This window comes from Devosia sp. (assembly GCF_030689745.1).
In the GTDB taxonomy this organism is placed as follows: Bacteria; Pseudomonadota; Alphaproteobacteria; order Rhizobiales; family Devosiaceae; genus Devosia; species Devosia alba.
Window position 1 is genome coordinate 1 of the sequence record NZ_JAUYGL010000112.1, and the last position, 55,157, is coordinate 55,157.

Here is a 55,157-nt window from a genome sequence, read left to right on the forward strand (position 1 = left end):
GCCGGGTGGAAGTTCGTCTCTTCCACAGGTTCCAGTCCGGCCGTGTGGGGGCGAGCGATCCCCGTGCCGCCGTACAGTTCCAAAAACCGGCGCCCCGAGGCGGTTTCCGTCTCACTATTTTACCTTACCAGAGGCGAAACCCGCCTCGGGGCCCGCTCCTGTTGTGACAACCGCGATGCAGGCGGCGCTTCCGCACGCCCGGTGTTGACAAATTTGCCCCCAGAGCGTTGCTCGCGGACATGATTGGAGTGCCCGCCATGCAGGACTATGTCCGCCGTATCCTGACCTCGTCGGTCTATGAAGTCGCCGAGGAAACCCCGCTGGAGCCGATGACCCTGCTCTCGGCCCGGCTGGGCGCCGATGTGCTGCTCAAGCGCGAGGACATGCAGCCGGTGTTCTCGTTCAAGATTCGCGGTGCGCATAACCGGATTGCCCAGCTCAGTGCCCCGGAACGGGCGCGCGGGGTGATCTGCGCCTCGGCCGGCAACCATGCCCAGGGCGTGGCGCTGTCGGCCAACCGGCTGGGCATTCGCGCCATTGTGGTGATGCCAACCACGACGCCGGAAATCAAGATCAATGCGGTGCGCAAGCGCGGCGGCGAAGTGGTACTGTTCGGCGACGGCTTTGACGCGGCGCGTGGCCATGCCGCGCATCTGGCGGAAAAGCACGGCTATGTCGTGGTGCACCCGTTTGACGATCCCGATGTGATCGCCGGGCAAGGCACGATCGGCATGGAATTGCTGCGCCAGCATCCGGGACCGATCGGGGCGATCTATGTGCCGATCGGCGGCGGCGGGCTGGCGGCCGGCATTGCCGCCTTCGTCAAGTTCCTGCGCCCCGAAATCCGCATTATCGGGGTCGAGCCGGAAGAGGCGGCCAGCATGCAGGCGGCCATCGCGGCGGGCCACCCGGTGGCGCTCGACCAGGTGGGGCTGTTTGCCGATGGCGTGGCCGTGCGGCAGGTTGGCGAGGAGACCTTCCGGATCTGTCGCGAACTGCTCGACGATATCGTCACCGTGACGGCCGATGAAATCTGCGCGGCGATCAAGGATATTTTTGACGACCACCGCGCCATTGCCGAACCCGCGGGGGCGCTGGCGCTGGCCGGATTGCGCCGTCAGGTCGAGCAGGGCGCGGCCCCCCAAGGGGCGCTGATCGCCATCAATTCGGGCGCCAATGTCAATTTTGACCGGCTGCGCTATGTCGCCGAGCGGGCCGAGATCGGCGAGCGCGCCGAGGCGCTGCTGGCTGTGGAGATCCCTGAGCATCCCGGCAGCTACCGCAGCTTCATGCGCCTGCTCGGACCGCGCTCGATCACCGAATTCAACTACCGCTTTGCCCATGGCGCCAGCGCCAAGATCTTTGTCGGGGTCAAGCTGACCGGGGGCGATGCCGAAAAGCACGAGATCATCGCGCTGCTGCGCGGCAACAGGCTGGGCGTCATCGACATGACCGACAACGAAGTGGCCAAGCTGCATGTGCGCTACATGGTGGGCGGGCGTGTCGCCGATCTCAAGGACGAGGTGGTCTATCGCTTCCAGTTCCCCGAGCGGCCCGGCGCCTTGCTGAAGTTCCTCGAGGGGCTCAATGACGCCTGGAACATTTCGCTGTTCCACTATCGCAATCACGGTGCCGATTATGGACGGGTGCTGGTGGGCGTGCAGGTGCCGGTCGAGACCCATGCCGATTTCATCGCCCATATCGATGCGGTCGGCTTCCCCTATTGGGAGGAGACCAACAACCCGGCCTATCGGCAGTTCCTGTAAGAATACAATGGCTGTCGTTAGGGTGATATAAAGGAGCACTAGCGTCCAAGGCCCTGATTTTGGCTGATTTATATTGCAATCGGACGGCCCCGACGCCATCTACTCACCACCACGCCACCCAATTGACTGATCATCCCTGCCCCCCGATCAACCAACACGAACGAGCCGGAGACGCTGATGTGGACCAACAGAACACCAATCCTGATGCTGCTGAGCAGCGTTGCGACCGCCGCCCTGATGAGCCAGGCCAGCGCGCTTGAAGCCCAGGCCTTCGTTGATCGCGTCGCAACCGTCTGGAAGACGCAGGGTTACGATCTGCAGTTCGGGCCGGCCACGCTGGATGGCGATACCATCACCGTCGATGGCGTGACCGTCACCATCATCGACCCTGTCGAGGTATCGACTGACCCCATGGTCCTTGACACCGAAATCACCTTTTCCGGCGTCTCGGAAGGCGCTGACGGCAGCTATACCGCCCAGACCATCACCATCCCCGACATCGACAGCGATTTTAGCGCCGATCCGGTCGGCCACATAACGCTGAGCGACATTCGCCTGAACGGCTTCTACTTGCCAGGCGGTGACACCGTTTCGGCTATCGAGAGCATGCAGTGGCTGGAGTCGGCCTCGACCGGTCCGCTGTCCATCACCCGTGATGGCGAAGAGGTCATTGCCGTTGAGTCGATGGAAACCGTCACCACCTTCAATCCGAGCCAGAACAGCGCTGAACTCATCGGCCTGGACTCGAGCTTCGCCATCAACGGAATCACTGTCGACCTGTCCACCGTCAGCGAAGAGGACCCCGAAGCCGGCGCGATTATCGACGCCCTCGGCCTGACCTCGATTGCTGGCAACATCAGCAGCGACATGACCTGGACAATGGCTGACGGCCAGGCCACCATCAACCAGTTCCTGTTCGACTTCGCCGATATTGGCGCGCTGGACCTTCGGGCCGACGTGACGGGTCTCACGCCGGCGGTGCTCGACCAGATCATGGCCATGCAGACCGATATGGCCGCCGATGGCGAGATGACCGACGAAATGGCTCAAGCGCAGATGATGAGCGGCATGGCCATCATGCAGGGCGTGTCCATTGTCGGCGCTTCGGTGCGCTATGACGATGCGTCGCTGGCCGGCAAGCTGCTGGACTTCTTTGCCGCCCAGTCCGGTGCCGATCGCGCCAGGTTCGTGGCGGGCCTGAAGTCGACGCTGCCGATGATGGTTGGCCAATCGGGCATTCCGGCCCTCAAGGACATCGTGGTGCCGCCGGTTGAAGCCTTCCTCGACAATCCGGAAAGCCTCGAAATCCGGATCGCGCCGCCATCGCCGACCTCGGTTCTGGTGGTGATGGCCGCCGCCGCCAATCCCGCTGGCCTGATCAAGGCGCTGGGACTGGTGATCGAAGCCAATACACCAGCCCAATAGGCTGATCCGGGAGCGGCCCTCACGGGCCGCTCCCGATCCTCCTGGGTGAAAAATTGAGAAAGTTCAGGCATAGTGGGCGATATGAATGATTTGACGCCACCAAGCCGCAGCCTCAGCCACGTCACCGACTGGGTGTTTGACCTCGACAACACGCTGTATCCGCGCAGCTGCAATCTGTTTGCGCAGATTGATATCAACATCACCCATTATGTGATGGCGCTGACCGAGCTCGAGTTCGACGCGGCGCGGACGCTGCAAAAGAGCTATTATCGCGACTTCGGCACCACGCTGAACGGCCTGATGAGCCAGCACAAGGTCGACCCGGACCATTTTCTCGATACGGTTCATGCCATCGACTATTCGCCGGTGGCGCCGCATCCCGATCTGGTCGAGGTGATTACCGCCCTGCCCGGGCGAAAGTTCATTCTGACCAATGGCGATACCGGCCATGCCCGCGCCGTGCTGGCGCGGCTGGGCGGGGCCGAGCTGTTCGAGCATGTGCACGATATCCGCGCCATGACCTTTGTGCCCAAGCCGCACCGCGCGGCCTATGAGGGATTTTTTGCCCTGCATGGCATCGATCCGACCAGGGCGGTGATGTTCGACGATCTGGAAAAGAACCTGGTCGTGCCGCACGAGGTTGGCATGGCCACCGTGCAGGTCGTGGCCGGTGAAGACTTCGCCCATGAGCAGGTGGAAGCCTGGGAGCTGAGCCGCAGCGCGGGCGCGCATGTCCATCATTTGACCGACGATCTGACCCGGTTCCTGCGCGAGCGGCCCTAGTCACATATTGTTCAGATGCAGCAGATTGCCGTCGGGATCCTTGAACCACGCGCCTTTGAAGTCGCCGGCCACATGGATATCCCCGCGCCGCTCCATCATGTCATAATGCTCGAAGGTCACATTTTTGGCCCGGAGGGCGGCGACAATATCGTCAAACTGGGTGCCCACGCCCCAGACCACGGCATTGGCCTGATTGGTGCCTGCGAAATCGGAGAGGTAAACCACCAGCGCGGTCGTCCCGGTTCGCAAGGTCAGCACTGAACCGTCGTCCTCGAGCAGGTCGAGGCCGAGCGTGGCAGTGTAGAAATCCCTGGCGCGATCGATATCATGGACGGCAACAATGGCAGATGAATCGATGTCCTTGAGCATGATGCCCTCCCGATGGGCTGATGAGAGACAAGGTTAGGCCCGCCGCCGCCGGTCGTCCAGCGCGCGCTTTACAGGGCAATGGGCAGATCGCAAGGACCCCATCATCCATCGTCATACACCGATGAAGAAACACCTACTGCAACAACAGGAAAAACCCCATGGAATATCGTCGTTTGGGAAAGTCTGGCCTGAAGGTCAGCGAAGTCTCACTGGGGAGTTGGGTCACCTTCTCCAAGCAGGTCGACCACGCCGAAGCCATGGCGCTGATGAGCCTGGCCTATGATGAGGGCATCAATTTCTTCGACAATGCCGAAGGCTATGAGGCCGGCGAGTCCGAAACCCTGATGGGCGCAGCGCTGAAGGATCTCGGCTGGAGCCGGGACAGCTTTGTGGTGTCTTCCAAGGTGTTCTGGGGTGGCAGCAAGCCGACGCAGAAAGGCCTGAGCCGCAAGCATGTCACCGAGGCCTGCCACGCGGCGCTCAAGCGGCTGCAGGTGGATTATCTGGATCTGTACTTCTGCCACCGACCCGACATCGACACACCCATTGAGGAGACGGTGTGGGCGATGCACAATCTGGTGACCCAGGGCAAGATTCTCTATTGGGGCACCTCGGAATGGAACGCCCAGCAGTTGACCGAGGCCTGGGCCGTGGCCAGGGACCTCAAGATCACCGCGCCGGTGATGGAGCAGCCACAATACAATCTGTTCACCCGCGAAAAGGTCGAGAACGACTATCTGCCGCTCTATGATCTGATGGGCCTGGGCACCACCATCTGGTCGCCGCTGGCCTCGGGCGCACTGACCGGCAAGTACAATGACGGCATCCCCGAGGACAGCCGCTTCAACCTGCCAGGCTATGAGTGGCTCAAGGAGGCCTGGACCAGCGAAGCCGGCCAGGCGAAGCTGGAAAAGGTCAAGCTGCTGGCCGGGCTGGCCAAGGATATCGGCCTGCCCATTCACCATCTGGCGCTGCTGTGGTGCCTGAACAACCCCCATGTCTCGACGGTGATTCTGGGTGCGTCCAGGAAATCCCAGCTGGCCGACAACCTTTCGGCGCTGGATTCCAAGGCCAGGCTGACACCCGATGTGATCGAGAAAATTGAAGCCATCATGGGCAACAAGCCGGCCGAACGGCAGCGCTTCTAGCCCCGGCCCATTGGCCTTCCCGGCCCGGTCGGGAAGGTCTGCCGCTATGGCGCCGGGCGCCATGCAATTGTATTCCCCGCCACCTGGCGCCGGGCTAGGATCATCGCATGACCGACCTTCCCGGGCGCCGCCCGCCGCCCCTTGCCAGCAAGACCCCGAGTTTTCGCGAGCGCGTCGACAATCTGCGCCATCTCGGCCGGTTGCTGGCGCAGATCTGGCGCACCAGCAAGTCACTGACCGCGGCCAGTTTCGGGTTGCGGCTGGTGGCCTCGCTGCAGCCGATTGCCCTGCTTTATGTCGGCAAGCTGATCATCGACGAAGTGGTGCGGCTGACCGGCAGTACCCCGCCGGGCCCCGATTTTGCCGATTGGTGGAGCAGTGGCGCGCTGACGCCCGTCATCGTCCTGCTGCTGGTCGAACTGGCGCTGGTGCTGGCGTCCGATCTATTGACGCGCATTACCGGGCTGGTGGATTCGATCCTGTCGGAGCTGCACTCCAATACCGTCAGCGTCGAGTTGATGGCCCATGCCGCCACGCTCGATCTGGTGCATTTTGAATCGGCTGAATATCAGGACAAGCTGGAGCGCGCGCGGCGGCAGGCCGCAGGACGCAATGCGCTGCTGAGCCAGATGTTCGGACAGGCGCAGGACATCATCACCGTGGCGACGCTGGCGGCGGGCCTGTTCGTCTATGCGCCCTGGCTGATCCTGCTGCTGCCGCTGAGCTTTGTGCCTGCGGTGTGGGGCGAGGCAAGGTTCAACACGCTGGCCTATATGATGAGCCGCTGGCGCACGCCGGAACGGCGCGAGCTGGAATATATCCGCCATGTCGGGGCCAGTGCCGAGACGGCCAAGGAAATCAAGCTGTTCGGCCTGGGCGGCTTTCTGATCGAGCGGTTCAAGACGCTGGCGCAGCGGATCTTTGCCGATAATCGCCGCATCGCGATGCAGCGCTCGTTCTGGGGGGCGCTGTTCTCGGCAATCTCGACGCTGACCTATTATGGCGCCTATGGCTTTATTGTCTGGCGCACCATTGTGGGGGATTTTTCCATCGGTGACCTGGCGTTTCTGTCAGGCTCGTTTCTGCGGCTCAATGGATTGTTCCAGAAGCTGCTGCTCGGCTTCACCCAGATTGCGGGGCAGTCAATGTATCTCGACGACCTGTTCTCGTTCTTCGAGATCGAGCCCGGCATCGTGTCGCCGGCGACGCCCAAGCCGTTCCCAGACCCGATCGCCAGCGGCATCGTGTTTGAGGATGTCGGCTTTCGCTATCCCGATACCAGGACCTGGGCGCTGCGCCATCTCAGCTTCACGCTGCAGGCCGGCGAAACGCTGGCCCTGGTGGGGGAAAACGGGGCGGGCAAGACCACCATCGTCAAGCTGCTGACCCGGCTCTACGATCCCGATGAAGGCCGCATCACCGTGGACGGCATCGATCTGCGGGATTTTGCCGTCAGCGATATCCACGCCCATATCGGGGTGATCTTTCAGGATTTCATCCGCTACAGCCTCAGCGCCCGCGACAATATCGGGGTGGGGCGCATTGAGGCGCAGCAGGATATGGAGCGGATTGCCAGCGCGGCCGAGCGGAGCCTGGCCGATGCGGTGATCGCCAAGCTGCCGCAGGGCTATGACCAGCAATTGGGGCGCCTGTTCAACAAGGGGCGCGATCTGAGCGGCGGCGAGTGGCAGAAGGTGGCGATTGCCCGCGCCTATATGCGCGATGCCGGGCTGATCATTCTGGACGAGCCCACCGCAGCCCTTGACGCCAAGGCGGAGGCCGAAGTGTTCTCGCGCTTCAAGAGCCTGGCGGCCGGCAAGACTGCGGTGATCATCTCGCACCGCTTTTCGACCGTACGCATGGCCGATCGCATTCTGGTGCTGGAGAATGGCGCCATTCTCGAAGCGGGCACCCATGCCGAGCTGCTGGCGCTGCGGGGCCACTATGCCGAGCTGTTCGAGCTGCAGGCGGCGGGCTACCGCTAGTGCGGCCGCACCAGCACCCGCCCGTTGATCTGGCCGGCCAGGATCTGCTCGGCCGCTGCGGGCAGCTCTTCCAGCCCGATCTCGCGCACCAGCTTGCCATAGGCGGCAATGTCGAAGGTTTTGGCGATGCGCTGCCAGGCGGCGATACGGGTGGCATAGGGCTGCATCACGCTGTCGATGCCGATCAGGGTGACCCCGCGCAGGATGAAGGGCAGCACATTGGTGTTGAGCTCGATGCCACCTGCATTGCCCAGGCTGGCGACGGCGCCGCCATAGTTGATCTGCTTGAGCAGCTTGCCCAGCACCTTGCCGCCGACGCTGTCGATGGCCGCCGCCCAGCGGGCCGATTCCAGCACCTTGTCGGGCTGGGCGAGGAACTCGTTTCGGTCGACAATGCTGGCCGCGCCCAGGGCCTTGAGCGCCTCACCATGTTGCGGGCGGCCCGACAGCGCCGCCACGCTATAGCCCAGCCGGGCCAGCAGCGCGGTGGCAATCGAGCCAACGCCGCCGGCCGCCCCGGTGACCAGCACCACGCCGGACTGGGGGCTGATGCCCGCCGCTTCCAGCCGGTTGATCGAGAGCATGGCGGTCAGTCCGGCCGTGCCCACCACCATGGCGTCGCGGGTGCTGAGCCCCTGGGGCAGCGGCACCAGCCAATCGGCATTGACCCGGGCGCGTTCGGCATAGCCGCCCCATTGCACTTCACCGACGCGCCAGCCGGTCAGCACCACTTCCTGCCCTTCTGCATAGCGATCATCGGCGCTGTGGCGCACCGTGCCGGCAAAATCGATGCCGGCGACATGGGGATAATTGCGCACCAGACCACCGCCCCCGGTCAGGCAGAGCCCGTCCTTGTAGTTGAGGCCCGCCCAATCGATATCGACGGTCACATTGCCGGCAGGCAGGCTGGCCTCGTCAATCTCGGCGACAGTGGAAGTGACCTTCCCCCCGGCATCCCGATCGGTGAGCAGTGCGCGAAATCCCATGGGACGATCCTTCGTGATAATCGGTGTTGGTGAGCAGTCTGCCCTGTCAGCGGTGATTTTCCAATCCGCGTCTGGACCGTCTGTTCAGGCTCAAATTGCGGTCAACTTGCATAATCGGCCAGTTGTGCCTATATTGAGCGCATACGTTTCAGCGCATCATAGCTGTCCAACAGCCGGATTACCGGCCTATTGGCTTTCCTGATTTTTGCGAGCGTGTTGTACCGACCAGCATGGTGCTGGGCGGTCGCGATGCCATTGGCTGCCTTTTGTGCGCCCGCATCGCGCTATTCGAGCACGGCCAGCGTTTCGCGGCCCCACAAATAAACTGGTTTCGGCACAGTGCCGGAACAAATGAGAGAAAATGACACAGTTTGATTTCCAGGCGCCTGCCGCGCTTTACCTTGGCAGCGACTGGCACGCGGCGGCGGCCCAAGGGCCCCGCACCTTTCGTACCGCAGCCCAGGCCCTCCGCTTCGCACTTGAAGAGGCGGCCCCGGTCAGTCTCAAAGGCGCCAGCCTTGAGTTGAACGGCAAGCGCCATAGCAATGACCGGATGATCTGGCTCTACAGGAGCGCTGATTATCCGCTGCCGCGCAAGAAGCTGCACCAACCCAGCCGGGCCCGCTCGCGGGCTCTTGCCATTAAGGAGCCGACATGACGTTCAATTATGATGCCGCCGCCGAGTTGTTCCCAAGCCGCCGGGTGGCCAAGTCGCAGCAGACCCAGTATCGCCGCTTTGCCAAGGCATCTGAAGCCATCCGCTTCGTCATGGAAGAGCTGCCCGAAGCGGGCCTCGGCGGCACGATATTGGAAGTCCGCAGCGGCCGTTTTGACGGCATGGCCATCAAGGCACTTTATGAGGCCGAAGCCTATCCATTGCCGCGTCAGGAAGTTGCCGCCTAGGCAAAGCTGACCGCGCTGATAGCAAAAATCAGAACAGGCGGACGCTCTTTCGAGTGTCCGCCTGTTTCATTGTGATCATGGCGCGCTTTTCTAGGCGGCCTTGACGATCTCGACCAGTTCGACGTCGAAAATCAGATCCTGCCCGGCAAGGGGGTGGTTGGCGTCAACCTTGACGATCGCATCGTCCAGTTCCACGACCCGGATCGGCAGCATGCTGCCGTCGGCGGTTCTGGCCTGCAACTGGGTGCCCACTTCTATGTCGATGCCGGCTGGCACCTTGGTGCGCTCCAGAGTCTGGACCGCTTCGGCACGGTGGGGACCATAAGCCTGATCGCAGGGGATGGTCACGGTTGACTTGTCGCCCGGAGCCATGCCGGCGACATGGGCCTCCAGGCCCGCGATTACCTGGCCTTCGCCAAGGGTAAACTGCAGGGGTTCACGGCCTTCCGAGGAATCGAAACTGGTGCCGTCGGTGAGACGACCCGCATAATTGATGCGGACAATGTCTCCGGTTTTTGCTTCGGTCATGGCTGCTCTCCTATGAAAATACGGGCCCAAAAAGGGCCCCCGTTGGATCAGCCGCACGCCCGATTACGCACGACGCTTGGCCAATATGTAGGCAAACCAAGGCAAAATTTAAACCGCCACCGGCAAAAAACTGTTGACGGGCAGCCCCCTCGCACGCCGCTTGGCGGGCAGATCGGCCCGTGAACGGCGGCCGAAACCCGACCCGGGATAAGGTCGCAAGATCGGTCTTTACATATAATAGTACTTTATGTAGCGTCATCTTATCGCCGCAGGTGAACACACCGCCGCGACCACTTATTGGGAGGACATCGTGAACATCATCACCAAGCTTGCCATCGCGGCAAGCCTCGCTACCGCTTTGACGTCTGTCAGCCTGGCCCAGGACCTGCAGGGCAAGGTTATCGGCTTCAGCCAGATCGGCTCGGAATCGGGCTGGCGCGCCGCCGAGACTTCAGTCACCAAGCAGCAGGCCGCAGACCGCGGCATCGACCTCAAATTCGCCGATGCGCAACAGAAGCAGGAAAACCAGATCAAGGCCATTCGCGGCTTCATCGCGCAGGGTGTGGACGCCATCATGGTTGCGCCCGTCGTCGCCACGGGCTGGGACGATGTGCTGACCGAAGCCAAGGAAGCCGAAATTCCGGTGATCCTGCTCGACCGAGGCGTCGATGCGCCGGAAGATCTGTACCTGACCTCGGTAGCCTCCGATCAGGTCAAGGAAGGCCGGGTTGCCGGCGAATGGCTGGTTGCCGAAATCGGCGATGCCGACTGCAAGGTCGTCGAACTGCAGGGCACGGTCGGCTCCACCCCCGCCATCAACCGCAAGCAGGGCTTTGAAGAAGCCATTGCCGGGCACGACAACATCACCATTGCCCGCAGCCAGACCGGCGACTTCACCCGCTCCAAGGGCAAGGAAGTGATGGAAGGCTTCATCAAGGCCGAGAATGGCGGCGCCGATATCTGCGCGGTCTATGCCCATAATGACGATATGGCCGTTGGCGCCATCCAGGCCATCAAGGATGCCGGTCTCAAGCCCGGCACCGACATCAAGGTGGTGTCCATCGACGCCGTGCCGGACATCTTTGCCGCCATGGCGGCCGGCGAGGCCAATGCCACCGTTGAGCTGACGCCCAACATGGCCGGCCCGGCTTTCGACGCGCTCTCGGCCTATCTGGCTGATGGCACGGCGCCTGAGAAGTTCATCATCACCGAGTCCAAGCTCTATACACCTGCTGACAACCCGCAGGGCGAGTATGACACCCGCAAGGGCCTGGGCTACTAAGTAGAGAGATAGGCGACCAACTGCTGGTCGCATGCCCCGATCTGCCTCCCTCCCCCTTGTGGGGAGGGAGTGAGGGTGGGGGTTTCGGGCTGTCAGCAAACTCTCAGGTCTTTGGGCGCGTGGTGCCGCAGGTACCCCCGCCCTTGATCTCGCCCTACAAGGGGCGGCAGATGACTGAGAACTCGGTAGCCAGAAACGGGGGAGAGCGGCCATGACCGAAAGCCAGTACGTGCTCGAAGCGCGCGGCATCATCAAGATATTCGGCGGCCATATCGCGCTCGATGCCATCGATTTCGGCCTGCGCGCCGGCGAGGTGCATGCCCTGCTGGGCGAGAACGGGGCCGGCAAATCCACCCTGATCAAGATCTTGACCGGCGCCTACCAGCCAGATGGCGGGGCCGTGCTGGTGGATGGGGAGCCGGTTACCCTCGACAATCCCCTGCATGCCCAGACCCATGGCATCGGCACCGTGTATCAGGAGGTCAATCTGCTGCCCAATCGGTCGGTGGCGGAAAACCTCTATCTGGGCCACCAGCCCACCCGCTTTGGCCTGGTGGATCATCGTCAGATGGAAGCCGATGCGCGGGTGCTGCTGACCCGGTATGGACTGACTCTGGATCCGGGCAGCGAACTGGGCAGCCATTCGGTGGCCGTGCAACAGATCGTGGCCATTGCCCGCGCGGTGGCGCTGTCGGGCAAGGTGCTGATCCTGGACGAGCCAACGGCAAGTCTGGATCGCAACGAGGTCGAGCGCCTGTTCGAGGTGATTGGCGAGCTCAAGCGGAGCGGCCTGGCCATCATTTTCATCACCCATTTCCTCGACCAGGTATTTGCCATTGCCGATCGGGTAACCGTGCTGCGCAATGGCCAGTTGGTGGAAACCCAGATGCTCGACGCGCTCAGCCGCACCGATGTGGTGCGGTTGATGCTGGGCAAGGACATTGCGTTCAACGGTTCCACCGATCTGGAGCCGGAATCGGCGCACCGCGAGGTGTTGCTAGAATTCAGCGGCTATGGCCGCAAGGGCACGGTGAGCCCGTTCGACCTGACCATTCACAAGGGCGAAGTGATCGGGGTCGCGGGCCTGCTGGGTTCGGGGCGGACGGAACTGGCCCGGATCATGTTCGGCGCTGATCCGGCTGACCAAGGCACGCTGCGCATTGAAGGCGCGAGCGAGGCCATTCGCCATACCACCGACGCCATCGGCCATCGCTTCGGCTTCTGTCCCGAGGATCGCAAGGCCGAGGGCATTTTCGGCGATCTGTCGGTGCGCGAGAACATTGTCATCGCGCTGCAGGGCAAGCTGGGCTGGTTCCGCGCCCTCAACCGCGATGAGCAGTTGGAGATCGCCGGCAAGTTCAGCGAGTCCATGGATATCCGCGCCGCTTCGCTCGACATGCCGATCAAGCTGCTGTCGGGCGGCAATCAACAGAAGGCCATTCTGTCGCGCTGGCTGGCCACGGACCCGGCCTTCCTCATTCTGGACGAACCCACCCGGGGCATTGATGTGGGGGCGCATGCCGAAATCGTGCGCACCATCAACCGCCTGCGCGACGATGGCATGGCCATGCTGGTGATCTCCTCGGAACTCGACGAGGTCGTCGCCTACAGTTCCCGCATCGTGGTGATGCGCGACCGCGAAATGGTGGCCGAACTGCACGGCAAGAACATCAATCCCGGCATTATCGTGCAGGCCATTGCCAACCATCCCGACGAGGCTGTGTCATGAGACGCGTACCTTTCGAACGCCTCGCCAATCCGCAATTGCTGGCCCTGACCGGGGTGCTGTTGCTGAACTGGCTGCTGTTCCCCAATTTCTTCAACGTCACCTGGCAGGATGGACGTTTCTTCGGCAGCATTATTGACGTGCTCAATCGCGGCGCTCCGGTGGCCATTCTGGCCGTCGGCATGACCGGGGTGATTGCCACCAAGGGGGTCGACCTGTCGGTCGGCGCCATCATGGCGGTATGCGGCGCCGTCGCCGCAACCATGGTGGTAGCCGGCTACCCGGCGCCGATTGCGGTGGGGGCAGCGCTACTGGCCGGTCTGGCCTGCGGGCTGTGGAACGGCTTTCTGGTGGCTGTACTCGATATCCAGCCCATCGTGGCGACGCTGGTGCTGATGGTGGCCGGGCGCGGCATTGCCCAGTTGATCACCGAGGGCTCGATTGTCACCTTCAATGACCCGGTGCTGATCTTTATCGGCACCGGCTCATTCCTGGGCTTTCCCATGGCGGCCGTCATCGCCGTGGCGCTGATGGTTTCGGTGACCCTATTGGTGCGCCGCAGCGCCATTGGGCTGTTCGTGCAGGCGATCGGGGTCAACCGCGCCGCCGCCGCGCTGGCGGGCATTCGCAGCCGCATGCTGCTTATGCTGGTTTATGGTCTGTCCGGGCTTTGCGCCGCCATAGCCGGCATTGTGGTGGCCGCCGACATTCGCGGCGCCGACGCCAACAATTCCGGGCTTTGGCTGGAACTCGATGCCATTCTGGCCGTGGTCATCGGCGGCACCTCGCTGCTGGGCGGACGCTTCTCCATTCCGATGGCCGTGGTCGGCGCACTGATCATCCAGGCCATGAATACCGGCATTCTGGTGTCAGGCTTCCCGCCGGAATTCAATCTGGTGGTCAAGGCCGGGATGATCATCCTGATCCTGCTTATCCAGTCGCCCTATGCCGCCTTGCCGTTCAGGCGGCGTCTCGTAACCACCAGCAAGGCGACCGCCAAATGAAACGCAGCCTGCGTCCGCTTGCCGCCACAGCGGTCATCTTCTTCATTGCCTATGCGCTCAGCGTGCTGCAATTCCCCAATATGCTGTCGACGCGGGTGCTGGGCAATTTCCTCACCGACAATGCGTTTCTGGGCATTACCGCGGTGGGCATGACCTTCGTCATCATCTCGGGCGGCATCGATCTGTCGGTGGGCGCGGTCATTGGCTTCACCGGAGTGCTGATTGCGGTCCTCGTCAGCTGGCTGGGCTTTCACCCGCTGGCGGCCTTTGCCATCGCGCTGGGGGTGGCCGGCCTGTTCGGCGCGGCCATGGGCGTTACCATCCACTATCTGCAGGTGCCGTCGTTCATCGTGACGCTGGCGGGTATGTTCCTGGCGCGCGGCGGCGCCTCAATCATCACCCAGGATTCAGTGCCGATCCGGCACGAATTCTACGACACGCTGGGTGATCTGATGATCCGCCTGCCCGGCGGTGGCCGGATGAGCTTCATCGGCATGCTGATGATCGTGGTGTTCCTCGGCGGCGCCCTGCTGGCCCACCGCACCAAATTCGGCTCCTATGTCTATGCCCTGGGCGGCAATCCGGTGTCGGCTTCGCTGATGGGCGTGCCGGTGGCGCAGACGACGGTGCAGATCTATATGCTGTCGAGCATGCTGGCGGCCCTGGCGGGGATCGTGTTCTCGCTCTACACCTCCGCGGGATATCCGCTGGCGGCCGTGGGTGTGGAACTTGACGCGATCAGCGCGGTGGTTATCGGTGGCACACTGCTCACCGGCGGCTATGGATTTGTGCTGGGCACATTCGTTGGCGTGATGCTATTGGGGCTGGTTCAGACCTACATCATCTTTGATGGCACGCTGTCGAGTTGGTGGACCAAGATCGTCATTGGTGTGCTGCTCTTCATGTTCATCGTGCTGCAGCGCGTCATATTTGCGGCCTCCGCTCCGGCAGAGAAATCGCCCGAGAAAGCATAGCATGATCGAAGCAGGCAGCCTCATTCGCTCGTTATCCGGGCGACCTGCTGCACGGAATTTCCATACCTTCGTGATCAATGAGATCGGCCTGGGGATCGTCACGGGCCGATTTCCGATCGGCTCGATCCTGGCCAATGACGCGGAGATGATGGAAACCTACGGGGTCTCGCGCACGGTGCTGCGCGAGGCGCTCAAGACGCTTGAGGCCAAGGGCATGGTGGAGGCGCGGCCAAAGGTCGGCACGCGCGTCACGCCTTCCAGTCGCTGGAGCTTTTTTGATCCGCAGGTGCTCTCATGGCACTTCTACGCCAAGCCCGACCAGCGCTTTTTCGAAAGCCTGTTCGATGTCCGTGGCGCGCTGGAGGCCCGCGCGATCGCGCTGGCCAGCGCCCGCCGCACTGCCGAGCATGTTCGCCTGATGAAATACTGGCTGCACCAGATGGACATTGCCCAGGGCAATCTGGAGGCGCACGGTCTGTCGGCGCTGGAAATCCACCGCGTCATCGCCGACAGTTCAGGCAATGCCCTGCTCCGCTCGGTAACGGGGATTGTCGAACTCACCCTGGCACTGGCGCTGAAGTCGCTTGATGCCGGCACCGGCGCCGCATATTGCCGGGATTCGTTGGCGGCCCATGGCGATCTGGTCAGTGCTGTGGAAGCGGGCACTGCCAGCGCAGCGGCGCTGGCTGGCAGCGCAGTGATCGAACTCGACAACAATCGCGCCAAACTGCTGCTGTGAACGCCGGCCGGCGGCCGGGATCAGATCAGCGGTGGCCAGACAAAATTGGCGCCGGTGCTCACTGCACCGACGCCAAACAGGTTCTGTCTATTGGCGAACCAGTATGCGCGCGCCCCTCAACGCTGCTGGTTCATGCGCCGCGCATGGATGGTGCGCGGCGGCTGTGGGTGATGCTTAGAGGGCCGCTGCTTCGTAGATCGCCTCGAACCGCTCGCCGACCTTCTTGGGCACTTTGACTTCCTTGACGTCGTCGAGATTTTCCAGTTCGTCACCGACGAAAACCATGGCGACCATGCCCATGGCGAAGTGCGGCGTGCACTTGATGCCGTAGGCGCCGGCAACGTCGAAGGTGACGCTAAAGGTCTCGTTGATCTTGCTCTTGAACGGCTCGGCACCCTCAGGGATCATGCCCTTGATGGTTTCGGCATTGTGGCCCTTGTCGGTGGGCACAAAGGTCACCGTATCACCGGGCTGGATCTGGACGAAGGCCGGCTCGAACACCATCGATCCGGCTTCCCCCTTGTTGAGCATGTGCACTTCGAAGTCTGCTGCCAGGGCTGGGGCAGTGACCATGCCGCTCAGCAGGGCGACAGCAAGCAGGGTTTTGAGGGTGTTACGCATCTTGGGGGGCTCCTTGAACAATCGGGCCATGTTGGTCCCGTTGACCGCGCTTCTAGACCGGAACAGGTGGCTTTTCTTTGACGCATGTCAAATATCCACTCAATTCCTCGTGAGAAAGAAAGCGAAAGAAACTTGTTTTGGATCAAAGATAGACGGGCCTACCCGATCTATTGAGATGTTGCGCCGGCAAAAAAGGCCGTACGCCGAATGTAGGATAATAAAATGACAAGCAATATTGGGATTTCGCGCCGCAATCTACTTGTTGGCGCCACCGCAATTGGTGCAGCCGTACAGATTGCAACAGTCTTACCTGCCGCAGCTGAAGCAGCTTCTGCAATTTCGGTTGATCCTGCAACGCTGGAGCGCGTCAAGGTAGAGCTGGTCAAGCCACCCTTCGTGCATGCCCATGAGCAGGTTGCGACGGGCGGCCCCAAGATCGTCGAATTCACCATGACGATCGAAGAGAAGGTCCATGAAGTCGACGATGAGGGCACCACCATCTGGGCGATGACCTTCGACGGCTCGGTTCCCGGTCCACTGATGGTGGTGCATGAGGGCGATTATGTCGAACTGACACTGATCAACCCCGACACCAATCTGATGGCGCACAATATCGACTTCCATTCCGCCACTGGCGCTTTGGGCGGTGCCCAGCTGACCGACGTCAACCCCGGTGAAAAGGCCGTGCTGCGCTTCAAGGCCACCAAGTCAGGCGCGTTCGTCTATCATTGTGCCCCTGAAGGCATGGTACCGTGGCACGTCACCGCGGGCATGAATGGCGCCATTCTGGTGCTGCCGCGCGAGGGTCTCAATGATGGCAAGGGCAATCCCCTGAGCTATGACCGCGTCTACTATGTGGGCGAGCAGGACTTCTATGTGCCCAAGGATGCCGACGGCAACTACATGACCTATGACAGCATCGGCGACGGCTATGCCGACACCCTTGATGTCATGCGCACACTCAAGCCCAGCCATGTCGTGTTCAACGGCAAGGTCGGTGCGCTGACTGGCGACAATGCCATGACCGCTGCAGTTGGCGAGACCGTGCTGGTCGTCCATTCCCAGGCCAATCGCGACACACGTCCGCACCTTATCGGCGGGCATGGCGACTATGTCTGGCCCGGTGGCAAGTTTGGCAATGCCCCCGATGTGGGTATGGAAACCTGGTTTGTTGCGGGCGGCGCGGCCGGCGTGGCGCTCTACACCTTCCTGCAGCCCGGCGTTTACGCCTACGTCAATCACAATCTGATCGAAGCTTTCGAGCTGGGTGCCGCGGGCCACTTCAAGGTGACCGGTGACTGGAATGACGACCTGATGACCAGCGTCATGCCTCCCAGCCCGATCTGATATTCCCAAGCATGGGTGCGGCGCCGCTGGGGTGCCGCACCGCTCCTGCATGGAACGCAACAATGCACGCCCTGCCCCGCTTCCTCACCACCCCTGTCAATTCGATTGCGCTGCCGGGTCTCCTTTTGCTCACGGGTCTGGCACTGGTCGGCATTCAGCTCGATTTGCCGGCGCTGCTCAACCCCGCCGCGACACTGTCCGGCCCGGCAACCGTGACCATCGCACCGGCTGATTTCACCTATCGCCTGGATGGCAGTGTGCTGCGCGATGGCCGGGAGGTCGATGCGCCCCTGGTGCAGGCGCGGCTGGCCGAGCCGCTCACCATCATGCAGTTTCAGGTGAGTCAGGCCGACTATGCCCGCTGCGTGGCCGAGGGCACCTGCGCGGTGGCGCAGAATTCAGGCAATGGCGACATTCCCGTGACCGGTGTCAATTATGATGATGCGACACGCTATGCGGCATGGCTGTCCCAGCACACCGGGCAGAGCTGGACCTTGCCCACCAGCGAGGAATGGAATTTTGCCGCTGGCGAAAAAGTGACTGACACCGCCACCAGCGTCGTCGACGACGACGCCAACCCCGCCCTGCGCTGGCTGGCTGATTATGAAGCAGAGGCCGCACGCAAGACTGCGGGGGGACGGTTCCCCCAGCCCCTGGGCAGCTTTGGCACTAATGCGCACGGCCTGGCTGACATTGCGGGCAATGTGTGGGAGTGGACGCAGACCTGCCACCGCCGGGTGCGGGTGGACACTGCAGGCACCATTCTGAGCCAGACCCAGGCCTGCTCGATCCGTTTGCTGGAAGGCCAGCACCGGGCCCCGATGAGTGTGTTTGTCCGCGACGCCAAGAGCGGTGGCTGCTCGGTTGGCGTGCCACCTGCCAATCTCGGCTTCCGGCTGGTGCGCCGCCCCAGCTGGACCGACCGTCTGCTGGCGCCCTTCCACAGCTGAATTCAAGGTACCCTGACAGCCGCTATTCGTGGTAGGCACAGCCTACAACACGATGAGGCAGTGATTTTGGCTGGAATTGACCCGAGTCTGGTGCGCGCCTTGCCCCTGTTCAGCAAGCTCAGTGCTGCTGAGCTCGATATGCTGCTGGAACAGGCCACGCTGCGTCGATTTGCCGTCGGCGAAGCTGTGTTCGAGCAGGGCGCCGCGGCAACGCAGTTTTTCCTGCTCTTGCATGGACGGCTCAAGGTCACCCAGGTCACCGCCGATGGTCAGCAGATCATCGTCAGAATGGTGCACCCGGGCGACATTTTCGGTTTTGCCAAGGCCCTGCAACGCGATGATTATCCCGGCACGCCGACGGCGTCAGCCGAAAGCGTCGTGATTTGCTGGCCGACCCAGGTATGGGACCTGTTTATCGAAAAGAACCCCCATCTGGCGGTCAACGCCATGCAGACCATCGGTCAACGCCTGCAGGAGGCCCATACCCGCATTCGCGAGATGGCTACCGAGGAGGTTGAACGCCGCGTGGCCCACGCCGTGCTCCGGTTGATCATCCAGGCGGGCAAGACCGAGAGCGCCGGCATCCGCATCGATTTCCCGATTTCGCGGCAGGACATCGCCGAAATGACCGGCACCACCTTGCACACGGTGTCGCGCATCCTGAGTGCCTGGGAGGCCAAGGGACTGGTCAAGGGCGGTCGGCAGAAGCTGCTGGTACGCGATGCCACAGCCTTGCGTGAGCTGGCCGAGGGCGATTAGCCGATACTGCTTGCGCCAACGCAACGATACTGCTGGCCCGAGCCGCTAGACGCCTACCGAGCCAAGTGGCTCGCAGGAGATCGGGCATGCCGCCAACCGACGCCATAGCCAAGAGACGTCAACCCGTGCCGCGCGGCATTGCCCGCAGCGGACCGGTGCTGTTTTCCTATGGCTTTCGGCCATTCTTTCTTGCCGCCGGAATCTGGGCGGTTGCCGCCATGGCCTTGTGGATCGGCGCCCTGGCGGCGGGCTGGGAGATTGGTGGCAGCTATGGCGGGGCCTATTGGCACGCCCATGAGATGTTGTTTGGCTATGGTTCGGCAGCGCTGGCGGGGTTTCTGCTCACCGCCGTGCCCAACTGGACCGGACGCTTGCCGGTGTCGGGTCTGCCGCTGGTGATCCTGTTTGCTGCGTGGTGTGCGGGCCGGCTCGCCATGCTGGCGCCCGATGGCCTGGGGTTACTGGCGTCGCTGGCAATCGAATCCGCGTTCTTGCCCCTGCTGCTGGCGATCTGCGCCCGGGAGATTATTGCCGGCCGCAAGTGGAAGGATGTCAAGATCCTCGCGGGCCTTGCCGCCCTGGCGCTGGCCAATATCGGCTTTCATACGCTGATCGCCACCGGCGGCGATGTTGGTTTCGCCAACCGGCTGGCCGTCGGCGCCTATGTCATGCTGGTGTCGATCATGGGCGGCCGTGTCGTGCCCAGCTTTACCCGCAACTGGCTGGCCAAACGCCATATTGACCGCTTGCCGGCGCCGTATGACCGGTTTGACACCATTGTCCTGTTGACGGGTCTGGCCGCCTTGCTGCTCTGGGTCATTACGCCGGAAACCCTGTGGACCGGCCTGGCCTGCGGACTGGCCGCGGTGCTGCATCTGATGCGGCTATGGCGCTGGTGCGGGTGGCAGAGCTGGGACGAAAAGCTCGTGCTCATCCTGCATTTTGGCTATGGCTTTGTGCCATTGGGGTTTGCCTTGGTCGCTCTGGCGCAACTGGGTTGGTTCGAGCCGGTGGCGGCACTGCATGTGTTCACCGTCGGGGCGATTGGCGTGATGACGCTGGCGATGATGACGCGGGCAACGCGCGGCCATACCGGCCAGCCATTGGCAGCCTCACGCCTGACCAGTATCAGCTATCTGGCGCTGTTGACCGCAGCCGTGCTGCGTCCGATGACCAGCCTGTGGCCGGCGATGCACCTGGAGCTGCTCACTGTGAGCGGGGTGTGCTGGATGCTCGCCTTTTCGCTCTATGTGATCGAATATGGGCCACTGCTCTGGGGGCAGCGGCGCGAGCGTCCCGTCAGGCCTTAGAGGCGCGCCATCAGCGCCCCTGCCCTCAGGCGGCCACGCACCTGCAACAGACGATCCTGCCGGGCGGCGCCCTGCAGCGCCACCACGTCGCCCAACTGGCGCGTCAGGGCGTCCCCGATATCGGCGATCACCGCCGCGCTGTGCAGCGGCAATGCCACCAGGGCGCAATCGAGCAGGATATCGCCCAGGCGCTCCAGCGCCGTCTGGTCAAGCGCCAGCGCAGCGCGGTCAAACCAGTCGTCATCGAGCTGGGGACAATCGAGCATGAACAAGGTAGCCCGCAAGAAGGCGCCGACTGTTGTTTCGGCGTCTTCCCAGCGATTGCCGATCAATCGATCCAGCACCGGCCGCAGGCTGGTATCGCGGCGGATGCGTTCGCTGAATTCGCGCACCAGTGCATCAAGGTCGGCTTCGTCAAAATAGTTCGATGGGGCAATGGGCGAACTTGGCACGACGATATGCCTCTTCCAGCAACGGACAGTGGATGAAGGGCCAGTTCTAGTCTGTTCCGCCTGCGGCGAGGTTGATCCCGAACAAACAGGGCAGAGATCGCTGCGCTGATTGTCTGCGCGCCGGTCCCTGCCCGTTCCGGCGATCAGCCAATGTCGCGCGGATCGACGTCGGCCGCGTAGTCGACGCCGCCCAGGCCGAAGCCAAACAGCTTGAGGAATTCGGCGCGGTGCTTGTCGAGATCGGCCAGATTGGCCAGGGTCTCGGTCGACAACAGGCCCCAGCGATAGGTCATTTCATCCTGCACGGTGCTGGACAATTCCCAGTCATCGACGCGGACACGATGGTCGGCGTCGAGCACGACCGGTGGCTGCAGCTTGTCGCGGAACAGCCGGTCGATCTGCTCGATGCAGCCTTCGCCAAGGCCCATTTCATCCATCACCCGAAGCAATAGCGTGCCATAGAGCGGCACGACGGGAATGGCTGAACTGGCCTGGGTCACCACCGCCTTGAGCGCGACGACATAGGCACTGTCGGCGCCAAACTGGCTGCGGATGGCAGCGGCGGCGCGGTCAAGGTCGGCCTTGGCGCGGCCCAGCGTGCCCTTGTTGTAGATAGGCCAGGTCAGCTCGCTCCCCAGATAGGTATAGTTCAGCGTCAGAAAGCCATCGGCCAGCACGCCAGCCTCCGACAGCGCGGCGATCCACAGCTCCCAGTCCTCGCCCCCCATCACCTTGACGGTGGCCTGGGCTTCCTCGGCGGTTGCCGGCTGGATCTCGACTTCGCTGACTTCACCAGTGCCGGTATTGAGGGTCTTGGAGCGCACCGCCGACTGCATCGGCTTGATGGCCGAGCGATAGACCTCGCCGGTCTTGGGATCGGTGCGAACGGGTGAGGCCAGGCTATAGACGATCAGATCGATCTGGCCGAGATGCTCGCGGATCTGGGCGATGGTATCGGCCTTGATGGCATCGGAAAAGGCATCGCCTTCAACGGTGATGGCGACACGCCCCGCCGCTTTGGCCCGCTTTTCGAAGGCCCGGTTATTGTACCAGCCGGCTGAGGCCGTCTTGGTTTCGCTGGGCTCTTTTTCAAATGACACGCCAATGGTGTCGGCGTCTGAACCAAAGGTATTGACGATGCGCGAGGCCAGGCCATAGCCCGTCGAGCACCCCAGCACCAGAACGCGCTTGCGGCTGGAGGTGATCGGGCCGGTGACGACCACATGGTCGATCTGGCGCTGGACATTGGTGGCGCAGCCAATGGGGTGGGCGGTCGTGCAGATGAAGCCGCGAATCTTTGGTTCAATAATCACTGTGTCATCTCCGCACTAACCTGCCCCTGTTCGTCAGGGGGCGCCTGTGAATCTATCGGGTTCTAGCCCGATGTGGCACTGAGCGCCAGCGCGACCTTGCCGAGAAACGTCGTTCTCGGCAAGCATTTGGCTGGCCCGACGGCAATTGCCACCGGGGCGCGGGGCCGTCGCCCCGCCCCTGCACCGGAGGTGCGCGGTGGCGGCCTCAGACCCGTTCGAGCGCCACGGCGATGCCCTGGCCGACGCCGATGCACATGGTGGCCAGGGCCCGCTTGCCGCCGCCCAGCGCCAGTTCCAGCACCGCGGTACCGGCGATGCGGGCGCCGCTCATGCCGAGGGGATGGCCCAGGGCGATGGCGCCGCCATTGGGGTTCACCTGCGCCGCATCCTCGGCCAGGCCCAGTTCGCGCAGCACGGCGATGCCTTGGCTGGCAAAGGCCTCATTGAGTTCGATGACGTCGAAATCACGGGGCGACAGGCCGAGGCGGGCGCACAGTTTCTTGGTCGCCGGGGCCGGCCCCATGCCCATGATGCGCGGCGGCACGCCAGCAGCGGCGCCGCCCAGAATGCGGGCGATTGGGGTCAGGCCATATTTCCTGGCGGCCGCTTCGGAGGCGATGATCAGCGCGGCGGCGCCATCATTGACGCCCGAGGCATTGCCGGCGGTCACCGTGCCATTGGGGAACAGCGCACGCAGCTGGCCCAGCGACTGCAGCGTCGTCCCGGCGCGCGGATGCTCGTCAGTATCGACGATGACGGGGTCGCCCTTTTTCTGCGCGATGGTGACGGCCACGATTTCCCTGGCCAGTCGACCGTTCTGCTGGGCGGCCAGCGCCCTGTCCTGGCTGCGCACGGCAAATTCATCCTGCGCCTGGCGCGACACGCCAAACTCCTGCGCCACGTTCTCGCCGGTCTCGGGCATGGAATCGACGCCATGGAGCGACTGCATCAGGGGATTGACGAAGCGCCAGCCGATGGTGGTGTCGTAGATTTCGGCTTTGCGCGAAAAGGCACTCTCGGCCTTGGGCAGCACGAAGGGGGCGCGGCTCATGGATTCGGTGCCGCCGGCGATCAGCAGTTCGGCTTCGCCCGATTTGATGGCCCGCGCGGCAGTGATGATGGCGTCCATGCCCGAGCCGCACAGCCGGTTGATCGTGGTGCCGGTGACACTGACCGGCAGGCCCGCCAGCAGCAGGCTCATGCGCGCCACATTGCGATTGTCCTCGCCAGCCTGATTGGCATTGCCAAAAATCACGTCGTCGACGGCTTCCCAATCGACGCCGACATGCTCGGCCATCAGGGCCTTGAGCGGAATGGAGCCGAGATCGTCGGGACGCACCGACGACAGGGCGCCGCCAAAGCGGCCAATTGGGGTGCGCTTATAGGCACAGATGAACGCTTCTGCCATCTCAGATCTCCGGGGCTACGAGGTCGGCGATATCGCCGGCAATCACCAGTTCGGCGCCGGTCACTGCCTGCAGTTCTTCCAGGCTGAGGCCGGCAAGTTTTTCGCGCAGCACGAAGCGCTGGTCGACGATGTCGATAACGGCCAGGCTGGTATAGATCCGGGTGACGCAACCGACGCCGGTCAGGGGCAGGCTGCAGCGTTTCACCAGCTTGGGCTGGCCATGTTTGGTCACATGATCGGTGATCACCGCCACGCGTTTGGCGCCATGCACCAGGTCCATGGCGCCGCCCACGGCGGGCACGCCCTTGGGGCCGGTGCTCCAATTGGCCAGATCGCCATTCTCGGCGACTTCATAGGCGCCCAGGATCGCCACATCCAGATGCCCGCCGCGCACCATGGCAAAGCTGTCGGCATGGTGGAAGAAGGCGGCGCCGGGCTTGAGCGTCACCGCTTTCTTGCCGGCATTGATCAGATCCCAGTCCTCCTCGCCCTCGGGCGGGGATTCACCGAAATTGAGAATGCCGTTCTCGGTGTGGAAAATGGCCTGGCGGCCCGGCGGCTGGAACTTGGCCACCATTTCGGGGAAGCCAATGCCCAGATTGACATAGGCCTCGTTCTCGATGTCCTGCGCGGCGCGCCAGGCGATCTGGGCGTTGGAGAGTTTGTTGCTCATGAGTAAGCCACCCCGGCGCGCATCAGCGCCTCTTCCTGTTGGGCATCGGCGATCTCGACGATGCGGTTCACAAACAAGCCGGGTGTGATCACCTGCTCGGGGTCGATCGCGCCCGGCTCCACCACGCGCATTGCCTGCACCACGGTGAGGCCGGCAGCAGCCGCCATCAGGGGGGAGAAATTACGCGCCGCCTTGCGATAGGTGAGATTGCCCTGGCGGTCGGCCAGTTCTGCCTTGATCAGGGCCACATCGGCCTTGAGCCAGCGTTCCTGCACATACATGCGACCATCGAACTCGGCTTCCGGCTTGCCCTTGGCCAGATCGGTTCCATAGCTGGTGGGCGTGTAGAAGGCCGGGATGCCGGCGCCGCCAGCGCGGATGCGCTCGGCCAAAGTGCCCTGCGGCACCAGTTCAAGTTCGATCTGGCCGGCGAGGTATTTTTCGGTAAAGGCGCGCGGATCGGCCGAGCGCGGAAACGAGCAGATCATCTTGGCGACCATGCCGGCATCGATCATGGCGGCGATACCAATGCGGCCATTGCCGGCATTGTTGTTGACGATGGTCAGATTGGTCGGGCCGCCGGTAGCGCGAAAGCGATCGATCAGCGCATGGATCAGTTCGATCGGCGCGCCGGCGCCGCCAAAGCCGCCAATCATCAGCGTCATGCCATCGGCAATGTCCGCCAGTGCGGCAGCAAGATCGGGAACAGTCTTGTCCATGGCCAGATTTTCCTCGGTGTGGATTGGCCTGACCTAAGCCCGGGGGCGCTTGGCCTGCAAGTCAATCTGTGCGATATTGTGTATTTGTTGACATATCGCACAAACTGGAGCGACCATGGCCACTGCCGAGCGCGACATCATGGGCGGCCTCGCCAAGGGCCTGCTGGCCATCGAGACCTTCACCGCCGAGCGACCGCGCCAATCCATTGCCGAGGTGGCCACGGCATCAGGACTGGACCGGGCCACGGCGCGGCGCTGCCTGCTGACGCTGTCGCATTTCGGCTATGCCGATTACGACGGCAAGTATTTCACCCTGACGCCGCGCGTCCTGCGGCTGGGCACGGCCTGTCTTGCCACCATGCCGCTGCCCCAGGTGATTCAGCCGCTGCTCGACCAATTGTCCAACCAGCTTGGTGAAAGCTCCTCGGTGTCCATTCTGGATGGCAGCGAGATCGTCTATGTGGCTCGTGCCGCCCAGCGCAAGGTGATGTCCATTGGCCTGATGCCCGGCTCACGCCTGCCGGCCTTCTGCACCTCGATGGGGCGGGTGATGCTGGCCGCGCTGCCCGAAGCGGAGGCGCGCGCCGTGTTGACGAGCATACCCTTGCTGGCGCGGACCAGCCACACCATCACGGCGATACCGGCACTGATGGCCGAGCTGACCCGAGTGCGCGAGGCCGGTTTTGCACTGATCGATCAGGAGGTGGAACTGGGGCTGCGCTCGATCGCCATTCCGCTTTTCAACGCCCGCGGCGCTGTAGTGGCGGCGCTCAATGTTGGCGTAGCGGCCACGCAGGCGCGCAGCGAGGAGCTGACCAGGCTCTATTTGCCAGCCCTCAAGCTGGTGCAGGACCAATTGCGGACCCTGCTCAGCTGACACTGTGAGCGCCGCCAGCCCGCAACAGCGCGGCCCAGCGGCGCTCACTCAGGCGTCGTTACATATCAAAGAATACCGTTTCCTTGTCGCCCTGCAGGTGGATCTCCAGCACGTAGCGCGGCACATCGCCGGCCTCCTTGCGGGCGATCAGGGTCAGCCGGCGGCGCGGGTCCATGATCTTGCTGAGCACATAGTCCTGGCCATTGGCCTCGGCCTCATCCTCAAAGTAGAGCCGGGTCTGCAGCCCGATATTGATGCCGCGCGCCACGATCCACAGATTGACATGCGGCGCCATGGGCTTGCCATCAGGACCAGGCACCGGGCCGGGCTTGATGGTCTCGAAGCTGAACACGCCATCGCCATTGGTTGGCTGGCGGCCCCAGCCGGTAAAGGCCGGCGCGGAATTGGAGTTGGGGGCCATGGGCGCCACATAGGACCCATCGCCATCCGCCTGCCACAGCTCGACCAGCGCGTCATTGACCGGCGCGCCCGCGCCATCAAAAATCTTGCCGACAATGGTGATGCGATCGCCCTTGGTGTCGGGCGTCAGCATGGTGCTGCCGGGATCGGCGGCATAGACGCCCTTGATCTCGGCAAAGTTGGGGGTCAGCCCGATATGAACATAAGGCCCAGCGGTTTGTGACGGCGTCTCTTTCAGCGTCGGAACCGGGTGCAACATCAGTTCCCCTCCAGCTTGTTCTCGAACATGGTCGAACGGCGGCCGCGCAACACGATATCGAAGCGGTAGGCCAGCGCATCCATCGGCGTGGTGTTGTGGCGGTCGAGCCGGGCCACGAGCTGGTCAATGGCCGACTTGTCGGCAATCGAGCCGACAATGGGGCATTGCCAGATCATCGGGTCACCCTCGAAATACATCTGGGTGATGAGGCGCTGCGCGAAGGCATGGCCGAACACCGAGAAGTGGATATGGGCCGGCCGCCAGTCATTGACGCCATTGGGCCAGGGGTAGGCGCCCGGCTTGACGGTGCGGAACGAATAGAAGCCGTTCTCATCGGTTATGGCCCGGCCACAACCACCGAAATTGGGGTCGATCGGGGCAAGATAGGCTTCCTTCTTGTGCCGATAGCGGCCACCCGCATTGGCCTGCCAGAATTCCACCAGCGTATTGGGCACCGCGCGCGCATTCTCGTCGAGCACCTGACCATAGACGATCAGCCGCTGGCCGATGGCCTCGCTGCCATCCTGGCTGTAATTGCGGATCAAGTCGTTATCCAGCGGGTTGATGGCGGAGTGACCGAAGGTCGGCCCCGTCAGTTCGGAGGCCGTGCCGCTCAGCGACAGCAGAGCGTTCCTGGGCGCCCGAAAGGTGGTGCTCTTGTAGCCCGGGGTATTGGCTGGCGGATGCCAGGCGCGGTCTCGCTGATAAAGGGCGCCGTCAGCGCCCGGCAGGATGATATCGCTCATCGTTTCGTCTCCAACTTGGCCAGTTCTTCCTTTGCCACCCCGAAGGCCCGATTGGCGGCCGGAACGCCGGCATAGACTGCCACATGCAGCAGGGCTTCCTTGATATCGTCCGGCGTGCAGCCGGTATTGGCGCAGGCCCGCACATGCATGGCCACTTCCTCATCATGTCCCAATGCCGCCAGCAAGGCGATGGTCACCATGGAGCGCTCACGCCTGGTCAGCCCCGGCCGCGACCAGACCGAACCCCAGGCCCCTTCGGTGATGAAGGTCTGAAAATCGGCGTCGAACGGGGTCTTGCGCGCCGTGGCGGCATCGACATGCCCGTTGCCCAGCACGGCGCGGCGGGTTGCCATGCCCTGCTCAAAGAGCGTGGTTTCAGCCATGAGAATTCTCTCCGAGAAAATGCTCGATCAACGCGGCCAGCGCCGCCGGTTGTTCAATGGATGGAATATGCCCGACGCCGGGCAGTATCTCAAAACGAGCGCCGGCGATCGCATCGGCGCAGGCCCGGACCAGTTCGACCGGCGTTGATAGATCGGCTTCGCCGACCAGCACCAGAGTCGGTGTGGCGATGGCGTCGATCTCGTCGGTCAGATCGGTGTCGCGCAGCGTCGCACAGGTCGCGGCGTAGCCGGCGGGGTCGCTGCGCATAAACAGATTGCGCCAGCCAGCCACGTCGTCGGGCCGCTGCTCGAGGAAACCGGGGCTGAACCAGCGCACCATCACCGCATCTGCGATCGAGCCGAGCCCGTGCTTGCTTACGGCATCGATGCGGGCATTCCAGCCGTCAGTGTCGCCCACCTTGGCTGCGGTGTCGCACAGCACCAGCGCCGTCAGGCGGTCGGGCGCGCGCAAGGCAAATCCCTGCGCAATCAGCCCGCCCACCGAAACCCCGGCCAGGGCCAGCCGCTGCAGGCCTAGATGATCGAGCAGGCCCAGCAGGTCATCGACATGGTCGGCCAGCGCATAATCGCCTGGTGGCGTGTCGCTGAGGCCATGGCCGCGCTTGTCATAGGACAGCACGCGATAGCGGCTGGACAGCTGCGCGATCACGCCATCCCAGATGCGCGCATCGGTGCCCAGCGAATTGACCAGCGCAACAACCGGTGCCCCGGCGGGGCCGGCCAGCCGGTAGTGCAGCAGCACGCCATTGATCCGAACGAAACTCATGCCATCTCCTCACCCACGATATAAGGGCCTGCCGACGCCCAAGTAAAATGATGAGTGCCGGGTCAGACATAACCTGCAGGATATGTAAACGGCGAAGAGACCGGCCAGATTGCAACATCACATAACCAGCGACCGCATTAGCCAGCAATCCCGGCGTCGCACGTCAGCAGCAGTGCGGCTGCCCTGGCGGCGCTATAGAATGCGCGTGGCGTCCTCGACGGCTTCCTGGTCGGTACCGGGCACGCCCTCATTGCCCTCGGCGCGGTCGCGATACAGCGCAGCGCGCGCCAGCAGCATCAGCGTCACAGGCGTGGTCACGGAGATGAAGATGAAGATCAGGATCTCGTGCAGCACGGGTCGACCCGACGCCACCGAAAAATACAGCGACGAGCCGGCCAGCAACAGGCCTGCCCCCAGGCTGGTGCCGAGCGTGGGCGTGTGAACGCGCTGATAGAAGGTGGAGAAACGGGCCAGCCCGATGGTGCCGATCAAGGTAATGGCGGCACCGGCCAGCACCAGCACGGCAACCAGCACGGCCGCCCATTCCGGCAAGGTCGACGCATCAATCATTCGATGACCTCCCCGCGCATCACGAACTTGGCCAGCGCGACGGTGGCGACAAAGCTCAGCAGGCCGATGACCAGGGCCGCCTCGAAATAGAACAGGCTGGCGGTACGAATACCGATGGTCACCAGCAGCAGCGCCGCGCTGACGTAAAGGCTGTCGACGGCGACCACCCGGTCCTGCGCGCGCGGCCCGCGCAGCAGGCGCCAGCAGGCTATTGCCATGGCCAGGGCCAGCATGATCTGTGCACCGGTGACCGACCAGAAAATAATGACGCCGCTCATTGGAAAATCTCCATCAGACGCTGCTCATAATTGGTCTTGAGGGCCGCCGCCCAGGCCGCCCCGTCCGGCGTATCGAGCACGTGGATCATCACGGTGCCGAGCCGGGAATTGTGGTGAACCCAGGCGCTTCCCGGTGTCGCTGTGACGATGCAGGCCAACACTGCGAGCGCGTTGGGCTCCTTGAGTTCAAGCTGGACGGTCACAAAGACCGAGCGCGGCGGCCGGCCCCGCAGGATCAGTCCAATCACCGCGATGTTGGACGCCACCACGTCGATGACCACCCGCCAGAGCAATCGCGCAATGGCGCCAATATTGCGGATTTTCGGCTGCGGAGGCTCGACGGCGGCCACGGCCCAACAGGCCAGGCTGGCGATGATGACGCCGAGCAGCAACTGCCCCAGGCTGTAACTGCCATCCAGCAGCAGCCACATGCCCAGCATTGCCAGCCAGAGCAGTGGATAGGGCCACAGCCGCTTCATCATGGCACCCCTCCATCCGCGCCGGCCAGCACGCTGCCGAGATAACCGATGGGCACATGCAGGTCCTGCGCGGCGGCCTGCATATAGCCCATCGCCGGACCGGCCAGCACAGTCAGCGTCAGGCACAGGCCGAGCAGCAGCAGCACCGGCAGCATTTCCACCACGCGAATGCGCGGCACCTCGGCATCAAAGGAAATCCAGTAGGTGTTGATCCCGGCGCGCAGCAGGCCGATCATCGCGGCCAGCCCGGAAATGATCAGCAGGGCGACCAGCCACCAGCTGGCCCCGGATACCGCATCGCTGGCGCCCAGACCCTCAAGGTTGAGCACCGCGCCAATCATGGCAAACTTGGCCAGGAACCCCGAAAACGGCGGCATGCCCGCCAGCAAGATGGCACAGATGACGAAAGCCATGCCCAGCAGGGCCAGCGTTCGCGGCGTGGCGACGCCGACCTCTTCTTCGGGCTCGCCGTCATCGCCAAAGGCTTCGAGCGTCACCGCCAGCACATCGGCGCCGGCACCGCGCCCGCGCTCCACCAGTTCCACCAGCAGGTAGAAGCACGACAGGGCGAGCGTGGAATTGACCAGATAATACAGGGCGCCAGCAGTCACCCCGGCATTCTCGTAGCCAATCATTGCCAGCAAGGTGCCCGATGACACCAGCACGCTGAACCCGGCCATGCGCGCCATGCCCTGGGAGGACAACACGCCGATGGTGCCGAAGGCGATGGTCGCCATGCCGCCATAGAGCAGCCACTGGCCGCCGAAATGGGCGGAGACGCCAGCCTCCAGACCGAACAGCAGCAGGGACAGACGCAGGATGATATAGACGCCGACCTTGCTCATGATCGCAAACATCGCGGCGACCGGCGGACTGGCCGCGGCATAGGTGGTGGGCAGCCAGAAGCTCAGCGGCCACATGCCGGCCTTGACCAGAAAGGCGATGCCCAGAATGGCACCACCGGCTTCGAGCAGCATGCGGCTGTCATCGGGCACCAGGGGAATGCGCAGCGCCAGGTCAGCCATGTTGAGCGTGCCGGTGACCCCGTAGATCAGGCTCACGCCGATCAGGAACAGCGCCGAGGTGACCAGATTGACCGCAACATAATGCAGCCCCGCCCGAACCCGCAGACTGCCCGAGCCATGCAGCATCAAGCCGTAGGACGCGGCCAGCAGCACTTCGAAGAATACGAACAGGTTGAACAGATCGCCGGTGAGGAAGGCGCCGTTGACGCCCATCAGCAGCAGCTGGAACAGGGTGTGGAAATGTTGCCCGGCGCGCGCCCAGCGCGCACTGGCAAACAGCGCCGCGCTGAGCGCCAGCACCGCGTTGAGCACCACCATCATGGTGGAGAGACGATCGGCCACCAGCACGATGCCAAAGGGCGCCGGCCAGTTGCCGAGCTGATAGGTACTGATGTTGTATCCGCCGGCATTGGTGTCCACCAGCAGGGCCACGGAGGCGGCCAGCAGGAACAGCGTCGCCACGATGCTGATCGTCAGCTTGAGCACATGGTGGCGATCTTCGATCAGTACCAGAATTATCCCCGCCAGCAGCGGCAGGGCGATGGGCAGGATGGTGAGATGGGTCAGCAGGCTATCCAGCATCAGCGCTCGCGCCCATCGACATGGTCGGTGCCGGTCAGCCCACGCGAGGCCAGCAGCACCACCAGAAACAGGGCCGTCATGGCAAAGCCGATGACAATGGCGGTCAGCACCAGCGCCTGGGGCAAGGGATCGGCATAGGCGCCAAGGTCACTGCTGCCATTGACAATGGAGGCCGCGCCGCTGCGCAGCCGTCCCATGCTGAAGATGAACAGGTTGACTGCATAGGACAGCAGCGACAGCCCGATAATGACCTGAAAGCTGCGCGGGCGCAGGATCAGCCACACGCCCGAGCCGGCCAGCACACCGATGCTGATCGCCAGGATCATGGCCATTGCCGAGGCTCCCCGCTCTTTTGTGGCGCGACCGGGACCGGGCGCAACCGCGCAGGCTTGGCGCCGCGGATCGACTGGTGGGCAATGGCGATTAGGATCAGCACGGTCGCGCCGACCACCAGCACGAAAACCCCCAGATCAAACAGCAGCGCACTGGCCAGCGGCACCTTACCGAGCAGCGGCAGCTCCAGATACTGGAAGCTGGAAGTCAGGAAGGGGCCCCCGAACAGCCAGGCGCCCGCGCCGGTCAACAGGGCAATCAACAGGCCCGTGCCGATCCAGTAGGTGGGCAGGATGCGCAGGCGCTCTTCCACCCAGCGCGTGCCACCCCCCAGATATTGCAGCACGAAGGCAATCGACATGGTGATCCCGGCGATGAACCCGCCCCCCGGCTGGTCATGGCCGCGCAGGAACAGAAACAGCGCCAGCACGATGATCACCGGAAACAGCCAGCGCATGATGACCGAGGGCACAAACAGGAAATTGGAGACGATCGTCCCCTCGGCATCGGCTTCGGAACTGCGGCCGGCCTCGAATTCGCGCTGGATGCGTTGCTGCTCCGGGCGCTCGATACTGTCGGCGGCGGGACGGAACCGGCGCAGCAGGGCGAAGGTGGTCAGGGCCACAATGGCCAGCACGGTGATTTCGCCCAGCGTGTCAAAGCCCCGGAAATCCACCAGGATGACATTGACCACATTGCGGCCGCCTCCCAGGGCATAGGCGTTGTCGAGGAAGAAGCGGGAGATGGAATCGGGTGCGTCGTGGCTCATCACCGCATAGGCGATCAGCGCGATGCCCGTGCCGAAAATAACGGCCAGCGCCACGTCGCGCAGGCGGCGAAAACGGGCGCCGCGAGATCGTGCGATGTCGATCCTGGCGGCCTCGTCACGCTTGGGCAACCAGCGCAGGCCAAGCAGGATCAGCACCGTGGTGACGATCTCGACCAGCAATTGGGTCAACGCCAGATCGGGCGCCGAGAACCAGACAAAGGTGATGCTGGTGGCCAGACCGGCGCCGCCCATCAGCATCAGCGCGACCAGACGGTGGTACTTGGCCTGGATTGCCGCGCCGATGGCACAAATGGTGCCGACCACCCAGACCACCGCCAGCGCGGGATCGGCATCGGCCAGCGACAGGCTGATCGGCCCCAGGCCGGCCATGAGGGGCAGAGCACCGGCCAGGACGGCAACGCTGATCAGAATGGCCAGCTGCGGCTGCAGCCGGCGCGTGCCGAACACCCGCTCCAGCGCCTTGGCCCATTTCACCGACAACAGGATCAGCAGCCGCTCGAAGACCCGGGGCGCCGCCAATCCGCGGATCAGCGGCGCGCCGTCGATGCCGCGCGCCAGATAGGGCTGCAGCGCCAGATAAAGGACGATGCCGCCCGACAGCGCCGCAAAGCTCATCAGCAGCGGGGTGGTGAAACCGTGCCAGACCGACAGGCTGTAATAGGGGGCGTCAGGCCCCAGCACCGACAGCACCGCACTGCCCAGATAGGGGCCTATGGTAATGCCGGGAATAATCCCGACCAGCAGGCAGATCAGCACCAGAACTTCGATGGGCCGGCGCATCAAGGCGGGCGGCTCATGCGGCACGCGGTCGAGTTCGGTGGGGGGCGGACCAAAGAACACGCCATGGATGAAGCGCAGCGAATAGGTGACGGCAAACAGGCTCGCGACTACGGCCACCACCGGCAGCGAGATATTGTAGAACGGGTTGGAATTGCGCAGCGCGGTCTCGGCGAAGAACATTTCCTTGGAGAGGAAGCCGTTCAGCAGGGGCACGCCGGCCATCGCCGCTGCGGCCACCATGGCCAGGGTGGCGGTGAAGGGCAGAAAGCCGAACAGTCCGCTGAGCCGGCGGATGTCGCGTGTCCCGGTTTCGTGGTCGATAATGCCGGCGGCCATGAACAGCGAGGCCTTGAAGGTGGCGTGGTTGACGATGTGGAAAATCGCCGCCACCAGTGCCAGCGGCGAACTCATGCCGATCAGGGTGGTGATCAGGCCGAGATGGCTGATGGTGGAATAGGCCAGCAGGCCCTTGAGATCGTGCTGGAAAATTGCCGAATAGGCGCCGATCAACAGGGTGGCCAGGCCGACATAGGTAACGATCCAGAGCCAGGCCGCTGTACCCGACAGCACCGGCCAGAGCAGCACCAGCAGAAATACGCCGGCCTTTACCATGGTCGCCGAGTGCAGATAGGCCGACACGGGCGTTGGCGCCGCCATGGCGCGGGGCAGCCAGAAATGGAACGGAAACTGGGCACTTTTGGTGAAGGCGGCAAACAGCACCAGCAGCAGGAGCGGCAGATAGAGCGGGTGATCGCGGATGGTGTCGTCAGCGGCCAGCACCACATCGAGATCGTAGCTGCCCACGATATGGCCGATCAGCAGCATGCCCACCAGCAGCGCCAGGCCACCGGCGCCCGTGACGATCAGGGCCATGCGGGCACCGTCGCGGGCCGTGGAATTATGGTGCCAATAGCCGATCAGGAAGAAGGAGAAGATCCCGGTCAGTTCCCAGAAGATCACCAACTGGATCAGATTGCCCGACAGCACGATGCCCAGCATGGCGCCCATGAAGGCCAGAAAAAAGGAAAAGAACCGCGGCACCGGGTCCTTGGGCGACATGTAGTAGCGGGCATAGAGGACGACGAGAAAGCCAATCCCGGTCACCATCACCGTGAACAGCCAGGACAGCCCGTTCAGCCGCAACACGATGTTCAGCCCGAGGCTGGGCAACCACGCCAGATCATAGCGGATGATCTGGCCGTCGGCGATCTGGGGATAGCTGGCGATGGCCAGGCCAAAGCCGACCAGCGCAATGGTGCCGGCCAGAAGGGCCGCCGTGGTGCGGGCGCCTGCCTTGAGCAGTCCCGCAGCCAGACTACCGACAAACGGCAGGACGATCAGGACAATAAGAATCGTATCGCCTGCCATCCTGGGGTGCGGTTCCTCGCGTTATCGAATCGGGTATCTGCCTAGACAAAGCATATTGCGCGGCAAGACAACCGGAAATCAACTACGCGGGGCATTTGCTATGGTCTGTCGCGGCCATAGCGCTGGCTGGTCAGGCAATTGCCTGCCCCTGGATGGCGCCCTAGTCGAGCACGGCCTGCAGAAATTCGCGGGTACGCGCTTCGCTGGGGTTGGTAAACAGCTCTTCGGGCGTGCCCTCTTCGCGGATCTGGCCCTGATCGAAGAAGCAGACCCGATCGGAAATTTCCCGGGCGAAGCGCATTTCGTGGGTGACCAGCAGCATGGTCAGGTCATGCTCTTCGGCCAACCGGCCAATGACGGTCAGCACCTCGCCGACCAGTTCGGGATCGAGCGCCGAGGTGGGCTCGTCAAACAGCAGGATGCTGGGGCGCATGGCCAGGGCCCGGGCGATGCCGACGCGTTGCTGCTGGCCGCCCGACAGCTGATGCGGATATTTGTCGGCCTGATCGGACAGGCCGACCAGTTCAAGCAGTTCCAGGCCGCGCTCGCGGGCCGCCGCCTTGCTCAGGCCAAGTACCTTGACCGGTGCTTCGGTGATATTGCGCAGCACGCTCATATGCGGGAACAGATTGAACTGCTGGAACACCATGCCCAACTGCCCGCGCATCTTGCGCAGATGGGCTTCGCTGGCCGGCCGCAGGCCGTCGGGACCCTGCTCGTGCCAGAGCGGCTCGCCATTGACGGCGACCACGCCGCCATCGATGCCTTCAAGCGTCATCAGGATGCGCAGCACGGTGGATTTGCCCGAACCGGACGGCCCGATAATGGTGACCTTTTCGCCGCGCTTGACCTCGAAATCGAGTTCGTTGAGCACCGTCAGATCGCCGAAGCGCTTGATGACCTTGTCGAATTTGATGATCGGGTTGGTGGTGTCGGTCATTTCAAGGGTATCCCCTGCTTGGGCAGCCAGGCATCGAGCAGGCGGACGCCTGACGATGCAACCAGCGTCATGATGAGATAGAGGCCACCGACCAGCGACAGCGGGATGAGATAGCTGAAGGTACGATCGCCGACAATTTTGGCGACGTTGAGCATTTCGAGCACGGTGACGACCGAGAGAACCGGGACGTCCTTCATGATCGACACCAGATAATTGCCCATGGCCGGCACGATGCGGGGCACGGCCTGCGGCACCACGATATGGGTGAACGTCCGCGCGGCCGTCAGGTTGAGGGCCCGCGCTGCCTCGTGCTGATCCTTGGGCACCGCTTCCAGACCCGCACGATACACCTCGGACGTGTAGGCGCTGTACTGGATGCCCAGGGCCAGTGCCCCGGTCATGAAGGCGGGCAGCACGATGCCGTACTCGGGCAGCACGTAGTAGAGAAAGAACAGTTGCACCAGCAACGGCGTGTCGCGGATGAATTCGGTGATGAGGGTCGCCGGCCAGGAGATCCAACGCGAGGGCGCGCTTTTGAGAATGGCAAACACCAGACCCAGCACCAGCGCGACGAAGAAACCGAGCACGGCAGCCTGAATGGTGACCCACATGCCGGTCAGCAGGATCGGCATGATGGAGATGGCGAAGGCGAGCGGGCTGGAAAGGTCCCAGGCATATCCGAACAACATGGGCTAGCCTCCCACCGTGCGCCAGCGCGTCACATAGCGCTCGAGCAGCCGCATCGCGGCGGTAACCACCAGCGCCATGCCAAAATAGGTGAACAGCAGCATGGAGTAGATGGTCGTGCTGTCCTGGGTGAAATTGCGGATCTGCTCGGCGCGGAAGGTCAGGTCGCCCAGGCTGATCAGCGACACCAGCGCGGTGTCCTTGAGGTTCTGTACCGCCAGATTGCCGAAGGACGGCATCATCTCGGGAATGGCCTGCGGGATGGTGATGTTGAACAGGGTCTGGCGTGCGGAAAAGTTTAACGCCCGCGCCGCTTCGTGCTGATCGTTATGCACCGCCTGGATGGCGCCGCGCACAACTTCAGCGCCATAGGCTCCAATGTTGAGGCCCAAAGCCAGCACGCCGGCGATCACCGGCGGCAAGCGCAGGTCGATGCCTATCGCCGCGCCGGCCAGTGGCAGCGCGAAATAGAGCCAGAACAGTTGCACCAGCAGTGAGGTGCCGCGAAACACTTCGATATAGGCGACCGAGACGCCCTTGATGATCCAGTTGGGCGACAGCTTGCCGATGCCGGCGGCAAAGGCGAGCACGGTACCGAGCACGGTGGAGTAGAGCGTGAGCTGGACCGTGACCCAGGCACCCTCCATCAGCGGCGCAATATAATCTGTCCAATGCATGTGGAGATCCCTGCCGAGCGGCGTTGCAACACGACTTGGGCGGGCGCCGGAGCACCCGCCCAAAACTTTGTCAATTTGCGCCGCTTACTTGGCGCAGAGTTCTTCGGTGGTACGCTGGCCCGAGCCATCAATGTCAGACTGCGCGAAACCGTAGCCCGACAGGGTTTCGGCCCATTCGGACGTCTGCTTGAATTCGGCCAGGGCCTCATTGACGGCATCGCGCAGTTCCTCATTGCCACTGGCAAAGGTGAAACCGCCCCAGCTACGCACCGCCACGCCGTCAATCACGGGGTCAGTGAAATCGCCGGCCAGTTCGACGCCATCGCCCTGGTCTGCCAGACCGCTGGCGGTCAGGCTGGTGGCAGCATAGGCGTCTGCGCGGCCGGTGGCGACCGTGGAAATGGCGTCGGCATTGGCCGCAATGGTCACCATATTGGCGTCGGCAACACCGAGCTTCTGCAGCATTTCCAGCTGATCGGCGCCGGCCATGATGGCCACCTTGTAGTCGGCATTGTCGGCGAAATCGCTATAGGCGTGGATGCCCTTGGGATTGCCCTCGGCCACCAGCAGGCCTTCGCCATAGGAGCTGTTGGGCTCTGAGAACAGCACCTGGTCGCAGCGATCGGGCAGGATCGCCATTTCGGCGGCAACCATGTCGAAGCGATCAGCCTTCAGACCGGGGATCAGCGAGGAGAAATTGGTGGTGACCCACTCGATATTCTCAACGCCCAGCTGTTCCATCAGCGCCTTGGCGACGTCTGGACCGGCGCCCAGGGCCTCGCCATTCGGATCGACATAGCCATAGGGAATTTCGTTGGCCACGGCGATGCGGATGGTGCCCGATTCCTTGATCTCTGCGAGCGTGGCAGCGCTGACGGCCGTGGAGGCCATTGCGGACACGGCGATGGCAGACAGCGCCATCAGTGCAGTTGTTCCGAATTTCGTCATTGTGTTGCTCCTCGTTGATTTGGGCAGGTAAACCGGCTGCAGCCCAGAATTTTCAACCGGCAAGGTGTCAGGCGGCGGCGTGCAATTTCTCGCGCTGCGCCGGGGCCCAATTCTCGATCAGGCCCTTGTGCAGGGCCTTGATGGTTGCTTCGAAATCGACCTGCTCGACCACGACCTGCAGATCCACCTTGCGGATCAGGTCGTGCACGCCGAGCGGCTCGATGCTGGCATCGGCCAGCGCCTTGATGGCCTGCATCAGCACGGCGGTGCCGCTGAGGTCGCGGCCAATGGCCGAGACGATCGACACCTTGCGCAGGCTGATTTCGGCGTTGGGAAAGGCCGCCGCAAGATCGCTTTCGACCCGGCGGATGGCCTTCATCGACCCCTTGAGAAAATGGGTGATGGTGTTGGCATTGGAGGTCTTGGAAATGATCCAGACGCTGTGGCGCTTGAGCGCATCGAGAATGCCGACGTCATAGCCTTTGACCCCCACCATGTCCTGATCGTAAAATTCGAAGGCAAAGACATTCTTCAGCCCGGTGACGATCTCGACCTGGGGCGCCCGGGCGCGCAGATCGGAACGGATCAGCGTGCCGGCATGCTCGGGTTCAAAGGCGTTCTTGACGCGCAGCGGAATGTCGGCCTGGCGCAGGCTCTTTGCCGCGCGAGGGTGGATGGCTTCCATGCCCATATTGGACAGCTGATCGGCCACATCATAATTGGTTTCGCCAATCACCCGCACCACATCCACGCCAACCACCCGTGGGTCTGACGAGGACAGGTGGAACTCCTTGTGGATGATGGCTTCGCTGGCGCCGGTAACCACGGCCACGCGCGACAGGGTCACCTCGCTATAGCCGCGATCATAGGTGCCCATCAGGATTTCGCTGCACTGGGCATAGCCCGATACGATGGGCAGTTCGCTGCCGAGGTCGATATCGGCAAAGGCCCGGGTGATCACCTCGTCGAGCGGCAGATGGGTGTCGTCGCGCCAGCCGGTCAGATCAACAAAGCGCGCGGTGACGCCGTGCATGTTGAGTAGCATGGCCGTATTGAAGGCCGATTGCGCCTCCCCCAGCGAAGCGAGCATTTCGCGCACGGTGAGCAGGTGCTGCTGCAGCTGGAAATGGCCGAACGAGCACAGCCGCGACAGGTCAATCAGACAGGAGCGCACGCCTTCGACCCGTTCCTGGGCAAAGCGGTTGGCAGTCTGGCGGGCGCCTTCATCGCTGAAGATTTCGGCGTTCTGGGCATACATCTGCTCGGCCACCGCGTTGAGGGCATTGCCCCAGCTCCAGCCGCCTTCGGCATTGGCGAACAGGGCATAGACGCCCGGCTCGCCCGATTTCTTGTGCTCGAGCAGGCTGTCGGTCATCCCGGCATAGGCCGAGACGACAAAGATGCGATTGTAGAGTTCGGCACCCCGGCGCTTGCCGATCAGCACCGTGTCGAGCAGTTCTGCGGTGCGCGACATCGAGGTGCCGCCGATTTTTTCGACCGTATGGCCGCTATGTGGTTCCGTCATGTCGTCTCCGGTGCTTCCCTGGACCAGCCAGGGAGGCGATGCCTTGGGGTAAAAATTCGGGGCGGCCGGGCTAGACGAGTTTGCCACCCTCGATCTCGATGGGCGCCTCGGGGTCGCGCGAGCTGAGGAAAGCCGGGCGCGGCTTGTTGGCGGCAAATGGCGCCACCACGCGATTGGACCAGGCGTTGTAGACAAAGAACGCGTTCGAGCGCGGGAACGGGGTGATGTTGCCGTTCGAGCCATGGATGGTGTTGCAGTCAAACAGCACCACCGTGCCGGCCCGGCCCGCGGCGTAGTCGACGCCGAATTTCTCGGCCAGTTTGGACAGGCTCTCCTGCGAGGGCACCCCGATTTCCTGCTTTTTCAGCGAGGTCTTGTGGTTGTCCTCGGGCGTTTCGCCGGCACAGGCGATAAAGGTCTGGTGCGAACCCGGCATCAGCATGAGCGGGCCGTTGAGCGCATCATTGTCGGTCAGAAGGATCGAGGCCGAGATGGCGCGCATGCGCGGCATGCCGTCCTCGGCGTGCCAGGTCTCGAAATCGGAGTGCCAGTAGAATTCCTTGCCGGTGAAGCCCGGCTTGTAGTTCAGGCGCGACTGGTGGAGATAGACATCGTCGCCCAGCAGGTAGCTGACCCGGCCAGCCACCCGCTTGTCACGGGCGAGGCGGTCAAACAGGGCGTTCTGCTCGTCGAGCCGGAACACCGTGCGCACTTCGGCCGAATTGGGTTCGGTGATGACGTTTTCGGGCGCCAGCCCGGCATCGCCCGAGCGCATCCGGGCAGATTCGGCCTGCAGCGCCTCGATCTCGCTGGCGGAAAACACGCCCTTGAGCACTAGGTAGCCGTTCTTTTCAAACGACTGGGTTTCGGCGCGGGTGAGCGGCGCCTCGGGTGACCACTTGCCCCAGACCGTAGGGTCCTTGCGCTCAAGCCATTGTTCCTGTGGCAAGCGGGTGGGGTAGTCGTCCTGGGCAACGGGGTTGGAAGCGGGCATTGTCATGTCATTTCCCTTCGATTGGAGGATGAAAAGGGGCGCGACTAGGCGTCTTCGGGCACGGGCGCGTAGGACCCATCTTCGCGATGAACCTCGGTGCCGGTCACCGGCGGGTTGAAGCAGCAGGCCATGACCAGTTCGCTGCGTGCGGTCAGGCGGTGCCTGTCGTGCTGGTCGAGCGCATACATCACGCCGGGGCGGATCTGGTGGACCTTGCCGGTGTCGAGTTCCTCGATGCTACCCTCGCCGGACACGCAATAGACGCTCTCGAAGTGATGCTTGTAATGGAACACGTGGCTGGTGTTGGCGTGGATGCGGGTGATGTGAAAGCTGAAGCCCATGGCGTCGCCGGCCAGCAACAAGCGGGTGCTGTCCCAGCCATTGGCCTTGACCAGGCGTTCGCCCGTGCGGGCTGTTTCAAGATCTCTGACGATCATGGTAAAATCCTTGGTTATTCGGCAGCAGCGCGGCGGGTGCCCATGGCCGCTTCAAACGCGGCTTCAAGGGTGTCGAGGCCGGCGGCAAGCTGCTGCCTGGAGATGGTGAGGGGCGCCAGAACCTTGACGATTTCGTCAAAGCTGCCCGAGGTTTCGATGATCAGGCCATTGGCAAAGCAGGTCTTGCAGATGGCGGCGGCGTGTTCGCTGCTGCCGGCATCAACGCCCAGCATCATGCCGCGGCCCTTGACCGACAGATCATGTTCTTCGGCAATGGCGCCCAGGCGATCGGCCAGATAGTCGGCCTTGCCGGCCACCTCGGTGACGAAGCGGTCATTGGTCCAGTACTTTTCAATGGCAGCGGCAGCGGTGATGAAGGCGTGGTTGTTGCCGCGGAAGGTGCCGTTATGCTCGGCCGGCTTCCAGATATCGTGCTCGGGCTTGATCAGCGTCACCGCCAGCGGCAGGCCCATGCCCGACAGCGACTTGGCCATGGTGATCAGATCGGGCGACAGGCCCATGCCGTCAAACGAGAAGAAGCCGCCGGTGCGACCGCAGCCAGCCTGGATATCGTCGATGATAAACAGCGCGCCGTGCTTGCCGGCAATCGCCTCGATCTGGCGCAGCCATGTGGCGGAAGCCGCATTGAGGCCGCCCTCGCCCTGCACCGTCTCGACGATGATGGCGGCCGGCGCATCGACGCCGCTGGAAGGGTCCGACAGCTGACGCTCGAGTAGGTCGGCGGTGTTGATGTCGGGGCCGTAATAGCCATCAAAGGCGGCGCGGGTCACGCCGGACAGTGGGGTCGAGGCGCCCTGGCGATGCTTGCCATTGCCGGTCGCCGCAAGGGCGCCCAGCGTGACGCCATGAAAGCCATTGGTGAAGGAGATGACATTGGTGCGGCCGGTCACCTTGCGCGCCAGTTTCAGCGCCGCTTCAACGGCGTTGGCGCCGGTCGGGCCGGTGAACTGGACATGATACTTCATGTCGCGTGGCTTGAGGATATGCTCCTCGAAACTGGCCAGGAAGTGCTCTTTGGCGTCGGTGAACATATCCAGGCCATGGGCAATGCCGTCGGCCGAAATATACTCGATGAGCGCCGCCTTGAGGTCGCGGTCATTGTGGCCGTAATTGAGGGTCGAGCAGCCGGCCAGAAAATCGGTATAGGGCTTGCCATTGGTGTCGTAGATGGTGGCGCCGACCGCCTTGTCGAACATTTTCGGAAAGCTGCGCGAATAGGAGCGGACGCGGCTTTCAACGCGGTCAAAGGTGGCCAGTGGCGAAATTGTTTTGGTCAAGGTCATAGAGCAGGTCTCCCAGGCGGGTGTCGGTCAAATATGTGCAGGTCGGGTCAGGCAGCGCTGAGGCCGTCGACGCGATCCCGATGAATTGGTCCAATGGTGACGCCGAGCTCGCTGGCATGCTGCCCGGCAAAGTGGGCTGCCCGATCGAAGCGTTCGGCCCGCTGCAACGGCGCGTCGAGCTTGCGGGCCACCGCCGTGAACAGCGCCCAGGACGCCGCATTGTCCTGGGTGATGGTGCAGGCAATATGCCGGATATGGGCATTGTCCGGACGCGCCAGAACCTCGCCGATCAACTGCCCGGCAAGCCCCCTGCCCCGCGCCGCGTCACTGACGCAGATTTGCCAGACAAACAGCGTGTCGGGCTGCTTGGGCGGAATGTAGCCCGACATCCAGCCCACCAGTTCGCCATCAGTTTCAGCAAGGGCGCAGGTGGCCGAGAAGTCGCTGCACTGCAGCAGATTGGCATAGAGCGAATTGCTGTCGAGCGCCGGCGTGGCCGCAATCAGCGCCCAGACCCGGGGACCATCGGTTCCCAGCGGGGCACGCAGCCGGATTGCGGGGTTCCCGGACGCGTCTGTCAGACGCCGACCAGGACTATTCACAGTAGTGTTCCCTTCAATCATGTGGCATGTATTTAGCTTGTGAGAACTAAATGTCAACACGACGCTATGCGATGGATCGCGCTCCGAAACGGCAATAACAGGCCGTAACCCGCATATTTCCTCGTATTTATCGACGGAAATCGCTTCGCAGATTATTTTATCAACTGGAGGCACATGGCGGAATATGGCAAATTACTTTGTCGTATCTAAGCAAAACTCGACAAGGCTGATCGTCTATTGTGCTTGGGTTCACGCGGCAGCGGCGCTAGGATAACAAAGAGGATCGACATGGGTGCCGCAGTGCAGAATCGTACAAAAATTGCTTTGACGGCCATGCGCAAAATTCTGCGCACCACCGAGCTCAACAGCAAGCGCCTGATGCGGGAGACGGGCCTGACGCCCTCGCAACTGATTTTCCTGCAGATGCTGGAGGATGAGCGCGAGCAGACGGCCGGCTATGTGGCGGGCCGCATGGGCATCACCCAGGCCACCACCACCGCCTTGCTGCAAAAGCTCGAAGCGCGGGGGATGATCCAGCGCCGCAAGGGGGAAGCCGACCGGCGCCAGGTCTGGCTCTCCCTGACCGATGCCGGGCACAAGGTGTTGCAGATCGCGCCGGACGGCGCCCATGCGCGCTTCCAGGAGGAATTCGGGGCACTCGAGGATTGGGAGCAGGCCATGCTGGTCGCCGCGCTGGAGCGGGTGGCTGCGATGCTGGGCAATGACGAACAGGGCGTCGCCGCCGTGCTGGACGCCACCGCCGTGCTCTCCAGTGACTAGCTGTTCAGTCCCGGCCTTTTGAGCGTCCGGGTTGCCGGATCATCGCGCGGGCACGCCCGCCAGAAACTTGTCCCCGCCCCACTAGCCTGCCCCATACTGTGTCCGTTCCCGCCATTCACGCGGCCCCGACGCAGGGCCGGGCGGCGCTGAGTTGTGCGGCGAGCAATGTCGCCGGCTGTCGGCAAAAGGCGCCCCGTTGTTCGAACCCGGCTGTCCCGCTTGTCCCCGCCCCCCGTTCCAGCCGGATACTTCGTACAAAGGAGAACCCCAATGGATCACACACCCCGCCTCACGCTGCCATTCATCATGCCGGGCCAGGCGCAAAAGCACATCACTCACAATGAGGCCATCCAGACGCTCGACGCGCTGGTGCAGCCCAGTGTGGAAAGCCGCACGCTGGCCACGCCCCCGGCCACCCCGATGGCCGGAGAAGCCTGGATCGTACCCGCCGGCGCAACGGGGGCCTGGTCTGGCCACAGCAATGAGATCGCCGCCTTCCAGTCGGGCGCCTGGAGCTTTCTTGATCCGGCTGCCGGCTGGCAGGTGTATGACCGCTCCGACCAGACCCAGCTGGTGTTTGATGCCGGCGCCTGGACCCCGTTGGCGTCGCTCGGCGCCGCCCTGCCGCAGCTCGGCATCAATACCAGCGCCGACACCACCAATCGCCTCGCGGTTGCATCGGCAGCCAGCCTGCTCAGCCATGCCGGCAATGGTCATCAGGTAAAAATCAACAAGGCTGCGCCCGGTGACACCGCCAGCCTGCTCTATCAGACCAACTGGTCCGGCCGCGCCGAAATGGGTCTGGCCGGCGATGATCACTGGCGCCTCAAGGTCAGCCCCGATGGCGTCACCTGGATCGATGCGATTACCGTCAATGCGACCACTGGCGCCGCGACCGTTGCTGCCAGCATCCAGCCCGCCACCGACAACGCCATGACGCTGGGCGGCCCCGGCGCGCGCTGGTCAACCCTGTGGGCGGCAACCGGCACCATCCAGACCTCCGACGCGCGTTTGAAAACCGATATCGGCGTCTGCGACCTCGGGCTTGATTTCATTCTGTCGCTGGCCCCGGTGCGCTATCGCTGGCGCGTCGGTGGCCAGGCGGCGGGCGCGAGCCTTCCCGGGCGGCGCACCCATTATGGCCTCCTGGCGCAGGACGTAGAGGCGGCCCTCGCCGGCAGGGATTTCGCCGGACACATCCTGGCCGACCCCACCGATCCCGAAAGCGAACAGGGCCTGCGCTACGATGCCTTCATCGCCCCCCTGATCGCTGCGGTGCATGAGCTGGCCTGCCGGGTGAAAGCACTGGAGAGTAATTGAGATCGCCGCCCGGCCGGAAGCTTCCCCGCCAGCGCTGTCGTGCGCCGGGGCGCTCCGGCCCGGCTTGCCCCGATGCAGAGTGAGCGCGATAAATTTTGCCGCCCGGCTGGCGCGGCGCAATTCTCCCCGCTAGTTTGAGGCACGTACGTCTGGGAGGAATGCGCGCATGAGCGGCAAGCGCTTGGGGATCGGCTTTATCGGCGCCGGCAATATTTCGTCGGCCTATCTGCGGGCCATCACCGGCCATGAAACCATGGCCGGCTTTCCGGTCCTCGATATCAGGGGTCTCGCCGATATGCGCCCCGAGGCGTCGCAGGCCCGCGCCACCGAATTCGGCCTGAGCGCGATGAGCATCGACGAGATGCTGGCCAGCCCCGACATCCAGCTGATCGTCAACCTGACCATCCCCCGCGCCCATGTCGAGGTCGGCCTGCGCTGTCTGGCCGCCGGCAAGCACGTCTATTCGGAAAAGCCGCTTGGCATCAATTATACGGAGGGGCGTCAGCTGCTCGACGCGGCCAACCGGGCCGGCCTGCGCATCGGCTCGGCACCCGATACCTTCCTGGGCGGCTCGCACCAGCAGGCGCGCAGCGTGGTCGATAGCGGGGCGCTCGGCCAGCTGGTCGGCGGCACCGCCTTCTTCCAGTGCCCGGGCCACGAAAGCTGGCATCCCGATCCGGCCTTCTACTACGATATCGGCGGCGGCCCGGTGCTCGACATGGGTCCCTATTACATCACCGAACTGGTAAACCTGCTCGGCCCGGTGGCGCGCGTCTCGGCCATGAGTTCGCGCCTGCGCGCCCAGCGCCCCGTCACCTCCGAGCCCCGGAAGGGCGAGATCATGGACGTCAGGATCGACACCCATGTCACCGGTGCGCTGGGCTTTGCCAATGGCGCCATCGTGCAGGTCGGGCTCAGCTTCGATGTTGCCGCGCACAAGCATGTGCCGCTCGAACTCTATGGCACCGAGGCCAGCCTGATCGTTCCCGACCCCAATTTCTTCGGCGGCGATGTGGAACTGCGCAAGCGCGGCAAGGGCGAGGACTGGACCCCGGTCCCGGTGACCCAGCCCTATGCCGATGGCAATTATCGCTCGCTCGGCGTCGCCGACATGGCGCACGGCATTCTCGATAGTCGCCCGCATCGCGCCAATGGCGATCTGGCCCTGCATGTGCTCGAAGTCATGGAGGCCTTCGAAACGGCCTCGCGCGATGGCCGCACCATCGATATCAAGACCCCCGTCGCGCGTCCCGAGCCACTGGCAAGCTCGCTGCGCAACGGCGTGCTGGGCTGAGCCATGCTCCGGGGTGACAGCATGGCGCGTGCCGGGGTAAGCACACGGCAATGTCCCGTCACACCCGGACCACCATGACCGCCCAATTGCCCACCATTGTCAGCTTCTGGCATGGCCCGATGAGCTGGCTCGAGGCCCTCTCGATCGCCTCTTTCCGCCGCCATGGCCACGCCGTGGAGGTCTATTCATTCGACCCCATTGCGGGCCTGCCACCCGGCGCCACCCCGCGCGACGCCGCCGAGGTGCTGCCACGCGACAAGCTGGTATTCTACAAGGGCAAGGGCACGCCCGGCGTGTTCTCCGACTATTTCCGCATGATGGTGCTGCGGCAGGGTCGTGGCATCTATGCCGATCTCGACGTCTATTGCGTCCGCCCCATAGAAGGCCCGCCCGATTATCTGATGGCCTATGAGCGGCCCGGCTCGATCAATGGCGCGGTACTGCATATCCCGGCCGATGCCCCGCTGCTCGGCGATCTGCTGTCGATTTTCACCGACACCGAGCGCCCGCTGCTGGAGCCGCATCTGCCCTGGGGCCGGCGTCTCGAAGTCGCCGCCCGCCGCCTGCTCGGGGAAACCATCGCGCCCGAAGACATGCAATATGGCGCCACCGGCCCGATGGCCCTGACCCATCATATGGCGCAGCGCGGGCTCGAGCATCTGGTGCGGCCGAGCACGGCGCTCTACCCCATCCCCTATGAAGGCATTCCCGCCCTGATGCTGGCGGGCTCCAGCATTGATGGCGCGATTGCCCCGGACACCCTGGCCGTCCATCTCTGGCGCAGCCAGCTGACCCGCCGCGGCCGCGCCGACCTGCCGCTGCCCGAACCCGGTAGTGCGCTCTGGACCCTGTGCGAGCGCGAGGGCATTGAACTCGATCAGCGCTAGTTGAGCCGCAGCAGCTTTTTCCACCAGCGCCGCCAGCGGTGCCGGGCGAAGCGATAGAACAGTTCATTGGTCATCACGTGCCGATAGAACCGGGCATGGGCGCTGGAGTGCAGCATGCCCGACAGCACCCCCCAGGGCTTGGCTTTGCGCGTATAGTGCAGAATGGCCGGGTTCATCCCCTCATGGGCGGCATGGGCGTCGATGGTATTCCAGCGCCATGGCAGGGCCAGCCAGTTATTGTGAAAGATCAGGTTGAGCATGTCCTGATCGTAATACAGCCGGCTCATGATGCCGCGCGCCGCCAGCGCCGTGACCTGCGCCCTGATATCGATGGCGCGCCACGCCACCAGATCGATCAGCAACATGCCGGAGTTGAAATAGGGGTCGGCATATTCGAACAGATCCCGGTTCTGCACCATGTCGCGCTTGCCCATGATGAAGGGATCCACCGAGTCGCGCACGGCAGCCAGCGGGAAGCCTGCCAGATCGGTGTCATACAGCGTCTCGATCGGGTCGCGCACCATCATGTCGCAATCGAGATAGATCACCCGCTCGACATGTTCGGGCAATAGGCTGCCGAGCAACAGGCGGCCATAGACCACCTTGGGCCATTGCGTGCTCGTGGGCAGGTCGCGGACGACGTGTTCGAATTCTGCATTTTCGGAGAGATTGTACCAGATGAGGGTGGCGCCGAATTCGGTCGTGATCGCGCCAAGGTCGGCCATATGCTGCTCGGTCAGCGGCAGATGCAGCAGATGAAACACCATATCGGCGCGCCGTCGGCTGCTCAGACAGATCGAACGCATCAGCGCATAGGCTGGCGCCCAGAAATTGTCGTCAAAGGTCAGGGCGATGTGGATCGGCGTGCCAGTCAAGCGGTCTCTCCCTGTGCCAGGGGCGCGGGTTGCGCCAATGCCGCGATCAGCGCCAGAATCACCGCATAGACCACGGTCTGGGTCAGGATGCCGAACATCGCATTGGTCAGCCCCATGCTCAGATAGCCCACACTCGCCGTGGCACCCAGATAGAGCGCAGCCTGTCGGTTCTGCCCCCGCGTCGCCAGCGCCCCGACCAGCGGCGCCGCCAGCAGCAGGCCATAGCTGATCAATCCCAGCACGCCGCCGATCACCGCAAAATCGGCCAGATCGCTATGCAAATGCCCGGAGGGTGGATAGCCCGGTCCCGGGGGCGCAAACGGCGCGGCGCTGATCGTATAGTCGACCATGCCATAGCCAAACCAGGGCGAGGCCCAGAAGGCGTTCCAGGCGGTCTGATACATGAAAAGCCGCTCCCCGATCGCGCCGTCGGTGGGACCGCCCCTCACCAGCGCCATGGCAGCTTCGCCCAGCCCCCCAAGCCGTCCGCCCAACCCAAGGCCGATCATGGCGGTGCCGGCCACCGCAATCAGCAGGACCACCCCAGCAATGGCAGTCATGGCCTGCCTGCGCGACAGCGTCATCACGGCCAGAACCGTTGCGGCCACAACCAGCATCGGCACAAAGGCCACCAATGGCCCGCGCGAACCGGTGAACCACACCGCAGTCAGGGCCAGCACCGGCCCCAGCAGGAACACGAAGCGCACGCGGCGCCGGTCCAGCATGCCCACCAGCGCCACAAAGCCAAGCATCAGCGACAGATCGCCCAGATGGATGGGATTATTGACCAGATACCCGCCGCGTTCCAGCTGCAGCACCAGCGCACCATAGGCGGCAATTGCGGCCCCAGCAGCCGCGCCGGCAAGGGCGAAGCTCGCGATCACCAAAGGCGTCAGCCGCGCTCCCAGCCGGGTCAGCAAACCGGCATGCGGGCCCGCGAGCCAAAGCGGCGCCAGCACCATGATCATGGCGATATGCAGCGGCGAAGACGCGGTAAACCCGAGCGCCACGAGCAGCACGACGCCCGCCGCCGCCGAGAGCACAATGGCCGGCTGCCGCAGCACCAGCCGCGCTGACGGCACCAGGGCCAGCAGCACCAGCCCCACCCCCATCAGCACCAGCGTCGCAATATTGGCAACTTCAGGGGTCGGCGTTGGCAAGGTCAGCCCGGCGAACAAGGCCGCCCAGGCAAGCATAAAAACCAGTTTGGGCAGCACGTTCATCGACCCCGGCACAATTTGGCCGGACAATGTCGTTTCGCCACCGGGGCGTCAACTGCCCAACGTCACGCATCCGCTCTCGATTGGTCGAGATGGCGGCGCTATTTTTTCTCCGGTCAAGCTACCGAGCGACGTCGGCGCAACAGATTCGGCCAGAGGTAGTTGACAGCAAAACCAGATTGTAACAAATAATGTTACATGAAACGATCCAGCCGCCTGTCACTCGCCCTGCATGCTTTGGTGCATCTGCACCTGCAACCCGATACTGCCATGACTTCGGCCACGCTGGCCCAATGCCTGATGACCAATGCGGTGGTGGTCCGCCGTGTGCTTGGCGAACTGCGCGAGGCTGGGATTGTCGGCGCCACCAAAGGCCATGACGGAGGGTGGCGTCTGCTGCGGCCTGCCGATCAGCTGAGCCTGCAGGCCATCTATGTCGCCATGGGCGAGAGCCTGCTGATCCGCACCGAAAGCGATCCAGGCGATCAGCAATGCGGCATTGTTCGTGCCGTCGATACGGTCATGGGCGAGTTTCTGGCCGACGCCGAAGCGCTTTTGGCCGCCCGACTGGCCCGCGTCTCACTGGCCGATATAGCCCACCAGGCCACCCCCCATCCCCTCGGTCCTACGCCCGGAGTTTTATCCCATGGATGATGTTGTTATCATTGGCGGCAGCTTTGCCGGCCTGTCCGCCGCCCTGCAATTGGGCCGCGCGCGGCGCAAGGTCACTGTGCTCGACACCGGCCTGCCGCGCAACCGCTTTGCCGGCCATTCGCACGGCCTGCTCGGCCATGATCACCGGCCGCCCGCTGACATTCTGCACCTTGCCCGTCAGCAACTGGCCCGTTACCCCACGGTCAGGCTGGTCGCTTCGGGTGCCACCACGGCCAGCGGCACGCTCGACGATTTTGCCGTCCGCACTGAAGCTGGTGACACGCTGCAGGCGCGCCGCCTGCTGCTCAGTTACGGCGTCACCGACCAGTTTCCCAGTCTGCCCGGCTTCGCCGAATGCTGGGGCAAATCGGTCGTACCCTGCCCCTATTGCGATGGTTTTGAAGTGGCCGACCAGCATTGGGGCCTGATCTATTCGGGGCCCCATTCGCTGCACATGGTCATGCTCTATGGCGACTGGACCAACCGGTTGACCCTGTTCGCTGACGGCCACCCTGTCGATGCCGAGGCCCGTGCCGATCTGGCCCGTCGCAATGTTGCGCTGGTCGAGGGCAAGGTCAGTGCCATCAATCATCGGCACGGCCAGATCGCCGCTGTCGAGCTGGATGATGGCAGGCAAATCGCGCTCGATGTGCTGTTCGCCCATCCCCGCAATCGCCCTTCGGCCGATTTGCACAGTCCACTGGGCCTGGAACTGAGCGAGGGGCCGTTCGGCATTGCGCTCACCATCGATGATCGACGCCAGACCAGTCTCCCCGGCGTCTATGCGGCGGGTGATCTGGCCAATCCGATGGCCAGTGTGACCCTGGCCGTGGCGCATGGCGCCATGGCCGGCGTTTTTGCGCAGCAATCCATGCTGGTTTAACCCCGATCGCGCATCGTCAGTAGTTGCCTTCAGTTTAGAATGGTTCTAGAAACCTACCAACTTCTTCGGTAGATGGCACCTCATGTTCTCTCTCCTGCCCGACAATCGCCGCGCTTTTTCGTCATTATCCGAACGCGAAATCCTTGCTCTGGCGATTGCCGGCGAGGAGGAGGACGGGCGCATTTATGCCGAGTTCGCGACGCGGCTGGCCGCCATCTATCCCGGCTCTGCCGCTCTGTTTGAAGGCATGGCTGCGGAGGAGAACGAACACCGCCGCCGCCTGCTCGATCTCTATGTCGCCCGCTTCGGGGATCATCTGGTACCAATCCGGCGCGAACATGTGCGCGGCTTTCTCAGCCGCAAGCCGCTCTGGCTGATGAAGACCATGACACTTGAGGCGGTGCGCCAGCAGGCCTGGGAGATGGAGGAAAGCGCCTACCGCTTCTATCTGGCTGCCGCCGATCAGGCCACAGATGTCGCCATCCGCAAGCTGCTTGGCGATCTGGCCGAGCAGGAGCGCAAACACGCCCAGGCAGCCGACCGCATTGATGCTGACGTACTCGGCGAGGACGGTCGCGACACCGAGAAGAGCGAAGCGCACCGCCAGTTCGTGCTGACTTATGTCCAGCCTGGCCTGGCCGGGCTGATGGATGGCTCGGTTTCCACCCTGGCGCCAGTGTTTGCGGCGGCCATGGCCACCGGCGATACGCACCAGACCTTCCTGGTGGGCTTGGCCGCCGCGGTCGGCGCCGGCATTTCCATGGGTTTTACCGAAGCGGCGTCGGACGATGGCAAGCTGACCGGGCGCGGTTCACCCATCAAGCGCGGCTTGGCCGCCGGTATCATGACCGCCATTGGCGGCCTCGGCCACGCCTTGCCTTATCTCATCGCCGATTTCACCGTTGCCACCACCATTGCCATTGCTGTGGTGCTCATCGAGCTGTGGGCCATCGCCTTCATCCAGAACCGCTACATGCAGACCCCGTTCTGGCGCGCCGCCCTGCAGGTGGTGGTCGGTGGCGCGCTGGTGTTCGCTGCCGGCATCGCCATCGGCATGGCCTAGCTGTTCAGGGCGGCGACGAGAAAGGGCGGCAGCTTCTGCTACCGCCCAGATCAGTCAGGGAGAAAACGGGCCGCCGCGGATTAGTCGCGGGGTTGCGGTACAACGCGCAGATAGGGCTTGAGTTCCTTCCAGCCCTCTGGATATTTCGCCTTGGCCGCCTCGTTGCTGACCGAGCCGGCAATGATGACATCATCGCCATTTTCCCAGTTCACCGGGGTAGCGACCTGGTGCTTGGCGGTGAGCTGCAGGCTGTCGATGACGCGCAGCACTTCGTTGAAGTTGCGGCCCGTGGAAGCGGGATACTCGATCTTGAGCTTAACCTTCTTGTCGGGTCCGATGACGAAGACCGAACGCACGGTCAGGCTGTTATCGGCATTGGGATGGATCATGTCGTATTTGCGGGCGACTGAACCATCGGTATCGGCCAGCAGCGGGAAATTGAGCGCGACGCCCTGCGTTTCCTCGATGTCCCTGGCCCAGCCGGCGTGATCCTCAAGCTTGTCAACACTCAGGCCCAGCACCTTGACGCCCCGCTTGTCGAATTCGGGCTTGAGCTTGGCGGTAAAGCCCAGTTCGGTGGTGCATACCGGGGTGTAGTTCTTGGGGTGGCTGAACAGCACGGCCCAGGAGCCCTCGATGTAATCGTAGAAGTGGATCGGGCCTTCGCTGGAGTCAGCGGTAAAATCAGGGGCGGTGTCGCCAATCAAAATGGACATCGTGCTGTTCCTTTTTGGGGCCAAAGCTGGCCCAGGTTTGCGTGGTACAAAGATAGAATTCTACGCGCTCGCCTAGTAGCCGCACCGGGCGGAATGTTTTTGTGTTGTGCCCGAGGGCCACGCCAAGCTGTTCCAAGAAGCCAGCCCGGCACAGTATGGCGCAGATCGGCGTGCTATTGCGCGGCCGGACGGGCCGGGGCACCATTGCTCCAGACCACCTGCTCGGTATTGAGCGGAATGACCGAGAGGCTCATCTTGCCGCTGCCCTGCTGGATCTCGCGGGCATGGGCAAGATAGATCAGCGCATTGTTGGCAGTGTCATAGATGCGGGTGACGCGCAGCGACTTCCAGATCAGCGAACGACCCTCCTTGAAAATCTCTTCGCCACCGCCCCTGGTGGCAATATCGCCAATGGTGATGGGGCCGGTGACCGAGCAATCAAGGGCCGAATAGGAGGGATCTTCGAACCAGTTGCCCTGGCTGACGCGGTCGATGAAGGAGCGGTTGAAATAGGCCAGGTGGCAGACCACGCCATCGACTTCAGGATCGGCCAGGGCATCGACGGCAATGTCATTGCCGGTCCAGTCGACGCCGACGCTGCCGACCTCACGGGCATCGCCACAGGCGGCGAGGCTGACAGCGACCAGGGCTGTCAGGGCGAGGGTGGCAAGACGGTTCATCAGCAGGCTCCCAATATTGTCTGCCACAGATGGGCCGCGCGCGTCGCCAGCGCAAGGGTCAATGCCGGTTTTCGCGCAGATGCCGCTCCAGCACCCGCACCAGCAGAGACAGCGAAATGGTCAGGGTGAGATAGAGCAGCGCCACCACATTATAGGTCTCAAAGAACAGGAAGGTGCCCGAGGAGTAGACCTTGCCCAATTGGGTGATGTCCTGCACGCCCAGCGCCGAGACCAGCGCGCTGTCCTTGATCATGGAGACAAAATCATTGGCCAGCGGCGGCAGGATGGTGCGCAGGGCCTGGGGGGCGGTGACGAGGCGGAAGCATTTCCAGCGGCTGAGGCCGAGCGAACGGGCGGCCTCGAGCTGGCCGCGATCGACCGACTGGATGCCGGCGCGAAAGATCTCGGCGATGAAGGCGGAGTAGCAGACGGTGAGCGCCACAATGGCGCGCCAGGCAAAATCGAACTGGCGCACGGTGATGGCGGTATCGAAGGGCTGCAGCACCCAGTTCAGCGCCCCGACCATGGCCGGGGCCCCGACAAAGGCGACGTAGAACAGGAACACCAGCACGGGAATGCCGCGGATGATCTCGACATAGAAGGTGGCCAGTTCGCGCAGGATGCGATTGTCGGAGGTGCGCGCCAGGGCGACCAGCAGGCCGAGTACGGTGGCGGCGAAAAAGGCAACGCCGGTGACCCACAGCGTGGTGCCCAGCCCACCCGCCACCGCGTTGAAGATCTGGCTGTAGCCGGCATCGGTGGCGATGCCCCAATAGCCGAGCACGAACAGCAGCAGGATCGCCAGCAGCCACCAGGGGGTGCGGGCGAGAATGGAGGGTTTGCGGGGGGTATAGGTCATTGATGATGTGTTCCACGCTGCAAACCGCGAACTCGGGGCAGCACCTGCCCCTTTACGGGGGAGGTTGGGAAGGGGTGCGAGAGCCGGGATATAAGGGCCGACCGCCCCCACCCTTGATCCCTCCGCGCGAGGGGGAGGGTGCCGACTGAAACTTCAGTGGTTCAAATCACTGCGCCGAATTGAACTCGTAGAACCATTTCTGCTGCAGGGCGTCCATGGTGCCGTCGGCCTTGATCTGGGCCAGAGCGGCGTTGATGGGGGCCGCCAGATCGGAGCCCGGGGTGAGGATAAAGCCGAAATCCTCGGTGCCGAGTGGGGTGCCGACCACTTTGAAGGCGCCCGGATTGGCGCCGATATAGCCATTGGCGGAGGTCTGGTCCATCAGCACGGTATCGACGTCATTGGCCTGCAGCGCCTGCACCGACGCGCCAAAGGTGTCGAACAGCTTGATGCGCGGATTGGCCTCGTCGCCATCGAGCACATTGTAGACGGCGACGTAGAAATTGGTGGTGCCGGCCTGGGCGCCGACCAGCAGCTCGGCATTGGCGGCAAAGCTCTCGGCGCCGTCGAAGCGGTCTTCATCGGCGCGCACCAGCATCAATTGCTGGCTGGTGAGGTAGCTGTCGGAAAAATCGATCTGCGCCTTGCGCTCGTCATTGATGGTGATGCCGTCCATGCCGACATCGAACTGGCCATCGCGCACCGCCTGGATCATCACGTCCCAGCTCGAGAGCTCCCAGGTGACCGTGGCGTTGAGGCGCCGGGCGATCTCGTTGAACAGGTCATATTCAAAGCCGATGCCTTCGCCGGTGGCCGGATCGGCGAAGTTGAGCGGCACATAGGCGTTTTCGGTGACCGCGACGATGGCGCGACCATCGAGGTCAGGCAGCTGCTGGGCGGCGACCGATGACAGGCCGAGCGAGACGGTGACCGCGGCGGCGGCCAGCAATTTGGTGAGTGATGAC

The 55,157-nt window shown here is 63.3% G+C and carries 58 protein-coding genes (1 of these 58 running past the window's edge); 24 read left to right on the top strand and 34 right to left on the bottom strand.

Going from position 1 to position 55,157, the window contains the following annotated elements; all coding sequences use genetic code 11:
• Positions 1–257 precede the first annotated feature (257 nt).
• From ilvA to Q8O80_RS09815, 3 genes are all read left to right on the top strand, one after another.
• The gene (ilvA, locus tag Q8O80_RS09805; RefSeq protein WP_305579283.1) at positions 258–1,766 is read left to right on the top strand and encodes a threonine ammonia-lyase, biosynthetic; all 1,509 of its coding nucleotides are present in this window, start codon (positions 258–260) and stop codon (positions 1,764–1,766) included.
• 177 nt (positions 1,767–1,943) lie between these two features.
• Positions 1,944–3,191: a hypothetical protein gene (locus Q8O80_RS09810; protein ID WP_305579284.1), complete on the top strand. Its 1,248-nt coding sequence runs from the start codon at positions 1,944–1,946 to the stop codon at positions 3,189–3,191.
• 81 nt (positions 3,192–3,272) lie between these two features.
• Positions 3,273–3,974, top strand: coding sequence for a pyrimidine 5'-nucleotidase (locus Q8O80_RS09815; protein ID WP_305579285.1), 702 nt, complete (start codon positions 3,273–3,275; stop codon positions 3,972–3,974).
• Here the strand turns inward: Q8O80_RS09815 and Q8O80_RS09820 are convergent, their stop codons facing one another.
• Complete coding sequence (locus Q8O80_RS09820; RefSeq protein WP_305579286.1) at positions 3,975–4,343, bottom strand: VOC family protein; 369 nt, start codon at positions 4,341–4,343, stop codon at positions 3,975–3,977.
• 158 nt (positions 4,344–4,501) lie between these two features.
• Here Q8O80_RS09820 and Q8O80_RS09825 point away from each other — a divergent pair, with 158 nt between their 5' ends.
• Together Q8O80_RS09825 and Q8O80_RS09830 are read left to right on the top strand one after the other, a co-directional pair.
• Positions 4,502–5,491 (top strand): aldo/keto reductase, encoded by a 990-nt coding sequence (locus Q8O80_RS09825; RefSeq protein ID WP_305579287.1) that lies wholly within the window; start codon positions 4,502–4,504, stop codon positions 5,489–5,491.
• A gap of 107 nt (positions 5,492–5,598) precedes the next feature.
• Positions 5,599–7,476, top strand: coding sequence for an ABC transporter ATP-binding protein (locus Q8O80_RS09830; protein WP_305579288.1), 1,878 nt, complete (start codon positions 5,599–5,601; stop codon positions 7,474–7,476).
• Here the strand turns inward: Q8O80_RS09830 and Q8O80_RS09835 are convergent.
• Entirely contained in the window at positions 7,473–8,462 is a 990-nt protein-coding gene (locus tag Q8O80_RS09835) for an acryloyl-CoA reductase (protein ID WP_305579289.1), read from the bottom strand. The two genes, Q8O80_RS09830 and Q8O80_RS09835, sit on opposite strands and share 4 nt — an antisense overlap.
• Positions 8,463–8,823: 361 nt before the next feature.
• Here Q8O80_RS09835 and Q8O80_RS09840 point away from each other — a divergent pair, with 361 nt between their 5' ends.
• Together Q8O80_RS09840 and Q8O80_RS09845 are read left to right on the top strand one after the other, a co-directional pair.
• Positions 8,824–9,120, top strand: a complete 297-nt coding sequence (locus tag Q8O80_RS09840; RefSeq protein ID WP_305579290.1) for a hypothetical protein — start codon at positions 8,824–8,826, stop codon at positions 9,118–9,120.
• Positions 9,117–9,365 (top strand): hypothetical protein, encoded by a 249-nt coding sequence (locus Q8O80_RS09845; protein ID WP_305579291.1) that lies wholly within the window; start codon positions 9,117–9,119, stop codon positions 9,363–9,365. The genes Q8O80_RS09840 and Q8O80_RS09845 overlap by 4 nt, the downstream gene beginning before the upstream one ends.
• Positions 9,366–9,455: 90 nt before the next feature.
• Here Q8O80_RS09845 and Q8O80_RS09850 read toward each other — a convergent pair whose 3' ends face one another.
• Positions 9,456–9,893: a peptidylprolyl isomerase gene (locus Q8O80_RS09850; RefSeq protein ID WP_305579292.1), complete on the bottom strand. Its 438-nt coding sequence runs from the start codon at positions 9,891–9,893 to the stop codon at positions 9,456–9,458.
• Positions 9,894–10,203: 310 nt separating this feature from the next.
• On the opposite strand from Q8O80_RS09850, the gene ytfQ reads away from it, so the two are divergent.
• The 5 genes from ytfQ (at position 10,204) to Q8O80_RS09875 (ending at position 15,618) form a co-directional block, all read left to right on the top strand.
• Complete coding sequence (gene ytfQ, locus Q8O80_RS09855; protein ID WP_305579293.1) at positions 10,204–11,175, top strand: galactofuranose ABC transporter, galactofuranose-binding protein YtfQ; 972 nt, start codon at positions 10,204–10,206, stop codon at positions 11,173–11,175.
• A gap of 211 nt (positions 11,176–11,386) precedes the next feature.
• On the top strand, positions 11,387–12,904 hold the full coding sequence (locus Q8O80_RS09860; RefSeq protein WP_305579294.1) for a sugar ABC transporter ATP-binding protein: 1,518 nt from the start codon (positions 11,387–11,389) through the stop codon (positions 12,902–12,904).
• Positions 12,901–13,905, top strand: a complete 1,005-nt coding sequence (locus tag Q8O80_RS09865; RefSeq protein WP_305579295.1) for an ABC transporter permease — start codon at positions 12,901–12,903, stop codon at positions 13,903–13,905. Before Q8O80_RS09860 ends, Q8O80_RS09865 begins: the two co-directional genes overlap by 4 nt.
• On the top strand, positions 13,902–14,879 hold the full coding sequence (yjfF, locus tag Q8O80_RS09870; protein WP_305579296.1) for a galactofuranose ABC transporter, permease protein YjfF: 978 nt from the start codon (positions 13,902–13,904) through the stop codon (positions 14,877–14,879). The genes Q8O80_RS09865 and yjfF overlap by 4 nt, the downstream gene beginning before the upstream one ends.
• A 1-nt stretch (position 14,880) precedes the next feature.
• Positions 14,881–15,618 carry a FadR/GntR family transcriptional regulator gene (locus tag Q8O80_RS09875; protein ID WP_305579297.1) on the top strand — a complete coding sequence of 246 codons (738 nt, stop codon included), beginning with the start codon at positions 14,881–14,883 and terminating at the stop codon, positions 15,616–15,618.
• 174 nt (positions 15,619–15,792) lie between these two features.
• On the opposite strand, the gene Q8O80_RS09880 is transcribed toward Q8O80_RS09875, so the two are convergent.
• Positions 15,793–16,239 carry a pseudoazurin gene (locus Q8O80_RS09880; protein ID WP_305579298.1) on the bottom strand — a complete coding sequence of 149 codons (447 nt, stop codon included), beginning with the start codon at positions 16,237–16,239 and terminating at the stop codon, positions 15,793–15,795.
• Positions 16,240–16,461: 222 nt separating this feature from the next.
• Between Q8O80_RS09880 and nirK the strand changes: the two genes are divergently transcribed.
• The 4 genes from nirK (at position 16,462) to Q8O80_RS09900 (ending at position 20,605) form a co-directional block, all read left to right on the top strand.
• The gene (gene nirK, locus Q8O80_RS09885) at positions 16,462–17,586 is read left to right on the top strand and encodes a copper-containing nitrite reductase (RefSeq protein WP_305579299.1); all 1,125 of its coding nucleotides are present in this window, start codon (positions 16,462–16,464) and stop codon (positions 17,584–17,586) included.
• 62 nt (positions 17,587–17,648) lie between these two features.
• A complete protein-coding gene (locus Q8O80_RS09890) occupies positions 17,649–18,536 on the top strand; it encodes an SUMF1/EgtB/PvdO family nonheme iron enzyme (RefSeq protein WP_305579300.1) in 888 nt (295 codons plus the stop codon).
• 66 nt (positions 18,537–18,602) lie between these two features.
• Positions 18,603–19,295, top strand: coding sequence for a Crp/Fnr family transcriptional regulator (locus Q8O80_RS09895; protein WP_305579301.1), 693 nt, complete (start codon positions 18,603–18,605; stop codon positions 19,293–19,295).
• An 86-nt stretch (positions 19,296–19,381) separates the two neighbouring features.
• On the top strand, positions 19,382–20,605 hold the full coding sequence (locus Q8O80_RS09900) for an NnrS family protein (protein ID WP_305579302.1): 1,224 nt from the start codon (positions 19,382–19,384) through the stop codon (positions 20,603–20,605).
• On the opposite strand, the gene Q8O80_RS09905 is transcribed toward Q8O80_RS09900, so the two are convergent.
• The 5 genes from Q8O80_RS09905 to Q8O80_RS09925 all read right to left on the bottom strand — a co-directional run bounded on the left by Q8O80_RS09905 (position 20,602) and on the right by Q8O80_RS09925 (position 25,170).
• Complete coding sequence (locus Q8O80_RS09905) at positions 20,602–21,057, bottom strand: hypothetical protein (protein WP_305579303.1); 456 nt, start codon at positions 21,055–21,057, stop codon at positions 20,602–20,604. The genes Q8O80_RS09900 and Q8O80_RS09905 overlap by 4 nt on opposite strands.
• Positions 21,058–21,200: 143 nt before the next feature.
• Entirely contained in the window at positions 21,201–22,370 is a 1,170-nt protein-coding gene (gene fabV / locus Q8O80_RS09910) for an enoyl-ACP reductase FabV (RefSeq protein WP_305579304.1), read from the bottom strand.
• A gap of 205 nt (positions 22,371–22,575) precedes the next feature.
• Positions 22,576–23,778, bottom strand: coding sequence for a 3-oxoadipyl-CoA thiolase (pcaF, locus tag Q8O80_RS09915; RefSeq protein ID WP_305579305.1), 1,203 nt, complete (start codon positions 23,776–23,778; stop codon positions 22,576–22,578).
• 1 nt (position 23,779) lies between these two features.
• A complete protein-coding gene (locus tag Q8O80_RS09920) occupies positions 23,780–24,451 on the bottom strand; it encodes a 3-oxoacid CoA-transferase subunit B (protein ID WP_305579306.1) in 672 nt (223 codons plus the stop codon).
• Positions 24,448–25,170: a 3-oxoacid CoA-transferase subunit A gene (locus Q8O80_RS09925; RefSeq protein ID WP_305579307.1), complete on the bottom strand. Its 723-nt coding sequence runs from the start codon at positions 25,168–25,170 to the stop codon at positions 24,448–24,450. Before Q8O80_RS09925 ends, Q8O80_RS09920 begins: the two co-directional genes overlap by 4 nt.
• A gap of 115 nt (positions 25,171–25,285) precedes the next feature.
• Here Q8O80_RS09925 and Q8O80_RS09930 point away from each other — a divergent pair, with 115 nt between their 5' ends.
• Positions 25,286–26,047, top strand: a complete 762-nt coding sequence (locus tag Q8O80_RS09930) for an IclR family transcriptional regulator C-terminal domain-containing protein (RefSeq protein WP_305579308.1) — start codon at positions 25,286–25,288, stop codon at positions 26,045–26,047.
• A gap of 58 nt (positions 26,048–26,105) precedes the next feature.
• On the opposite strand, the gene pcaG is transcribed toward Q8O80_RS09930, so the two are convergent.
• From pcaG to ectA, 19 genes are all read right to left on the bottom strand, one after another.
• Positions 26,106–26,726, bottom strand: coding sequence for a protocatechuate 3,4-dioxygenase subunit alpha (gene pcaG, locus Q8O80_RS09935; protein ID WP_305579309.1), 621 nt, complete (start codon positions 26,724–26,726; stop codon positions 26,106–26,108).
• A complete protein-coding gene (gene pcaH / locus Q8O80_RS09940; RefSeq protein WP_305579310.1) occupies positions 26,726–27,472 on the bottom strand; it encodes a protocatechuate 3,4-dioxygenase subunit beta in 747 nt (248 codons plus the stop codon). The genes pcaG and pcaH overlap by 1 nt, the downstream gene beginning before the upstream one ends.
• Positions 27,469–27,855, bottom strand: coding sequence for a 4-carboxymuconolactone decarboxylase (pcaC, locus tag Q8O80_RS09945; RefSeq protein ID WP_305579311.1), 387 nt, complete (start codon positions 27,853–27,855; stop codon positions 27,469–27,471). Before pcaC ends, pcaH begins: the two co-directional genes overlap by 4 nt.
• Positions 27,848–28,642, bottom strand: coding sequence for a 3-oxoadipate enol-lactonase (gene pcaD, locus Q8O80_RS09950; protein WP_305579312.1), 795 nt, complete (start codon positions 28,640–28,642; stop codon positions 27,848–27,850). The genes pcaC and pcaD overlap by 8 nt, the downstream gene beginning before the upstream one ends.
• 192 nt (positions 28,643–28,834) lie before the next feature.
• The gene (gene mnhG / locus Q8O80_RS09955) at positions 28,835–29,212 is read right to left on the bottom strand and encodes a monovalent cation/H(+) antiporter subunit G (RefSeq protein WP_305579313.1); all 378 of its coding nucleotides are present in this window, start codon (positions 29,210–29,212) and stop codon (positions 28,835–28,837) included.
• Positions 29,209–29,490 carry a K+/H+ antiporter subunit F gene (locus Q8O80_RS09960; RefSeq protein WP_305579314.1) on the bottom strand — a complete coding sequence of 94 codons (282 nt, stop codon included), beginning with the start codon at positions 29,488–29,490 and terminating at the stop codon, positions 29,209–29,211. The genes mnhG and Q8O80_RS09960 overlap by 4 nt, the downstream gene beginning before the upstream one ends.
• Entirely contained in the window at positions 29,487–29,972 is a 486-nt protein-coding gene (locus Q8O80_RS09965; RefSeq protein ID WP_305579315.1) for a Na+/H+ antiporter subunit E, read from the bottom strand. Before Q8O80_RS09965 ends, Q8O80_RS09960 begins: the two co-directional genes overlap by 4 nt.
• Positions 29,969–31,576 carry a monovalent cation/H+ antiporter subunit D gene (locus Q8O80_RS09970; RefSeq protein WP_305579316.1) on the bottom strand — a complete coding sequence of 536 codons (1,608 nt, stop codon included), beginning with the start codon at positions 31,574–31,576 and terminating at the stop codon, positions 29,969–29,971. The genes Q8O80_RS09965 and Q8O80_RS09970 overlap by 4 nt, the downstream gene beginning before the upstream one ends.
• Entirely contained in the window at positions 31,576–31,908 is a 333-nt protein-coding gene (locus tag Q8O80_RS09975; protein WP_305579317.1) for a Na+/H+ antiporter subunit C, read from the bottom strand. Before Q8O80_RS09975 ends, Q8O80_RS09970 begins: the two co-directional genes overlap by 1 nt.
• Positions 31,899–34,847 (bottom strand): monovalent cation/H+ antiporter subunit A, encoded by a 2,949-nt coding sequence (locus Q8O80_RS09980; RefSeq protein ID WP_305579318.1) that lies wholly within the window; start codon positions 34,845–34,847, stop codon positions 31,899–31,901. Before Q8O80_RS09980 ends, Q8O80_RS09975 begins: the two co-directional genes overlap by 10 nt.
• 160 nt (positions 34,848–35,007) lie before the next feature.
• The gene (gene ehuA, locus Q8O80_RS09985) at positions 35,008–35,787 is read right to left on the bottom strand and encodes an ectoine/hydroxyectoine ABC transporter ATP-binding protein EhuA (protein WP_305579319.1); all 780 of its coding nucleotides are present in this window, start codon (positions 35,785–35,787) and stop codon (positions 35,008–35,010) included.
• A complete protein-coding gene (ehuD, locus tag Q8O80_RS09990) occupies positions 35,784–36,476 on the bottom strand; it encodes an ectoine/hydroxyectoine ABC transporter permease subunit EhuD (protein ID WP_305579320.1) in 693 nt (230 codons plus the stop codon). The genes ehuA and ehuD overlap by 4 nt, the downstream gene beginning before the upstream one ends.
• 3 nt (positions 36,477–36,479) lie before the next feature.
• The gene (gene ehuC, locus Q8O80_RS09995) at positions 36,480–37,151 is read right to left on the bottom strand and encodes an ectoine/hydroxyectoine ABC transporter permease subunit EhuC (protein WP_305579321.1); all 672 of its coding nucleotides are present in this window, start codon (positions 37,149–37,151) and stop codon (positions 36,480–36,482) included.
• An 84-nt stretch (positions 37,152–37,235) separates the two neighbouring features.
• The gene (ehuB, locus tag Q8O80_RS10000) at positions 37,236–38,099 is read right to left on the bottom strand and encodes an ectoine/hydroxyectoine ABC transporter substrate-binding protein EhuB (protein ID WP_305579322.1); all 864 of its coding nucleotides are present in this window, start codon (positions 38,097–38,099) and stop codon (positions 37,236–37,238) included.
• Positions 38,100–38,166: 67 nt separating this feature from the next.
• Positions 38,167–39,624, bottom strand: coding sequence for an aspartate kinase (locus Q8O80_RS10005; protein ID WP_305579323.1), 1,458 nt, complete (start codon positions 39,622–39,624; stop codon positions 38,167–38,169).
• A 70-nt stretch (positions 39,625–39,694) separates the two neighbouring features.
• A complete protein-coding gene (thpD, locus tag Q8O80_RS10010; protein ID WP_305579324.1) occupies positions 39,695–40,624 on the bottom strand; it encodes an ectoine hydroxylase in 930 nt (309 codons plus the stop codon).
• A gap of 38 nt (positions 40,625–40,662) precedes the next feature.
• Entirely contained in the window at positions 40,663–41,055 is a 393-nt protein-coding gene (locus Q8O80_RS10015; protein WP_305579325.1) for an ectoine synthase, read from the bottom strand.
• Between the two features lie 14 nt (positions 41,056–41,069).
• Entirely contained in the window at positions 41,070–42,359 is a 1,290-nt protein-coding gene (ectB, locus tag Q8O80_RS10020) for a diaminobutyrate--2-oxoglutarate transaminase (RefSeq protein ID WP_305579326.1), read from the bottom strand.
• Between the two features lie 47 nt (positions 42,360–42,406).
• Positions 42,407–42,961, bottom strand: a complete 555-nt coding sequence (gene ectA / locus Q8O80_RS10025) for a diaminobutyrate acetyltransferase (protein WP_305579327.1) — start codon at positions 42,959–42,961, stop codon at positions 42,407–42,409.
• A 333-nt stretch (positions 42,962–43,294) separates the two neighbouring features.
• On the opposite strand from ectA, the gene Q8O80_RS10030 reads away from it, so the two are divergent.
• From Q8O80_RS10030 to Q8O80_RS10045, 4 genes are all read left to right on the top strand, one after another.
• The gene (locus tag Q8O80_RS10030; protein WP_305579328.1) at positions 43,295–43,741 is read left to right on the top strand and encodes a MarR family winged helix-turn-helix transcriptional regulator; all 447 of its coding nucleotides are present in this window, start codon (positions 43,295–43,297) and stop codon (positions 43,739–43,741) included.
• Between the two features lie 270 nt (positions 43,742–44,011).
• The gene (locus Q8O80_RS10035; protein WP_305579329.1) at positions 44,012–45,061 is read left to right on the top strand and encodes a DUF2793 domain-containing protein; all 1,050 of its coding nucleotides are present in this window, start codon (positions 44,012–44,014) and stop codon (positions 45,059–45,061) included.
• Between the two features lie 166 nt (positions 45,062–45,227).
• Entirely contained in the window at positions 45,228–46,355 is a 1,128-nt protein-coding gene (locus Q8O80_RS10040) for a Gfo/Idh/MocA family protein (protein WP_305579330.1), read from the top strand.
• 50 nt (positions 46,356–46,405) lie between these two features.
• On the top strand, positions 46,406–47,242 hold the full coding sequence (locus Q8O80_RS10045) for a glycosyltransferase (protein WP_305579331.1): 837 nt from the start codon (positions 46,406–46,408) through the stop codon (positions 47,240–47,242).
• Here Q8O80_RS10045 and Q8O80_RS10050 read toward each other — a convergent pair.
• Both Q8O80_RS10050 and Q8O80_RS10055 read right to left on the bottom strand, forming a co-directional pair.
• Positions 47,239–48,117 (bottom strand): glycosyltransferase family 8 protein, encoded by an 879-nt coding sequence (locus Q8O80_RS10050; protein ID WP_305579332.1) that lies wholly within the window; start codon positions 48,115–48,117, stop codon positions 47,239–47,241. The genes Q8O80_RS10045 and Q8O80_RS10050 overlap by 4 nt on opposite strands.
• Positions 48,114–49,367, bottom strand: coding sequence for an O-antigen ligase (locus Q8O80_RS10055; RefSeq protein ID WP_305579333.1), 1,254 nt, complete (start codon positions 49,365–49,367; stop codon positions 48,114–48,116). Before Q8O80_RS10055 ends, Q8O80_RS10050 begins: the two co-directional genes overlap by 4 nt.
• 168 nt (positions 49,368–49,535) lie before the next feature.
• On the opposite strand from Q8O80_RS10055, the gene Q8O80_RS10060 reads away from it, so the two are divergent.
• The 3 genes from Q8O80_RS10060 to mbfA all read left to right on the top strand — a co-directional run bounded on the left by Q8O80_RS10060 (position 49,536) and on the right by mbfA (position 51,937).
• Positions 49,536–49,991 carry an Rrf2 family transcriptional regulator gene (locus Q8O80_RS10060; RefSeq protein WP_305579334.1) on the top strand — a complete coding sequence of 152 codons (456 nt, stop codon included), beginning with the start codon at positions 49,536–49,538 and terminating at the stop codon, positions 49,989–49,991.
• The gene (locus Q8O80_RS10065) at positions 49,984–50,874 is read left to right on the top strand and encodes an NAD(P)/FAD-dependent oxidoreductase (RefSeq protein ID WP_305579335.1); all 891 of its coding nucleotides are present in this window, start codon (positions 49,984–49,986) and stop codon (positions 50,872–50,874) included. Before Q8O80_RS10060 ends, Q8O80_RS10065 begins: the two co-directional genes overlap by 8 nt.
• A gap of 82 nt (positions 50,875–50,956) precedes the next feature.
• Complete coding sequence (mbfA, locus tag Q8O80_RS10070) at positions 50,957–51,937, top strand: iron exporter MbfA (protein WP_305579336.1); 981 nt, start codon at positions 50,957–50,959, stop codon at positions 51,935–51,937.
• A gap of 80 nt (positions 51,938–52,017) precedes the next feature.
• Here the strand turns inward: mbfA and Q8O80_RS10075 are convergent, their stop codons facing one another.
• The 4 genes from Q8O80_RS10075 to Q8O80_RS10090 all read right to left on the bottom strand — a co-directional run.
• Positions 52,018–52,653 (bottom strand): peroxiredoxin, encoded by a 636-nt coding sequence (locus Q8O80_RS10075; RefSeq protein ID WP_305579337.1) that lies wholly within the window; start codon positions 52,651–52,653, stop codon positions 52,018–52,020.
• A gap of 173 nt (positions 52,654–52,826) precedes the next feature.
• On the bottom strand, positions 52,827–53,333 hold the full coding sequence (locus tag Q8O80_RS10080; RefSeq protein ID WP_305579338.1) for a CreA family protein: 507 nt from the start codon (positions 53,331–53,333) through the stop codon (positions 52,827–52,829).
• Positions 53,334–53,391: 58 nt separating this feature from the next.
• Positions 53,392–54,192: an amino acid ABC transporter permease gene (locus Q8O80_RS10085; RefSeq protein WP_305579339.1), complete on the bottom strand. Its 801-nt coding sequence runs from the start codon at positions 54,190–54,192 to the stop codon at positions 53,392–53,394.
• A gap of 166 nt (positions 54,193–54,358) precedes the next feature.
• A protein-coding gene (locus Q8O80_RS10090) for a transporter substrate-binding domain-containing protein (RefSeq protein WP_305579340.1) crosses the window boundary here: on the bottom strand, positions 54,359–55,157 show its 3' portion. The gene runs 2 nt beyond the window's last position; 799 of the gene's 801 nt are visible here — the last part of the coding sequence; its start codon straddles the right edge of the window (only 1 of its three bases is visible, at position 55,157); it ends in the stop codon at positions 54,359–54,361.

What these genes read in the sequence shown, in the direction of transcription:
- Q8O80_RS10065 (WP_305579335.1), top strand. Translation starts at nt 49,984, where the DNA reads ATGGATGATGTTGTTATCATTGGCGGCAGCTTTGCCGGCCTGTCCGCC.
- Q8O80_RS09890 (WP_305579300.1), top strand. Translation starts at nt 17,649, where the DNA reads ATGCACGCCCTGCCCCGCTTCCTCACCACCCCTGTCAATTCGATTGCG.
- thpD (WP_305579324.1), bottom strand. Translation starts at nt 40,624, where the DNA reads ATGACAATGCCCGCTTCCAACCCCGTTGCCCAGGACGACTACCCCACC.
- ehuC (WP_305579321.1), bottom strand. Translation starts at nt 37,151, where the DNA reads ATGCATTGGACAGATTATATTGCGCCGCTGATGGAGGGTGCCTGGGTC.
- ehuD (WP_305579320.1), bottom strand. Translation starts at nt 36,476, where the DNA reads ATGTTGTTCGGATATGCCTGGGACCTTTCCAGCCCGCTCGCCTTCGCC.
- Q8O80_RS10040 (WP_305579330.1), top strand. Translation starts at nt 45,228, where the DNA reads ATGAGCGGCAAGCGCTTGGGGATCGGCTTTATCGGCGCCGGCAATATT.
- Q8O80_RS10060 (WP_305579334.1), top strand. Translation starts at nt 49,536, where the DNA reads ATGAAACGATCCAGCCGCCTGTCACTCGCCCTGCATGCTTTGGTGCAT.
- Q8O80_RS09840 (WP_305579290.1), top strand. Translation starts at nt 8,824, where the DNA reads ATGACACAGTTTGATTTCCAGGCGCCTGCCGCGCTTTACCTTGGCAGC.
- Q8O80_RS09925 (WP_305579307.1), bottom strand. Translation starts at nt 25,170, where the DNA reads ATGGACAAGACTGTTCCCGATCTTGCTGCCGCACTGGCGGACATTGCC.
- Q8O80_RS09860 (WP_305579294.1), top strand. Translation starts at nt 11,387, where the DNA reads ATGACCGAAAGCCAGTACGTGCTCGAAGCGCGCGGCATCATCAAGATA.
- nirK (WP_305579299.1), top strand. Translation starts at nt 16,462, where the DNA reads ATGACAAGCAATATTGGGATTTCGCGCCGCAATCTACTTGTTGGCGCC.
- Q8O80_RS10005 (WP_305579323.1), bottom strand. Translation starts at nt 39,624, where the DNA reads ATGACGGAACCACATAGCGGCCATACGGTCGAAAAAATCGGCGGCACC.
- ehuA (WP_305579319.1), bottom strand. Translation starts at nt 35,787, where the DNA reads ATGACCGACACCACCAACCCGATCATCAAATTCGACAAGGTCATCAAG.
- Q8O80_RS09960 (WP_305579314.1), bottom strand. Translation starts at nt 29,490, where the DNA reads ATGAGCGGCGTCATTATTTTCTGGTCGGTCACCGGTGCACAGATCATG.
- ectB (WP_305579326.1), bottom strand. Translation starts at nt 42,359, where the DNA reads ATGACCTTGACCAAAACAATTTCGCCACTGGCCACCTTTGACCGCGTT.
- Q8O80_RS09835 (WP_305579289.1), bottom strand. Translation starts at nt 8,462, where the DNA reads ATGGGATTTCGCGCACTGCTCACCGATCGGGATGCCGGGGGGAAGGTC.
- yjfF (WP_305579296.1), top strand. Translation starts at nt 13,902, where the DNA reads ATGAAACGCAGCCTGCGTCCGCTTGCCGCCACAGCGGTCATCTTCTTC.
- Q8O80_RS10080 (WP_305579338.1), bottom strand. Translation starts at nt 53,333, where the DNA reads ATGAACCGTCTTGCCACCCTCGCCCTGACAGCCCTGGTCGCTGTCAGC.
- Q8O80_RS09815 (WP_305579285.1), top strand. Translation starts at nt 3,273, where the DNA reads ATGAATGATTTGACGCCACCAAGCCGCAGCCTCAGCCACGTCACCGAC.
- Q8O80_RS09825 (WP_305579287.1), top strand. Translation starts at nt 4,502, where the DNA reads ATGGAATATCGTCGTTTGGGAAAGTCTGGCCTGAAGGTCAGCGAAGTC.
- Q8O80_RS09930 (WP_305579308.1), top strand. Translation starts at nt 25,286, where the DNA reads ATGGCCACTGCCGAGCGCGACATCATGGGCGGCCTCGCCAAGGGCCTG.
- pcaF (WP_305579305.1), bottom strand. Translation starts at nt 23,778, where the DNA reads ATGGCAGAAGCGTTCATCTGTGCCTATAAGCGCACCCCAATTGGCCGC.
- pcaD (WP_305579312.1), bottom strand. Translation starts at nt 28,642, where the DNA reads ATGAGTTTCGTTCGGATCAATGGCGTGCTGCTGCACTACCGGCTGGCC.
- Q8O80_RS10045 (WP_305579331.1), top strand. Translation starts at nt 46,406, where the DNA reads ATGTCCCGTCACACCCGGACCACCATGACCGCCCAATTGCCCACCATT.
- Q8O80_RS09850 (WP_305579292.1), bottom strand. Translation starts at nt 9,893, where the DNA reads ATGACCGAAGCAAAAACCGGAGACATTGTCCGCATCAATTATGCGGGT.
- Q8O80_RS09865 (WP_305579295.1), top strand. Translation starts at nt 12,901, where the DNA reads ATGAGACGCGTACCTTTCGAACGCCTCGCCAATCCGCAATTGCTGGCC.
- ilvA (WP_305579283.1), top strand. Translation starts at nt 258, where the DNA reads ATGCAGGACTATGTCCGCCGTATCCTGACCTCGTCGGTCTATGAAGTC.
- Q8O80_RS10085 (WP_305579339.1), bottom strand. Translation starts at nt 54,192, where the DNA reads ATGACCTATACCCCCCGCAAACCCTCCATTCTCGCCCGCACCCCCTGG.
- Q8O80_RS09965 (WP_305579315.1), bottom strand. Translation starts at nt 29,972, where the DNA reads ATGATGAAGCGGCTGTGGCCCTATCCACTGCTCTGGCTGGCAATGCTG.
- Q8O80_RS10035 (WP_305579329.1), top strand. Translation starts at nt 44,012, where the DNA reads ATGGATCACACACCCCGCCTCACGCTGCCATTCATCATGCCGGGCCAG.
- Q8O80_RS09900 (WP_305579302.1), top strand. Translation starts at nt 19,382, where the DNA reads ATGCCGCCAACCGACGCCATAGCCAAGAGACGTCAACCCGTGCCGCGC.
- Q8O80_RS09980 (WP_305579318.1), bottom strand. Translation starts at nt 34,847, where the DNA reads ATGGCAGGCGATACGATTCTTATTGTCCTGATCGTCCTGCCGTTTGTC.
- pcaG (WP_305579309.1), bottom strand. Translation starts at nt 26,726, where the DNA reads ATGTTGCACCCGGTTCCGACGCTGAAAGAGACGCCGTCACAAACCGCT.
- Q8O80_RS10075 (WP_305579337.1), bottom strand. Translation starts at nt 52,653, where the DNA reads ATGTCCATTTTGATTGGCGACACCGCCCCTGATTTTACCGCTGACTCC.
- Q8O80_RS09830 (WP_305579288.1), top strand. Translation starts at nt 5,599, where the DNA reads ATGACCGACCTTCCCGGGCGCCGCCCGCCGCCCCTTGCCAGCAAGACC.
- Q8O80_RS09845 (WP_305579291.1), top strand. Translation starts at nt 9,117, where the DNA reads ATGACGTTCAATTATGATGCCGCCGCCGAGTTGTTCCCAAGCCGCCGG.
- Q8O80_RS09920 (WP_305579306.1), bottom strand. Translation starts at nt 24,451, where the DNA reads ATGAGCAACAAACTCTCCAACGCCCAGATCGCCTGGCGCGCCGCGCAG.
- Q8O80_RS09810 (WP_305579284.1), top strand. Translation starts at nt 1,944, where the DNA reads ATGTGGACCAACAGAACACCAATCCTGATGCTGCTGAGCAGCGTTGCG.
- mnhG (WP_305579313.1), bottom strand. Translation starts at nt 29,212, where the DNA reads ATGATTGATGCGTCGACCTTGCCGGAATGGGCGGCCGTGCTGGTTGCC.
- Q8O80_RS09975 (WP_305579317.1), bottom strand. Translation starts at nt 31,908, where the DNA reads ATGGCCATGATCCTGGCGATCAGCATCGGTGTGCTGGCCGGCTCGGGC.
- Q8O80_RS10015 (WP_305579325.1), bottom strand. Translation starts at nt 41,055, where the DNA reads ATGATCGTCAGAGATCTTGAAACAGCCCGCACGGGCGAACGCCTGGTC.
- pcaC (WP_305579311.1), bottom strand. Translation starts at nt 27,855, where the DNA reads ATGGCTGAAACCACGCTCTTTGAGCAGGGCATGGCAACCCGCCGCGCC.
- Q8O80_RS09880 (WP_305579298.1), bottom strand. Translation starts at nt 16,239, where the DNA reads ATGCGTAACACCCTCAAAACCCTGCTTGCTGTCGCCCTGCTGAGCGGC.
- ehuB (WP_305579322.1), bottom strand. Translation starts at nt 38,099, where the DNA reads ATGACGAAATTCGGAACAACTGCACTGATGGCGCTGTCTGCCATCGCC.
- pcaH (WP_305579310.1), bottom strand. Translation starts at nt 27,472, where the DNA reads ATGAGCGATATCATCCTGCCGGGCGCTGACGGCGCCCTTTATCAGCGA.
- Q8O80_RS10030 (WP_305579328.1), top strand. Translation starts at nt 43,295, where the DNA reads ATGCGCAAAATTCTGCGCACCACCGAGCTCAACAGCAAGCGCCTGATG.
- mbfA (WP_305579336.1), top strand. Translation starts at nt 50,957, where the DNA reads ATGTTCTCTCTCCTGCCCGACAATCGCCGCGCTTTTTCGTCATTATCC.
- Q8O80_RS09820 (WP_305579286.1), bottom strand. Translation starts at nt 4,343, where the DNA reads ATGCTCAAGGACATCGATTCATCTGCCATTGTTGCCGTCCATGATATC.
- Q8O80_RS09970 (WP_305579316.1), bottom strand. Translation starts at nt 31,576, where the DNA reads ATGCTGGATAGCCTGCTGACCCATCTCACCATCCTGCCCATCGCCCTG.
- Q8O80_RS09875 (WP_305579297.1), top strand. Translation starts at nt 14,881, where the DNA reads ATGATCGAAGCAGGCAGCCTCATTCGCTCGTTATCCGGGCGACCTGCT.